This is a genomic window from Microbacterium sp. DMC48 (genome assembly GCF_056313825.1).
Genome location: NZ_JBQUZN010000008.1, coordinates 1 through 42,632, shown reverse-complemented (window position 1 = coordinate 42,632; position 42,632 = coordinate 1). Strand labels below are relative to the sequence as shown.

Sequence of the window (42,632 nt, the reverse complement as noted above, 5' to 3'; positions counted from 1 at the left end):
GACGTCGTCGTTCGTCGTGAGGAGCCGGCAGAACGAAGCGACTATCGAGCAGATCGCGACCGACCTCGGAGTTCACCGTTGGTCTGGCGGAAGCCCCGTCGTTTAGGGCGGGGTAAGCCAGACTCAGTTTTCAGATACTGGGCCTGTCTTGGTTTTCGATGTATTGCTTGATGGTCGCGAGGGGTGCTCCTCCAGCTGAGACGGCGAAGTAGGACGGGGACCAGAGGTGCCCGTTCATGCGTTGCTTGTTCATGTGGAGCCGGTGTTCCCGCCTGAGGAGGTATGCCGTTCTTCCTTTCAAGCGCATCGCGAGGGTCGCGACTGGGAGTGTGGGCGGGTAGGCGATGAGAAGGTGGACGTGGTCGGTCTCGCCGTTGAACTCGGAGAGTGTTGCGTCCAGTTCGGTGCAGGTTTCCCGCATGATGTCCTCGCAGCGGGTGAGGATCCGGTCGGTGAACGCTTTCCGGCGGTATTTCGTAACGAACACCATGTGGACGTGGAGCGCGTTTACTGAATGGCGGGATCTGCGGTAGTCCGTCATTGTCGGTGGTCTCCTTTAGGGTCTGAGCATGCAGTTGAGGTATCGGTTCCGCATCGAGCCTTCGCCTGCTCAGAAGCAGCAGTTGGAACGAACGTTCGGGTGCTGTCGGGTCGTGTTCAATGATGCGCTTGCCCGGAAGAAAGCCGACTACGAGGCGGGCCTTCCCGCGCTTTCAAGGTCTGCGCTGCAAAAAGCAGTGATCACGGATGCGAAACGCTCTCCCGAGCGAGCCTGGCTCGCAGAGGTTTCGGCGGACTCCCTCGTGCAGGCGCATAATGATCTGCTGGTCTCGTTTTCGAACTTCTTCCAGTCCGTCAAGAAGCAGCGTGCTGGCCGAAGAGTGGGGTACCCACGGTTCCGTTCTCGCCGAGATCATCGACAGTCGGCCCGGTTCTCGAAAAACGGGTTCAGCGTGCGGGGCAATGGCCGCTTGTACCTCGCAAAGATCGGTGAGGTTCGAGTGCGCTGGTCCAGGGCACTACCTTCGGAACCGTCATCAGTCACGGTCGTGAAAGACGCTGCTGGCCGCTACTTCGCATCGTTCGTGGTCGACACCGACCCGATCGTCGATGCGGCCCAGTTCCCCGACATCGACGGTGAGGTTGGTGTCGATGTCGGGTTGAAAGCGTTCGCTGTCCTCTCCGACGGGACGGTCATCGACGCACCGAAGTTCCTGCGTCGTGCTGAGCGGAAGCTCCGCAAAGCCCAGCAGTGCCTCGCCCGGAAGAAGAAAGGCTCGAACAACCGCAAGAAGCAAGTCGCCCGTGTCGCTCGGGTGCACGCTCGTGTCGCTGATGCGCGCCGTGATTTCCACCACCAGGTATCGACCCGGCTGATTCGTGAGAACCAAATGATCGCCGTTGAAGACCTGAACGTGGCTGGGATGCTCCGCAACCATCGCGTCGCGAAAGGCGTGGCCGACGCGGGCTGGTCCGCGTTCGCGTCCATGCTGAAATACAAGGCTGCACGCTACGGCCGCACCCTCATCAAGATCGACCGGTTCACCCCAACCACGCAACTGTGCTCGTCCTGCGGAACACAGACCGGACCATCAGGCCAAAGCGGCCTTTCAGTACGGTCGTGGATATGTCCCGCGTGCGGGAGCCGGCACGACCGGGACCACAACGCAGCAATCAACATCCTCGCCGCCGGACGGGCGGAGAGGCTAAACGCCTCCGGAGAGCATGTCAGACCCCCAAGCCTTGGTTTGGGAGCAATGCTCGGTGAACGAGGAACCCACCGAAGCGATCTATCTAGCGCGGAGCCCGCGCCGGTAGGCGTGGTAGGAATCCCCGCCCTTTAGGGCGAGGAGGACGTCAACCGGCACGGCAAGCTGACCGCGGTGATGATCAGCGTCGCCGATCTCGAGCTGCTTGAAGAGCTGGAGGCTGCCCGAGATGCCGCAGAGTTTGCCGCGTCCAAGGCCAACGATGACGGTGGACGGGTGAGTCTGGACGAACTGCGCGCCGACGTCGTTGCGTCCTGACGGGCTGGACTCGCGAGGCGGAAGGCCGAACATGATCAAAATCAGACATAAATATGTACATATTTACGAACATGTTCGATAGAGTGTAGGCATGTCGTCTCCCACGTTGCCGATCATGCCGGTGCTTCCCACATCCGAGGTGCGAAGTGTGCTTCCTGACGCGCTGCGCCGATTCCGTGCGGAGGGTGCTCTGGCTCAGCCCGTGGTGTTCGGAGTGCACCGTCGCCCGGAGGGCGTGGTGATCCCCTTCGATCTGTACGCGGAACTGCTGCCGGTCATCGAGGATGTCGAGATCGCCCACCTGGTGCGTGAGCGTGCCGCTGCAGGGGCGGCAACGCCCCTCGCTGACGTCGCCGCGACCCTCGGTCTCGACCCTGACAGCTACCGGTAGTGGCGGCGCCGTTGAAGCTGACAGCCCTCCCGGGTTTTCAGCAAGACATCGACGCGCTGCCCGACCTCGCCACGAAGAAGATGGCGCTGGACATGCTGGTTCTCGTGCGCGCCGGGAAGATCTCGGGTGTGAAGCTCGACTCCCGGGTGGGCACCGGAGATCTTGGCGACTGCTACAAGCTGTACTTCGACCCCGACGGTTCAGGGAAACCGCGCTACCGGCTCGTGTACCGCTACACACCTGACGAGATCAGCGCCGTTGCCATTGAAGCGGTCGCCGTCGGACGCCGGGAGAACCTGGACGCCTATCTTCGCGCGCCGCCGGGCACGTTCACGGTCCTGGTCGTACTCCAGCCGTGCCTTGTCGCGTTCGGCTGCGTGTAGCTCTTGTCTGTGGCGGGACAGGCTCAGCCCGACGCCGATGACGGCGATGATCCCACCCAGGCCGAAGAGCACGATGTTCGCCGCCGGCGCCAGGTACGCCGCTTGCCTCGCTGCAGGGAGTGTGGGGAACCAGTTCTCCAGCAGAAGGCGTGGGACTATCAGAAGAGCCGTCGCGCCCAACACGATGTAAGCCGCGACGCCGATGGCAATGTGCCAGCCGAAGCGCTTGCGCCACGGGATCGTGTTCTGGCTCTTGGCGCCGCCTTCATCGGCAGCAGACGGATTCTTCATCACAGCCTGATTGTGGAGCACGGGCTGCGCCTACGGGGCGAGGCGAGCCGATTGCGGGTTGCGGGGCGCCGTGGCTTGGCGGCTGATTGTTGCACCGTAGGCGCGGGCGGTCTTGTCTGATCGCATCGCGATGCCGCGCCATTGCTTGAGCTTGTTGAAGCACCGCTCGACGACATTGCGGTCCTTGTATCGCTCCTGCTGGGCTTCCCCGGAGTAGATCGGCCGGCCGGGCTTCCTGCGGCGGTGCGCGATCTGGTCGTCGCGCTCGGGGATCGACTACGAGCCAGGTGAGGTCTGTTCTGGCTAACGAGCGGAGCGCCCACCGCGTCGGATGCACGGACTCCGGCACTATCGCAGCATGACTCGATCAGAGGATGATCCGCTGGCCTGGCCCGAGGCCGAGGGAGGAGTTCCAGCGCACGCGAGAGTGTTCATACGAACCGTCCGACTGAGGTCTCAGGAGGCGATCGTGCTACCCGCCCCTGGCACCACCGTTATGGTCGGTGCCAACAACGCTGGTAAATCAACATTCCTCCGACAGGTGAACGCATCTTTACAGAGCGGGCCCGGCGGCCTCGAAAACGCATCGCCTCGCCTCGTGGACCACGTTGAGCTTGATCGCCAACTCAACGTGAACGACCTGATCCACTGGCTGAACGAGAACGCCACATTGATCGAAGGCCCCGCGGTCGGCGGCGACTACTTTTCCGTCGCTGGCGCGAACTTGCCTGCGAGTTCAGTCCGACAGGGTTACATCAGTGGAGTGACTGGCTGGTTAGCGGATCTCTATGCCCCATTGGTCTACTTCGCCGACGCATCATCCCGCCTAAGTTTCGGATTCTCCTCGCACGCACGCAGCGAAGTTGACGAACCGGCCAGCACACCTCTTCAGCGGTTCCAAGATCGCCGAGATCTGTTTGAGTTGCTCAGCGGGCTCAGTGAGCGCGTCTTCGGCGTTCCACTTATTCTGGATGACTTTGCAGGAGCAACCATCCGAATCCGGGTTGGATCTGTCGATTCCGCACCGCCAGCACGCAACGAACCACTCGGGGATTTCGGTCGGGCAGTAGCCCGATTGCCGTTGCTCGAGACGCAGGGCGACGGAATGCGAAGCTTCTTCGGCGTCATGATTCCCGTTCTGGCCGGAGCTCAGCAGATAATCGTCGTCGATGAACCGGAGGCGTTTCTGCATCCTCCCCAGGCTCGCGCACTCGGCCGCGAGCTCGCGTTGGCTGCGACGGCGCGAGGAGCACAGGTTCTAGTCGCAACACACGACAAGGACTTCATCTCGGGTGTACTCGATGCTCAGAGCGACCTGTCAATTGTTCGCTTATCTCGGGATGGCTCAACAACCAAGCGAACCCAGCCATCTGCGGACAGGCTTCGTCAGCTCCGCGATGACCGTCTTCTTCGCCACTCGAACGTGTTGAACGGGCTCTTCGCTCGCCTTGTCGTGCTGTGCGAGAGCGACCAGGACTGCCGGTTCTACGAAGCTGCACTCGACCATTACGTGAACCTCCACGCCGCCGACCCCGACGTGCACTCTGTCCCGGCAAGCGATGTTCTCTTCATCCCAGTCAACGGGAAGGGGGGCTTTGGGAACTTCATCTCATCGCTGAAGGAGTTGTCAGTACCAACCGTTGTAGTGCCAGACATCGATCTGCTGAGATCGAAAGACCAGACGCGAACCCTTTACCAGCTGCTCGGAGGGAACTGGGATGAAGTTGCGCGCGACTACGATGTGGCGACCGCTTCTCGGCGACGCGTGGCAACGCCCCGCAAGCCACAGGCTGTCCTGGACGCTGTGACCGGTGTGCTGCGGCCTCTAATCGAATCAGATCCCGACAAGGCGATCCCCGCCGACGTCCGCGATCTCGTCGATTCCATGCTCATAACATCTGAAGATCCTTGGGCCGACGCTAAGAAGAGTGGGGTCCAAGCGTTCGCCGGTGACGAATATTCGAGCCTCACATCGTTGATGAGAAAGCTCGACGCGCGGGGAATTGTCCTCGTTCAAGTGGGTGAGCTTGAGCGTTTTGCACCTCATTTGGCCAAGAACAAAGCATGGCTGCCGAGCGCGATCCAGGCAGGCGCCCACGCCGATTCCGGCGCCCAGGACCTTATAGCGCGCCTCATGCGGTTCCACTCAGGGGCGTTAGCAGCCGAGGCGGGCTAGTCGGCAACCTGTCGACGTGACTCAGGCGGGTCGCGAAGGGCTCTAGCGTCCAGATGAACAGCCGCGACCGGGCGCAAGGATCTCTCGTTCGCAGCTCAACGCGCGAAGCTCACTGTCCGGAGGACCTGCGATGTTCGCAAGAGGATCGCTAAACGAACACCCGCCGGTGGGGCCGGGGCGACCCGCCTCTTGTGGTGTCAGCCGTTCCGTATAAGGTGGCCGCAGAGGAGTCCCGTTAGGGGTACTCCATACGCAACACTTCGAAGGGGTGAACCGTGGCGAGGTGGTCGGCTTTCGAGCCGGTTCTTCTGAACCTCGCTGATAGTGAGGACTATGCGTTGCTGACGGCCGCGTTGTACGACTATGCGAGCAGGCTCGAGCACGAGGCCGCCGACGAGGACGAGCGGGTCGCGGACAACGGTCCGGGTGTTGCCTCGAGTGACGGGCCGCGTCTGCGGGAGGCGGCGTCGCGGGTTCGGGCGATGATCGACGACATCGAACGGCAGCTCGACGCGAACAGTGCCGCGCGTCGCGAAGCGGGGGAGGGCTAGTGAAGGTCGGGTATTCGCGGGTGTCGACGAACGAGCAGGACGTGTCGTCGCAGCGAGCGTTCCTGATCGCTGCTGGCGTCGACGAGGAGCGCATTTACACCGACGTCGGTTTCACCGGGAAGAACCTGCAGCGTGCCGGCTTGCACCAGGCCCTCGCCGCCGTCCGCGACGGTGACACGCTCGTGGCGCCGAAGATGGACCGTCTGGCCCGCAACGTCGAAGACACCCTGCACATCGTCCGTGATCTCACCGAGCGGGGCGTCATCTTCCAGATGGGACACACGGTCTACGACCCGCGTGACCCGTGGTCGAAGCTGTTCCTGACCTTCCTCGCTGCGATCGCGGAAGCCGAGGGTGGGTGGATCAGCCTGCGCACCCAGGAAGCGATGGCCCGCCCCAGCGTGCGGAAGAAGCTGAAGGGGCGGCAGCCAGCGATCCCGCCCGAAACGGACGCGGCGATCGCCAGAGCGCTCGAGGAGGGGGGCCGGTCCGCGGCCGACGTCGCGCGCATCTTCCGAATCTCCCGCAGCGGCGTCTACCGCGCCGCTGCCAGGCACCGAGCACGGATGGAGAGCGGGCGATGAAGCTGATACCGATCCCCGACACGGACGGAACCCGCAGCTTTGGGTCAACGTCGACCACCTGGTAAGCGTGATGCCCATCTACCGGGGTGGCGCGACGGAGATCGTCGTCGACGCGGAGTTGAAGATCGACGGGATGCAGCTGTACCGCGTGAAGCTCGGAGAGCACACCGACCGCGCGGCCGCCGAACATGCGTTCGCCCGCTGGCTCGACCAGCTGCAGGGAGGACAGACCGAGGCGAAAGGGGGAGCGATGAAGAGGTTGCCGGCGAAAGTTGAGGGATTGCACGTGGAGGCGACGGCGCCGGTCATCGTCCAGGATCACGTGCTCGAGGTGACATGGCAGGTGCCGATCATCGTGTCCAACGCATCGAAGCGCCCACTGGAAGTGCCAGTGCTCAAGGGCGTGGCTCACGTGCGGACTGCACGGGCGGAGTATGTAGCGACTGTCACCACAGTTGAGACGTGGGAATTGCGCGACGGGCGCCGCCTCGTCCTTAACCCGGCGTCGAGCTTGATCGCGGCCGCGACGTTGACGCTGCCTGCCGGCGAAGTGCCGACCCAGCTCGTGCTGCGCCAGCTTCGCCCCCGAGAACGGGCATTTCGCGCACGCCTCGCTGCCCCTGTCGCACTCGAACAACGCCCGGCACGGTGATCGCGTGTGGTCCCGGAGTTGGTACCGTGCGTGACCTGGAGCGATTTTGGAGGCACGTCGTCAAAGGTCCGGACCTCGGTGACTGTTGGCTCTGGTCTGGTGCCGTGGCTGACGATGGCTACGGCAGGTTCTGGACGAAGCAAGACGCCGGCAGCCAGCGCACGATGCGCCCACAACGATTCCTCTACCGCGAGCTCACCGGGATCGACCTCCCGCCCGATGTGATGTTGCTGCACCGCTGCGATATCCCGATCTGCGTACACGTCGACCTCGACCCGAATCTGACGCACGTGCGCCTCGGCAACGCGCGACTGAACCAGCAAGACGCCTCCCGCGCCGGCCGCCACCGCAACCGTTTCACCGTGGAGCCTTTCGCCTCAGCGGGGCGTGCGGAGCGTGTTGCGCGCTCGCGCCGATTGCGGGATGCCGTCCGTGCGCATGGCTGGAACCCGGAGGAGTTCTCTCTGGCGCTCAGCGCCGCCGGCGCCGACCAGCCGACGCTCTGGTAGCCACGCGACGCCTCCAGCTCCTGTGCATCCGCAATACCGTCTATAGACAGATTCGAAAGGAGGCCGCCATGACGACCACACGAGCCTGGCCGTACGAGCTCTGCGAGCGGTACGCCGCCGGTGTGCTCACCCGTAGCCAGCTCATCGACGAGTTGTCGAGCTACAAGTACACGCCACGCCAGTTGCCGGCGAACGCGCTCGACGACCTGGTGGTGAACGATCCGGGTTCGACTGCTGATCTTGAGAGAGCGTCACGACGGGGACTGATCGACAACGACCTGTTTGACGACGTTGCCGATCGGCTCGCTCACTCTCGCTCTGGTGACACTGAACCTACGCAGCTATAGAATGTTCTATAGGAGGTGGTTGTAATGACGATTCTTGCTGACGCACCGCGCGAGGCTCAGGAGGCCGTCCGCGCTCGGAGGCGAATGCTGATAGACGAGCTCGACTACCGTCGCTCCGTTCTCACGCTCACCGAGCGTGGCTACAACCAGAACCAAATCGCCGGCTGGCTGGGGATCACTCAGCCATCTGTCGCGAGCGTTCTCAAGACGGCGCGCAAGATGCCGCGGCCTGTGGAGGGGTTCTCGGGTGCGACGCCGATGGAGATCTGCGAGCGTTACGCTGCCGGGTTGATCGATCGTGCGCAGCTCGTCGACGAGCTCGCACGCTTCCCGTATGTGCCGCGTCCTGAGACGAATGGGTTCGACTGGCTCGTCGACACGCCCGCGGGAACGTGGCAGGAAGTGTTCCAGGCCAGCTACATGGGTCTGATCGATGACGAGATCTACGAAGAGGTCTTCCAGCGCCGGCACCCGGACGCGTGAACCCGGACGATATCGCGCGGCACCTCGACACGGTTCGCGCGCTCTCCTCTCGCGGGCAGGCCCTGGCAGTGGGAGCTCCGAACGCTTCGATCCGTAACCCGGAATGGTGGCGCGACGGGGAGCCCACCGTCTCGCGTCGCCGTACTCTTCTTCGCCTGCTCGATGAGGTCCGTGATCGTTTCCCTGACGCGCAGAGCGAACGTCGCGCGCTCGTTCTTGCAGGGCCCCCAGGCGCCGGCAAGAGCACCGCGCGCGATGCCGTGCTCGGCGCCCAGAAGCCGACATACGTTCTCGCCGATGCGGACGAGTTCAAACGGTTGTTGCTGCGCGAAGCGATTGCCGACGGCAGTTACGAGCGTTGGTTGATGCCCGATGCGCTGCGGGAGCTGGAGCGAACAGCGGGAGAGAAGTTCTTCCCACTCGAGCTGGCATCGCTGGTGCACGAAGAGTCATCGTTTCTCGCGACAACGTTCCGCAACACGGCGATCGCAGTCGGGGAGAACATCGTCATCGACTCTGTTCTGAGCGATGAGCGGTCCGCCCTCGCGCTGGGACGGCAGCTTGACTCCGCCGGCTACACGGTGTCGGTGGTCGATGTCGAGGTGTCGTACGCGCTCTCGGAGCAGCGTATCCGCTCTCGATGGGCGCAGGATTATCAGGCGGCCCTCACAGGTGCCGACCCTCTCGGTGGGCGGTGGGTGCCGAGCGAGTATGCGCGGGACGTGTTCGATGGTCCGCGCGGATTGAGTAAACCCGAGGTTGTCGCCGCGCAGCTGGCACAATCGTGCCCCGCGGTGATGCAGTATCGCGTGTTCCGGACCACGGACGAGCAGGTCGCGGCCGGTGAGCATCGCCCCACCCTGGAGGTGCACCGTGAGCGTGCTCGTCACGCTGGTGCGCTGGTCAGCCCGGCCGAGGCGGGGGTGCTTGGTGCGGCCGCCGCGCAGCGTCACCCGGCTGCGCCTGAGACAAGCATTGCGGCGCGGATCTCGGGGCCGGAGATTGGCGATTAAGGCGTGATGAGGTTGCCGGTCGCGTAGAGGAAGTCGATGTGTTGGTGGTCGCAGCTGTCGTACAGGCCGGTGAGGTTCGGCCAGCTCGAGGACGACGGCCGGCAGTTGATCTGCCCGATGCGTGTTCCTTGCGGGGCGACGGAGGCGAGCAGGTTCAGTAGCTCCGTGGTTGCCGGCGATGAGCCGTTGACGGGGCGCCCGTTGAGGCTCGTGAAGTCGACGGCGTTGCCGCCGCCCTTGTCCCAGTGCGCGTGGGTGCCGAGGTTGCTCCCGACACAGAGACGGTTGAGGTCGGAGATCCCGACGTCACCGAACTTACGCAGCGCGAGTGTGACCAGCTGCAGCACCGGTACGTCGATGTGACAGTTCGGCCGGGGCGTGCCGGCAGCCATGTCGCGCAGCTGCTGCGCCATGCGCGTCTCCTGCACGTGGAGGGTCCCGTTGTCGATCGCGGCGACAAGCTGCTGGGACAGAGCGACCGCATCAGCGGAAACCCTGCAGGAGTCGCCGGCGGCCGCGGGGGAGAGGTCTGCGAGGTATGCGACGATCGCCACGGCAGGTTGGCGGTACTTCGCGTAGTGATACGGGTCGGAGCCTTGTTGCACCTTGTTGATCGCGACGCTCGTCTCCAGCGACTCCCAGCCGGGCGTCGCGGCGAGCCGTTCGAAGAAGAGGGTCGCCGCCGCGGTGGGGTCCATGCGCTGCGCGATGGTGCCCCACGAGCTCTGCTGCTGGAACAGGCCGATCGAGTCGGCTACGGAGCCGTCAGGGTTGATCGCACCGTCACCGTGGGCGATGTTCACGAGCGAGGATTCACCGATCGCTGCTTGCACGCCGAGGGTCTGCGCGGCGGTCGGCAGCTTCATCGCGACGGCCGCGTTCATGATCGCGGCGGCGTTGGTCAGCTGGTCGCGTGTGAAGCCGGACACGTTCGCGTCCGAGGGGATGCGTGCGGCGTCGATGGCGGAGCTCGCGCCGGTGATGCACGCGTTCGCGGACGCGGAGCTGGTGCTGGCGAGGACAAGCCCGAGGATCAGAGCGAAGATCGCGAGTACGCCGCCGCCGGCGGCTACGGCCCCGCCTTTCATGAGCGGGGGACCATCCGCTCGACCTTCCACGTCTGATCCGTCGACGGCCGTGTCAGGTACGTCTCGTACGTGCCTGCATCGGTCGGCACGGAGGCGATGACGGTGAAGAGATCGTCCGTGGAGATGATCGACGCGGGACCGGTCACGCTCGTGCACGGCACGGTGTGCGGATCGACCGTGCCGTATGCGACGGTGGCCGTGCGCGTGAGGTAGAGGGAGAGAGTGTCCAGCCATTGCGGGTTTGTGGTGCGCGGCTGACAGTACGCGGCGACTGCGGCTGCCGCGACAGTCACCGCCTCCTGCCCCGCGTTCTGATCGGGTGACTGCTGCGCATCGCCTCCGCCTTGCGGGACGCTTGCAGTCGACGCCGGAGAGACGGGGGAAGTCGCCGCGGGTGACGCTGTGGCGGCCGGGGTGCTCGCGCACCCGGCGCACGCCAGCGCCACCGCGGCGACGAGGGTGGTGAGACTAGCCCTGCGCATCGTCGTGCGTCTCGGTCACCGGCGCGGTCGACGAGCTCTGCCGACGAGCCGTGCGCGCCTTCGCCGCACGCGGACTGGGAACAAGGCCGAGCTTCTTCAGCTCCCCTTCCGTCCATCCAGAGGCGAGCGCCGCGCGCCGCGCCTGCGCGCTCGCGTCGACCGCATCGCTCAGCGCCGCGCGCGCTTCGTCTTCTCGTGCGATCGCATCGGAGAGCCGTTCACCGGCAGCGATCTTCTCTTCCATCTGAGCCAACACGGACTCACGAATGTTCGTAACCATGCCCCGAGGCTACGAAAACCGATCTCACCGAAACCTGCCGCAGCCAAGCGCGTTCAGGAATCTCCCAGGACCACCGAAACCTAACGCCCGCTACGCCGCGGTCGAGTTCGGTGGGTTGCACTGCACACAGTAGCCGGAACAAAGCAACGGCGCGCACGCCCACCGTTGCTTTCCAAATCTGACTCTCTCCGAGAGCAGCACATTGAAGTCACTTGCCACGTTGATTGCACCAAGACCCCGGCAGAGCAACAAGGACACATTCGATTCCCTCTGATCCTCTCTCTGAGAGGTCATCAGAATCGGATGCACGTATGCTACGGCGTTCGCCGTAGTAGGGTCGTGGCTGTGAGGGGTGGTCTGGTGTTCTTCCGAGGCGGTGGCGCTGAGGCGCGCGCCTACCTCGAATCGGACCACTCACACGCCGACGACTACTACCTGGAGGGCGGGGGAGCACTCGCGGAGTGGGCCGCGTTCGACGAGAACGGTCAGCTGATCGACTCTGACCGTCTCGACGGTGACGCGTATCAGGCATGGGTGAACTGGGAAGACCCCCGCACTGGTGAGGTTCGCGGCACGATCCGTGAGGAAGTGCGCGTGAGCGAGAACGGCGAGATCCGCGTCTCTCAGGCGTCCCCGCGGTTCGTGGAGATGACGGTCAACTGCGACAAGTCCCTGTCGGTCGCGGCCGCGCTCAGCCCCGAGGTTTCCGCCGCTCTCGACGCCGCGCAGGCTGCCGCCGTCGACGCAATGAACGGGTACATGAGCGCCAACAGCGTCACGCGTGTCGGGGCTCGCGGTGAGCAGCGTTTCGTGCGCGCGGAACGTTTGGAGTCGGTGGCGGTCACGCACCGTACGTCTCGTGCGGGCGACCCTCACCGGCACGTTCACGTGCAGTGGTCTACGCGCGTGTTCGCGGAAGGCAAGTGGCGATCGCTGCACACTGGCGCGACCCTCAAGCAGCAAGGAGCGCTGCGGGGCGTGGGGGAGGCGGCGATCAACTCGCACACGGGTTTGCAATGGGCGCTCGCTCACGCGGGATTCGAGTTCGATGCGCACACCGGGCGTGTGACGAACCTCACGGAACAGTCCCGGGTCCTCTCGAAGCGCGCCTCTCAGGTGCAGACGAACGTCGCCCGGCTGGAGGCACAGTGGCGTCAGGAGAACCCGGGACGCGAGCCCGACCGGCGACTGCAGCTGCAATGGAATCAGCAGGCGTGGGCGCTGGACCGGCCACGTAAAGCGACAGCGAACCTCACCGGTGAGGCCGCGTGGATCGATGAGCTGCGCACCGCCGGCCTGCAGGTCGACAGGTTCGGATCGTCACTGCCGGCGGCACGCGTGCGGCTGGCTGATCTCGACACGGAAGTCCTGTTCGAGCACGCCGTGACGACCGCGGCCGCGCGCGGTTCCGCATGGTCGATCGCGGACCTCGAGGGACACCTCGGCGTCGCGGTCGGCGCCGCCGGCGTCGACGCCGCACCGGCCGAGATCACCGCGTTCGTTGCGGCCCACGCACGTGAGCTCGCGACACGGTTGCCGCACCTGGACGTCGATGTGAACGGGCAACTCCCGTCGTGGGTGCGTTACCTCACCAGCGAGCGTGTGCTCCAGGTCGAGGAAGAGTTGCGCGCGACGTTCACCACGCGCGGGCTGCAGTCGGGACTCGTCGTCGACGAGACTCCGATCGGTACCCTCAACGCCGAGCAGTCGGCCGCCGCGCGAGCGTTGGCGTCCTCGGCGCCGCTCGTCGTGATCGAAGGTGCCGCCGGCGCCGGCAAGACCACCATGCTCGCCGTGGGCCGGGAGCTCGCGGCCGCCGAGGGGCGTGAGCTCGTCGTTGTCGCCCCGACAAAGCGCGCTGCCTCAGAAGCAGCGACGGCCCTCGGCGCGCAGACCTCCAGCGCTCACCAGCTCGTCTACGAGCACGGGTACCGGTGGGACAAGGACGGTCGTTGGTGGCGTCTGCAGCCCGGGCAGGTCGACACCACGCGCGGCGTCGATGAGAGCGGCCGCCCGTTCCTCTACCAAGGCCCCAAGGAGCGTTACCAGCTGCACGCCGGCGTCAGGGTCGTCGTTGACGAAGCCGGCATGATCGACCAGGACCTCGCGCACGCGCTGATGACCGTGGCCAACGAATCCGCCTCGCCGGTCGCGTTGATCGGTGACCGGGCACAGCTGCCGGCAGTCGGCCGCGGGGGAGTGCTCGAGTTGGCCGTTGCCGCGTCGCCGCGACCGCTGGACCTGAGCGAGCTGCACCGGTTCGCGGACAAGGAGTACGCCCAGCTGACGATCACGATGCGCGATCGCGCCGAGCCCGGCGTCTTGTTCGACACGCTGCACGCACGCGGCAACATCACCATCCACGCATCCGAAGCGACCCTGAATGCGCACATTGCTGATGACGTCGTGAAGCGTGCTCTCGCCGGGGCGAGCGTGGCCGTCGCGGTCAGCAGCAACGAGGCCGCCGACGCACTCAACGCTCTCGTGCAGGACGCGCGCGCTCGCGCCGGTCACACCCGCACGCCGGCGACGTCGGTGGCCGGCGCCGATGGGCGAGTGCTGCGTATCGGGGATCGCATCATGACCCGACGCAACAACACCGACCTCGAGGTAGATAACCGCGACACATGGACGGTGACGAGGGTGCACCGGGACGGGGCGGTGACGGTCGTCAATGACGCGAGGACCCGAACGCTACCCCGTGCATATGTCGAAGAGCACACCCACCTCGCGTACGCGGCCACTACCTACGGCGTGCAGGGCGCAACGGTCGACGTCGGCCATGCGGTTCTCTCCGACGCCACCACCGCGCAGAGCCTCTACGTCGCCGCCACCCGTGGGCGCGTCGACAACTCGATTCACGTCGCCGCGGCCGACGTCGACGAGGCGCGCACACTGTTCGCGTCCGCGATCGAGCGCGACAGCGGCGACAGGGGAGTAGAGAACGCCAAGCGCGGCATCTACCACGACGTCGACGGCATCCACCTTCCCGGTCGCACCGCCGAGGTTGCCGAGGTCGCGGAGGCCGACGCGGCCCCCGTCGACGTCGCCGAGGCGGCCGTGGTCGACGCTGCTCCCGCCGTCGACCACCAGGTGCGCACACAACGCCTCGCCGCCCAGGAGCGCGTCTACAAGGCTCGCGTACGTGAGTACGAGCTGGCACGCGACAACTGGCAGAAACGGCACCCCGACGAGCTCGCCGACCGGTACGCCGACGCGCTCACCGGAGCCGCAGACGAACTCGCCACCGCGACACAGGCGCGCTCGGATGCCGAGGCCGTCCACGTCGCCGCGGTCGTCGACCGCCACCAGCACGCATGGTCCGAGGACTACGCCGCCGTCGACGCGGCGCGCGCCGCTGCAGCTGACGCCGGGCCCTTCCGACGTCGCCAGGCGGAAGAGGCTGCACGCGACGCCACGCGTTCGTTCGAACAGCGCCACGGCACCGCTCCCACGCGCGTCATCCCGCCCCACATCGAGAAGGATTGGCGTCGATCTGCGCTCGAGGCGGGATCAAGCCCGGACGTGGACCGCGCTCGCGCACGCGTAAAGGCCGCGCAGGATCGCCTCGCACGACTGCAGGCCGACCCTGCACCTACCCCGCCGGCTCAGGTTCGTCCCGGCAACGAGGCAGAGGAAGCCGCCAGAGATGCACGCTTCGCCCAGCGAGCTGCGCGACGGCAGGTCGAACGGCGCGGGCTGGAGCGTGAGCAGGCCGGACCGCAGCTGCGCCCTGGTGGCCCCCAAGGCCTCGAACGATGATGCCCGGGTTACAGCAGACGCGTGACAGTCGCACCCGCGACTCGTCCGCCGCTTAGGCGGCTGCCAGTAGCGTGGAGCCATGCCGGACCCCCTCGCGCGCCTTGCCTATGTCGACGACTCAGGGCATCAGCAGAGCGGCCTCGTGGTTTACGGGTGGGTCCACTTCGCTCCGAGCCATTGGCCCGTGGTGCTCCGCCGGTGGCTTGAACTGCGAAAGCGTCTGTACCGCGAGTTCCACATCCACGTCGAAACCGAGCTGCACTCCACCGACTACATCCACGGTCGCCGGCACGTCACCCAGCGGCCCCCGCAGCGACACGTTCATGACGGCATCACCTATTGGAAGGACCTCGGCCGCGAGGTCGCACTTCTCCTGCTTGAAGAGATCCGCTCCCTCGAAGGCGTCACGGCTGGCGCGGTCTATAGGTGGCACGACCCGAACCCGACCGCTGCGCAAAAGGCCGAGGTCTACCGCGAGCTCATCATGCGTTGGGAGCGTGAGCTGACTGCCGCGTCTGAGTACGCGATGGTGTTCGTCGATGGCAACGGAACCGACTCCACGTACCAGACAGCGCACCGAGGGCTGAAACTCGACCAGCGACGGATCATCGAAGACCCGATCATGGCGGAGTCGGCCATGTCCCAGCTCGTGCAGATCGCAGATCTCGTGGCCTGGAGCGCCTTCGCATCCATAGAACGGCACCCGTCACAGGAGTTCGCCTGGGACTGGTACGAGAACTACATCGCCGTCCGCGACCCTCAGAGAAGACCCCTTGAGGTTTAGCGGAAGAACTGGGAGGAAACGCCCGGAAAAACAGCTAGACCCCCTTATCCGCACTGCTGCGGGGGGGTCTGCGTCTCTGACTCTACTACATATTTGGTCCACCGGGCTGGTGAGCCCAGCTCTCGCACGCTGACAGTGGCTCAACGTGGCCTCTGCTCGCGTCGTGGCCAGAGGAAGAAGCTGGACCCGTAGACCGTCGTACGTCGGGCGGGTCCGCAATGCGAGCCTACTGCGCATCCCATCGTCAGGGTCGTAGATCTCGTCGGGCTACGTCGTCTGTGTCTCCCAGGCGAGCTTGGGTGCGGACTCTCCGTCGATCCGACGGTGTGCGAGGTGTCCCTCGTCGCATTCACGGAACACGCCGTACTCCTTATCTACAAGGCGCGGCAGGTGGTAGTCGATGACGTCCCGCATGAAGACGTGGAGGGAGGGTGCGCCCTTGTTACCGGCGATCATCAGCAGGTATTCGTCATAGATCGCGGCCAGGCGGTGCACCGCGTCAGGATGCTCCTCCCAGCGCGCGCACCACCGCTTCGTGCGGGCCTTTCCTGCGCCGCTGAGGTAGTCCTGCAGGGTGCCTTGGACGAACGCAACCAGCTCGGGTGGGGCGGATGCGAGAGGCACTTGTGTGACGAGCAGCCGGAAGCCGTCTTCGCCGTCGATGGCGGTGCCCCGGTCATCGAAGTCAAGCATCTGCATCTCCCCGCTGTGTCGACGTGTGGACCGAAGGGCGCTGCATTCCGACAAGAGCCTTAAGCCTCTTGTCATTGAACCAGGGCGTGGTTCGCGCGAGCGTGGGGCGGCATCCGGCGCCGGTGACGATCATTCGGCCAAGTGAGAGCGCACCGAGGTCGCGGACGTCCATGATTCGTTCCGTCCGTCTGTTGAGCTGCGATGATCCTCCGTTGCTCCCTGAGCTCGTCGACCGGTCGACGTACTCGTAGTCCCCGATCCGTTCGGACAAGTCGCGGCAGAAGGATACGGACGCGTTGCCGCCGGCGAAGACCTGAATCGTGCTCGCCGACCACATCTTCGCGAATCCGCCGTTCGGCCAGACGATTTCGCCTTGCTCCCAGTTCTGCAGCACGACCATGACGACGATGCCGCGCGAGCGGTAGTGCGTGAGACGGTCCGGCAGATCCGGGATGCGGCAGATGTTGCCCGCCTCATCCAGCAGCGCGGACAGTGGGGGGATCAAGCGGCCGGTCGGGCTTGTCTCGGAGTACCGTTCCGCTGCGTCCAGCACGGCCTTGGTGAGGGCGCTGACGAGGGGAGCGGCCGAGCCCGCACCTTCCTGTGAAATCAGATACAGCGTGTCTCTGGCTGAGCGCACGAAGTCCTCTGGCGAGAACTCACGCCGACCGCCGCCGGGCCGAACCCAGCTAGCGAGCTGGCGTGACGCGATGAACTCGACGGCTCCGCGCGCGTACATGAACACACCATCGCGGGCTCTGTCGTTCACGGCCTGAGCCACCTCGATTCGGGTGGCCAGTTCGGGGTATGCATCCTTGAGTGCGTCGACCGGTAATCGGCTGTCGTCGCGAGCGAGCCAGTGGAACACGGTAGGCAGGTACTCACCTGCGTGGGCAGTCGCGAACAGATAATCCGCCAGGAGACGCATTCCTCGCGTCTCCCAGATGCGGTTCCCGCCGGCAGCGTCGATCTGCGCCGCTGACAGCACAGCTGCAAGGTCGTCCGCGTCCTCGATCGTCCGGACGCCGGCGAGCGGATTCCACCACACCGCGTCTGAGGCGCCGGCGTGGTCTCTTCCCTGAGGATCGAACACGTGAATCGTCCCGACCGTCGATCGGTATGCGCTCGTCGCCTCGCGAACATCGGGCTTCAAGGAGGTGCTGAACACGGGCCCCGGGGCATCCAGCACGTTCGGGATCACCAGCGCGGTCGACTTCTGGCGACCGGGACCTGCGAGCACGACCATCGAAGACTCATATGACGCGCGCAGCGGCGCTCCGTCGACGACGCATGAGCCGAGAGACATGCCCCGATACACCTTCGGGTCCATCCCTAGGTCCTTGTGCAGCCTCGCGATCCGACGTGGCAGCAGCGGCGCAATTGACTCTCCGCGCCCCATGTGAACCGCTGCGCGATCCTCTTTCGCCTTCCCCCGACGCGCGACAACCGCTGCAGACACCGCCACGACCAGGATGACGGCCAGCGCGGCCCCCACAAGCACCGCCGCAGTCGTGTGCTGAGGCGTCCATGCAGCCTGTCCGTAGAGCAACGGCAGCGGGCTGGACGGCGAGAGCTCGCCTGTCGTCAACCACACCGCGACGCTAGGGGTCATTGCCGCTGCAGCGGCAATGACCAGGATGAGAAGGATGACGAAGGCCGTCGCCGTGTCATTGCTAGTGCGTCGTGTGACAGCAGACATGACTCCTCTTTTCCGATAATCGCGATTATGTCAGAAATAGCTTCTGATCAGGGTTTTACTGCCCGCTTCCCCGGCGGTGCTCATTGGGGGCTTTCAGGGTTGGTGGTGAAGGTTCCGTGCCGGTAGTCGATCGCCCACCCGTAGGCGGTGTTCGACACTTCGACGCGCTCGTCGACGGCGCCACCGTCGCACGAACGCAGGTCGACGAGGACGCTGCGAGGCAGCAGCTCGTCGCCCTGATAGACGGGGGTCGCGGCGTAGTAGAGCGGGCAGCTGTCGCCGGCGCCGGTGTCGAGGTATGCGCGGGCCACGGTTTCGGGGTACGCCATCCCTCCCGCGTACTGGCCTGCCCGTTTCGTTGAGCCGACATTCTGTGTCCGCGTGCCGGTGATGAGGTTCGCGGCGATCGCCGCCCCGCCAAGAGAGTCGGCCACCAGGTGCGACCGGTTGAACACCCAACCCTTGTACGCCTCCGAGCCGGCGACGCCCGGCACGGCGGGGATGATGACCGAGCCGTTGCGACCCCACCCGGCCGGGTCAACGGTGATCTCTTGGCGGCCGCGGATCTGCGCGTCGCGGCGGAGCGTGCTGGTGAGCTCCCCGTACGCGCACGTCGCCCGGCCGAGCACGTCGACGGGGCAGTACTCGACGACGCCGGCGGGCGCCGGCGCGTACGGTCGCTGCGCCGTACCGAGGACTGTGTAGTAGTCCCGCTCCCGCGTGCTCGATGCGCCAGTAGGTGTCGGTGCTGCGGGGCGAGCGCCCGTGAACGCCCACCCCGCAACGAGCACCGCGGCCGCGGCCGCGACAGCACCCAGAGGCCAGGTGCGTCGACGCCTCATGCCGTCAACGCCCGTTCGGCCTCTTCACGGCGCTTGGCGCGGAACCGCTCATCGGTGACGTGTAGCTGCTGCTGCGTCTGTGTGCGGACCATCTGCACCGGGATCCCCGGGCGCCCGTCGACCTTGAACAGCACCTTCCCCGCCCCGGGTGGCGGCGTGGTGGTCGTCTGCGCTGCGACGCTTGCTCCCCAGGACTGGGCGCCGTTGAACCCGGCCACCATCGAGATCTCCGGTTCAGTGAGCGGCTTGATCTGGGCAAGGTCGCGCAGGTCCTCCCCGGTCAGTGCCATCAGCCCCCACAGGCCCGTCTTCTCGATCAGCCCGCGCGCCACTTCCCGGTCCTTCGGGTCGGGAAGAGCGAGCATGTCTTTCGGGGAATGCGTGATCTTCATCTCCGCCACACCTGCGCTGCGGTTGGAGCGGGCGAGAGCGTCGACGCGATCGGCAATGCCCGCCGTCGACCGCATCGGATACCAGAACTCGTCCATCAGACTCGTGTACCCGTTCCAGGCGACCTGCGGCGTGTACCTCTCCCCTGCCTCGGCGGCCGCGGCCGCCTCCCGCTGATCGGCCTGGTACAGCTGCCAGTGCGCATCGATCGAGTCCATGCCGAGCGACCAGGACATGAGCATCGCGGTCGACAGGAGCTTGGTGGCGTTCTGGTCGATCTGCGACGTATCGAAGCAGAACCCGCCCCGGTTACCCGGATCGATTTCCACCGATTCGGTGCCGCCGAGAAGGCGCCCGAGATCTCCGGACAGCATCGCCCGGATCGACTGCCCCAGACGCCCGTGGGTGTGCTCGAGCTGCGCGGCGTCTGCCGCCTGCGCCAGCGCCAGCACGTCCGGCGACGGCGACTCGAACGCACGTAGAAGATCGCCGGTCACCGGCGCCTTCTCACGGGTCAGGATGCTGTGCACCAGGGCCTCGAGCATCGCGTCCTCGAAGTCCTCCAGTCGGGAGCCGCGGCTGACGCGAAGAGCAAGCTGCGTCTGTTGCACCACACGCCACTCCGCCTGCTGCGCGAGCTCCGCACCGACCGCCCCGCCGATGCGAGCGGCGGCGCGGCCCATCGGCCCGGGCGAGAGAAGGTTGAGGCGGTGAGTCGCGGTCGGACCGAACTCGAACACGTCGCCGCCGGCGGCGGAGACGAGGCCCGTGTGCTCACCCTTCTTGAGCGGGTTGAACACGGCCGGCACCATTCCCCGGCCCATCATCCCGAGCATCATCGTCTGCGCGGTGCTCGACTTTCCCACTCCATTCAGGCCGAGCAGGAACGCGGATGGGGAGCTGATCACGCCGGCGTCGAACAGGGAAGCGTGATCCATGCACACGGCCGTCCCGCTGATCAGATCCCGCCCCAACGGCGCACCGGAGGTGGGGCGGGCGGTGCCAACGCTGAACGGGTAGATCCCGCACGCCTGAACGGACGTCGCACCCCACATCGCCGGCTGCGGAACACGACTCCACTTCCCGCCGCCCGCGCCGAAGAAACCGCGCAGACCGCGGGTGCGCGGCGGCGACCAGCCACGACGGGGGCTCACGCGGCACCTCCCAGGTAGCGCTCCACGGCTGTCTCGTACTGCCACGGGAGCATCCCCAGCGGCAGCGTCGCGTGGAACGCGGGGCCGGCGTCTGCGTCGCAGAACCGGTACGCGACGCTGGAGCGTTCCAGCAACGTCTTCAGCTGCAGTTCCGCCTCCCGGTAGGAACGCCTGTCGACGTCGAAGGTCACCGTGACAGCCATCCCGAAGTGCATCATCGCAGCGCCCCGGTCACCGATCTCAGCTTCCGCCTTGCGGGCATGGTCGACTCGCCGCTTGTCATCGTGACGTGGCCGACGCTTCGCTGACTGCAGGAGCTCAGCCTGGTCGCTCATCGCCTCCACCACCCGTTGCGACTTCCCGAAGCTGAGCGGCCGATAGAAAACCGTCACCCGCTTACGCAGGAACCGGTCAGCGGGAGCCATCAACGCCTCGAAGCGCTGCTCCGTGATCCTCTGCCGCGGCGGCGCGAGCACGAGAGCGGTCATCGACGCGACCCCATCGTGCAAGCACACGCGCCCCACCGAATCATCGAAGTACTCCGGGCCCGCCTGCGTGACCTTCAACCCTTCACGGTGGCCACGCGTGAGGTTCGTGGCGTACTCGGCCGCGCGCGCCGGGTTGTACGCCGTGCGCACCGCCCGCGCCAACCCTTCGCTCGTCGCGACGGCCACCAGGCCGCCACCGGCGTGACGCAGCGCATCGATGTGGACGGGGAGGCGCGCGGCAACCTCCGTCACCGCGTCCTCGAGCGAGTCGGCCAACGCTGCCACCGACCACGACACCGTGACCCACACGGAGATCGCCGCATGACGGCCCGGCAACGCACGAGCACCCTCTCGCGTGGCCCGCTGGGCAACCTCCGGGGCGCCCGGGTCGATCTCCGCCTCCTTACGTGCGACCAGCGGCGCCGAAGAGGTCAGTGCCGAATCGTCGGTGGCCGTAGCGCCCACGATCGCCGGGTCCGCCGACAGCGAGCTCAACCACTCCGCGTACCAACCCACACCGCCGTCGACGCTCAGCTGGCTTTGCAGGGCGCGGCCGTCCGGGTTGCACTCGAACACCGCTGTCAACACCCGCGGCTCCGGGTGATACAGGAGCGTGAACGGGCGGCCGAGACCGTCCGTCCCGCTGAACTCCTGCAGCCGCGACAGCACCCCAGGGAGGGCGGTCTGCTGGTCCGCCGGCAGGTTCGAGAACAAGCCCGTGTTGAACCGGGCCTCGCCACGGTGCACACGTCCCGCGAACGACCAGGCCACCCCGAACCGTTCAGCGATCGTCTGACCGCTCGCCCGATCCCCGAACCGGACCACGAACAACAGCTCGAACAGCACCATCAGCAGCAGCACCAGCACCGCGACCTGCCACACGCCGAGCATGAACAAGAACATCGCCCCGAGGATCGCGCCGATGAACACAGCCCACCCCGGAAGCGTCAAACCGCCCAGGGTCGCACGACGCGTGGGCCACCAGTTGCCGTACTTCCGCCGCACCTCCCCCACCCGATCGCCTGTCGAGTTCATCACTGTGTCACTCATCCAACATCTCCTCTACCGACGCGATACGACCCCGCGGGATCATCGACACCACATCTCTCGCACCCGACCAGACCGACCCGCTCGACGGCCCGCCGCTACCGCTCGACGCATCGCTGGCGCCGCCGGCGGGCGTGACGGATTGCTCCGCCGACTGCTCGACCGCGCCGCTGCCGCCTGCACGCGAGGGCGACGTCCCGCCGTTCCCGCTCGCGGACGACCCTCCTTCGGGCCCGCCGGCACCCATCTCGCCGCCCGTTCCCGACACGCTTCCGCCACCGGCGCCACCCTCCACCGCACCAGCAGCACCGCCGGCGGTGCCTCCAGCGCTAGCGGCGCCTCCGGCCGCAGGAACGGAGCCTCCACCTGTGACAGCCATCGCTCCGACCGCGACGGCTGTCGTGGCGGCCGCTGCGGCGACGCCCATCATGGTCTGCCACGCCCCTGCGCGACCAAGTGCCGCCGTCGCCGACACCAACAGCCGCATCAGCGCTGGCAGCGCTATCACCGCGATGAACGACAGGCCCAGACCGATGAACGCGGCCTCTACCCCGTCACGCCCGATCCGCAGTTTGAACGCGAGGCCGTAGATGCCGGCAGCGACGGGCGGGTAGATCAGGAACGCGACCAGCCACGCTGTCACCTTCTCGAACCCCGACTCATACTTCTCGATCAGGCCCGCCGCTGCCGCGACCGGCCAGAACGGCAGCAGCGCCGTCAGGCCGATCGCCCGCGCGATCATGAACACCCATTGAACGCCCACGACGATTACGCCGAGAATGCCGAAGATCACAGCGAGGAGCCCGTTCTGGGAGAACATGGCCACCTCACCGATAAGCGAGTCCCCCGGCCGGATCATCGCGGAATCCAGAATCCACTTCGCCAGCGCCTTCATACCCGCGGCCATGATCGAGAAGCCGATCACGCTCGACGTCGTGATCAGCACGACACGGACGAGCTTGCCCATCGCGTCCTTCGCCGGCTCACCACGCACCGAAAACGCTGTCCGGGCACCCGCGGTCACCAGGCCGATCAGGACCAGCAGCGCCACGACCGGCGTGGACACGAAGCTGAACCACTCCCCCGTCTCGCCGCCGAACACCCCCTCGGGCGCGTTACCGATCCAGGACGTCATGAACCCGTTCCACAGGTCGTTGACGCCCTTCAACGCCGCCGCACCAATCCCGCCGAGGGTCCCGTCCACGGCCGCCTGAGCGCCACAACCGAAGATGTTCCCGAGGGCGGCACCGGGGGTGCTGCAGTCAGCCATTACGCCCCCAGGCGGTGAACTCGTCGGCGAACAGGTCGACAGGCAAGGCGCCACCGCCGAGGTCGTTGGCGCGATACCGCCAATCCCCTTCTGTCCACACCATCTGTGCCGCGATGCCCGTATAGCCCCGCTGGCTCCCGGGGACCTTGAACACGACGCGCACGAGAGCTGTATCACCGGTGTAGTCATCGATCCGGAACCCCGCGACGGTGCCACCTTGCGCCGCGAGGCCGTCGACGATGGGGTTCTTCCCCGTCGCGTCGAGCTCCCGCCCGGTCTCGACGTACTTCGCCTTCCCCGGGCTGTCCGTGGCCCAGAACGCGGAGGCGGACTCCGCGCTGTGGTCGACCATCGCGTAGAGCATCGACGTCGCCGCGAGGGCGGCGCCGATCGGTGAGTGCTCGAAGCAGACGGGGAACCCCTCAACCACTCTCGTGGGTCCTACGGTGTCGGACACCGGCCAGGTCACGCCCTTCGAGGCCGTCCACCGGAGATCTCCGGGAACCTCCCTCGAGGACGAGGTACGCTCGCACCCCGCGCCGTCCGCTGAATCGGTCCCGGGCGCGGCTGCAGCTGTGGGGGCGGGCTGCCCCTGCGGGGCATCAGCCCTCGGCAGGAGCAGCCCGACCGCGCCCGCGACCAGCGCGAGGACGACCACGACGACAGCACCCCAGAACAGGAGCCGGCTGCCTGCACCCTTCTTCGTCATCACGGAGCCGGGATGCAGTTCGTGGAGATCGAGTTCAGGAAGATCCCGGCGATGCCTGTCGCTGCGCCGATGAGGATTGCCCCGATGATGATCTTCGCCATCGTCCCGACCACTTGCTGGCCGCCGTCCCGGTGGGAGAACGCGATCGACACACCACCGGCGACCAGTGCGATCACGATCGCCGCTCCCGCGATGATGAACGCCCACAGCTTCGCCGTGTCGAGGGCGTTCGTGGCGTCGGTGGGCAGGCAGTACGGGGTGGCGGGCAGGATACGGCCCGCGACGTTCACGATCAGCTCATTCATTTGTGTTCCTCCAGTTATCACGGACCGTTGCGGCGACTTTCGCCACAACGCGCTTCACCGCAGCTGATTCAGCAGCCGCGGACATTTCTTTCACCCACGGCACCGGCACCACGGGGGCAACCCCCGACAGCACCCGTATTGCGCGGCGCACATCGGGCGACGGCTTGTCGGGCCCCGCCGGCACAGCCAGCACCGCACCGGCGACAGACGCGAATCTCTTCGCGCGCTCGATCCCGTCGACGCTCGCGTGGGTCACTACCAAAGCGGGGCCCGTGAGCCCGGTGCTCGCCTCGGTCCCGCCAAGCAGCTCTGCCCACGTCGACGTACCCGCGCCTTCGCCGGCCGCGACCACCCACAGAGGCCCTACCTCGATCGACCCCGCCGGCATCACCTCGACAGGCCCACGCCGTAGGAACGCCTTCACCATGCCCGTCGCGTCAACCTCGAACAGGAACCTGTCCAGCTGGGGGTGCGCGAGACGCACCTGCCACGGCGCCGGCCCTGGCGCCGTCCGCAGCCGTGCTTCGAGAATGTTCCGCACCGATCGCTCTGCCGCGACCGATGACCCGTCGAGCGCCCAGGACGGTGCGCGCATCAACCCGAGCACTGCTGTCCGCTCCGCCTCACGGGAGCTGCGCCCAGTCAGCTGACGCAGCTTCACGCCGCCGCCGTTACGGTCTGAGATAGCCGCACGGCACACTGCTTCGCCAGCTCAGCACCCCCGTGAATGTGGGGGCACACCACCGTGCCCCCATCGCCCACGAACACGCCTCTCCAGCCGAGCGAACCGCTGGGCTTGCGCACCTTGCGTACGCGAATCCGCTCCTCACCCTCAGGCTTCAACGGCACCTCGCACCGCAGTGCCAGCGCACGAAACGCGACCTCGTACGCTTCCCGCAGCGGGCCCGCGATCTCCGCACCAGAGAGCGGGCGATCCATCGCCGCATCATCGGCACGGATCATCGCCAGCGCGATCGTCGACTCCACGCACCGACGTGCGAGGTCCCCGCACTCCCGAACCGTGAACACGCGCGTCACCAGACCGGTGATCGCATCCAGCTCGGGGAGGAACACCGACCGGAAACGAGCCGAGCCCCCGAACGTTGCGATCGTGCTCACCCGGCCTCGCACCCACCGCCGCTCAACCAGCAGCTCGTCGACCAGCTCGACGTGAACCCGGCGCAGCGCAGACACCAGCCCAGCAACCTCGTACCGGTCCCCCGCCGACAGGACGGGCAGCCGATCCGCGAGCTCCGCCGCCTGGACCCGCAACGGGTTCTCGTCAGACGCGAACCGTCCCGCCGCGACGACCAGCAGACCCGGCAGCAGTGAACGCACCAGCCAATCCATCGCCACGGTCGGCGTGACACGCATCGTCGTCATTGGCTCATCGCCTCCAGCAGTACGCACGCGTGCTCGTACGCCTCTTCCAGGCGTTCCGGCACGAGCTTCCGGTCCATGCACAGCTGCGCCAGCATCAACGAGCGGCAGATCGCGGCGACCGAAGCGCGATACGCATCCGTCACAACCACGCCCGTGCCCGGCAGCTCACGCACCAGCGCGACCACATCTACGAGGGTCGCGAAACGCGCCTCCAGCATCCCCGATACCGACCCATGGAGGGCGAGAAATCGGATAGCGCTTCCCCTCGACTCCAGACGACCGGAAATCTCTTCCGCATCGCGGAGAAGACCGCCCCGAGCCTCACGAAGCCAACGGGTCACGGAGTCGACTTCACGCTTAGGGTGCGTCGTCGCGGTGATGCCCGGAGTATCCAGCAGTGCGTCCGCAGCGTGGCGAATCTCTAAGCCGTAAGCGCTGGATCCCGTGCTCACCCGCAGCACCGCCGGCGTCACACACCGCAGCACCCAATGGACCGCATCGTCGCGGTCGACGATCAACGCCCGATCCTGAAACCGCACCAACCTGGCCCCCGCCGGAGCGATGCGAACATCCCCCTCAACCAACACAGTTCTCTCCGTTCAGAAGTCGATCGCGTTGCACTGGTAGGAGATCCCCCACTCGTCACCGGCCTGGTTCTCCCACACATTGGTGATGGTCGAGTCCGCTGGTGCGACGAGCGCACTGCCCCAGTTGGCCGAAGCCGAGCCACCGGACCCCTGGCAGGCGCTACCGGTCATAAGGATCGGGCCTCGGGGAATCGCTGGGGTGCCGCCTCCAGAGCCCCCGTTCGATCCCCCGGAGCTACCACCGCCGCTCGAGCCGCTCGAGCCGCCCCAGCTGCCCCCTCCGCCACTCGACCCGCCGGAGCCGCCAGATCCGCCGGTGTTGCCAGAGTCGCCTCCGCCGGTGTTGTTCTGGTCGGCGGCGATCGCGGCATCGTGGGATGCCTTGGCCGCGTTGACCGCGGCAACGTACGCACCGACGAGGCCGGCGGTGTCCGCGGTGCTGGGACGGTCCGCGCCAGCCTTGCGCGCCTGCAGCGCGGCAACGGCGGCCGCGAGGGCCTGCTTCTCACCGTCACCAGCGCGGTCGTAGACGAGTGTTGCGCCCTTCGCCGCGGCCGAGGCCACGAGGTTGTCGATCGCGGTCTGCGCGGAGGTGAGATCGTCACTGATCGTCGCCTGTGCGGTGCCGGCCTGGCTGACCAGGCTCGCTGTCGTGGACGTGTAAGAGGCGGCGGTGGTCGCCGCGTTGTTGAGGTCATCGGTTGCCGCCGACTCCTGCAGAGCACCCCATTCAGCGATCGCGGGAACGTCGATCGCTGGCGTCGTCGCGGAGGTGCGCAGCTGTGCGATCGCCGCGGCCGCCGCGTCACGCGTCGCGGGGTCCGCGACCAGATCGGCGGGTGTCTGGTCGACGATCGCCTGCAGGGCGTCGGCCTCCGCCACGGCGGCTTTGCTCTTCGCCGCGAGCTCCGCAGCGGTCTTCGTCGCGGTGTCCGCCGCCTCGGCCGTGGTCGACGTCGACTGACGGTACGCGTCAAGAGCCGCGGTGTGCTCTGCGGCGGTGACGGACAACGGGATAGCGATCGCCGCTGCGATCGCCACGGCGGCGATGCCGGCCCACGCCCACCATGGCATCTGCCGGCGGCTCGTCGCCGGGGCGGACTGCTCAGCAGTCTCCGCCTCGGGGGCCTGCTCGGGAGAGTTGTTCTCTGTCATGATCCTCGTCCGTCTCGTTGTTTCTGTGGGTGCCCCGCGGGGGCTCTGGGGAAGCCCCCGCGGGGTCTTAGGGAACCGGCGACACCACCACCGCAAGGGGGTAGCAGAGCAGCGCCTACCGGGGGTTACTGCTGGGCCGTGGCCTCATGACGGCGGCGACGGACCGCTGCGGCCCCAAGGACCGCGATCGCTCCGAAGCCGAGCGCCCCGAGACCTCCGAAGAGGACCCACGACGACGCATCCGCGTCGCCACCGGTCACCGCAAGCTGCGCCGCGTCGACGGGGATCGTCTCGGACGGCTCCCCGCACTCGCCTTGCGCGACGATCCGGCCCGTGGCGTCACGGCTCGTCTCGACGAAGTAGACGGTGCTGGCCTTCGAGCTCAGCGCCGGGGTGAACTTCGCGGAGTCGATCTGCAGGTCCTTGACCAGACCGCCATCGAGGGTGATCGGGTCCGAGGTCCAGATGCGGGTCTGGTCGGTGCAGACCTTCGCGCCGTCGAACACGCGGTACGCCTCGAACGTCAGCGTGCCCTTCTCGGGCACCTGCCCGTTCAGCAGCGCGGTGTCGAAGATCGCCTCACCCGGCTTGGCCGAAGCGTTGCCGCTGTCGGTCTTGGCCTTGGTGGTCACGTCGACGACGAACGTGGTCTCGTTCGGCAGGCCGCACAGGCCACGGTGGATCTCGTTGCCCTTCGTGGAGCTCAGCACCTCGACCCAGTGGTACTGGCCTTCGACCTGGCTGGGAGCAGCCGGCGACACGTAGTCACCGGTCGTCTCGACATGCTGCGACTGTGACGTCCACAGGAGGTTGCCCGCCTCGCAGACCCACTCCCCCGCCTCGTTCTTCGTCGCCTTGTACAGCTCGAAGTGCAGGTCCGCACCGTCCGCCGGCAGCGTGCCGGTGACCGTTGCAGTGTCGGTGATGGTCTGACCAGGCTTCACGCCGGGCTGCGCCTTGGTCGCAACCTCGGGCAGGGCGATCTTCTGAATCTCCGAAGGGACGCCGTAGTCGTCGGTGAACGGGCGGACGTAGCCCGGACGTGGCTGATCCTGGTCGTCGATGCTCAGCACCCACACGATCCATCCGCCCTTGGCATCCGGGGCCTGAATGCCGCCGTCAGCGAGAGAGGCCGGCGTGGTGATGTTGCCGACGTTCGTCACCTGCGTCGAGTACGTGCCCAGCAGGGTCGCCGTCGACGGGATCGCCGTCGCCGGCACACGCGCCGGCTTCTCCTCGCTCGTGTCGTGATACGCCTTCCAGGTGATTTTCACCGGGACGTTCGCCCCGTTCTCCTGCAGCCAGTAGCCGCCCGAATTGATCGTGGCCGTATCCTGCGCGACACCACTGAGCGGCACCTCGTCCGACTTCACCTGGGTCACGCCCGTGATGTTCATCGGAACAATCGACGACTCCACACGCTGAGCGAACCGGTCCTGCCACGCCCAGCCGCTGACGATCACGCGCTGCGAACCCGCGGCCTGATAGGTCGCCTTGATGTTCCACACCCACGTGTAGAAGCCGCTCGTCGCCGCTGTCGTGTTCGTCGTTGCGCTGTACGGGACGGTGGGGCCGTCCGTCAGCGAGGTCGTGATCGTCGCCTCACCCGCAACCGGCGCACCAGCCGGAACCGTGTCCGACTCCTCTGGCAGCGACTGGAACGGCCCGTACACCACGCCCGTGGCCTTCACCGGCACGTAGTTGCCGGTCGTAGCCGAACGGAACCACGGGTTGTTGAGCCCGTCGACCGAGGCCGTGGAGAACACCAGCTGATCGGTGAACGGCTGACCCGCCTGAACGAACGTCGTCGCCGTCGTCGACAGCACCGGAGCGAACACCACCGAGCGGGTGTTCGGGTCCATGCCCGACACCTGGAAGTTGGACTGCACCTGCACCGGCCCGATCGGCCGCACCATGCGCTGCATCCCGCCACCGAACTCCAGAATGTCGACCTCAGCCGGCCACACCGTGCCGCCACCGGTCGACCAGTTGCCCGTGCCGGAGATCTTGTACGTCGTCGCACCCTCCGGCGGCAGCCCGTACACGCTGTAGTCGGTGTTCGCCTGCGCGTTCGACTTCACGTTCGACTCGCCAGCATCCTGAACGCCGTTGCCGTTGTCGTCGAAGAACCCGTTCGTCAGGGTGATGTCACCCGTCGACCCCGCGGTCCCCTGCATCCGAACAGTGCCCTTGAAGTTGTTGTTGTGATCCACGGCGAAGAAGAGGAAGCCGGAGCCGGGCGTCGTCGAGCCTCCGATCGTGATGCTGTTGGCCTGGTCGACCATGGAACGCGCCGCGGCAAGCACCGCGGGACCCTCACCGGACTGGGATACGTACTTGGCCATGCCGTCCACGCCGCCGTTCTGCAGGTACGACGCCACAGCGGTATCGACCGCAGCCGCGGTCACAACGTCGCCCGTGCCACCCCACGTGCTGGAGATGTAGTTCATGCGCCCCAGCTCAGTCCCACCAACGGCGTGCTGATTTCCCGAGCCGTTCGCGCCCAGGCTCATCGCCCGGTACACACTCGTCGGGCTCGACCCGATGGGAGCGTCGTACGTCCAATCGAGGCAGTAGACCGCGCTGCCGTCCTGAATCTGCGCGCCACGGAAGCCCCACGCGCCAAAGTCGCCATACAGCGTCAGGCCCGCACCCTCCGACGTCGCCATAGCCGGCGCCGCCACCGCGAAACCGGTGACCGCGACGCCCGCCACCGCAACCGCAGCGACGCTCCGCTTCACACGCCGCGACATGCGCCGCCACCTCTTGTGCAGCTCACCCCGCGTGACGGGGGGCCTCCCGCTCCCTACGCTGGTGTTGGTTCCAGATGAATGCATGAGTTCACTTCCTGTGTCTTTTTTCTGGGACAAGACGGGAGCTCGAGGTGCGAACTCGGGCTCCCGTCGCCATACCGCCCATGGGCGATACCGCCCATGGGCGCTACGGACGACCGGGGTTGCAACGCCAGAGGCGTAGGGGGGGCGTCAGGGGGCAGGACGCCACCGCCCGAGACAAAGGACGCGCGCGCGCCTAGAGCGCGATGTGCAGCGTCGTCTGAGACGAGCCTTGATTCACAGATGCTGTGATCCACGCGAATGCCCCCATTCACTCGATACGAGGGCAACACTACGTGTTAATTAGCCATGCGGCAAGTTCAACGAGGGTTAATTAACCATTCGTATACTTCTGACTGAGCCACAGTGTCGGGCACGGTCAGCTCGAAGCCGTGGGGAGACGCCGTTGTTTCCACCAGGGTTGTCGTCCAGGGGTTGGCGGCCGCAAGCTTCACTGAGCTGCTCCAGGGCGCCACCTCGTCACCCTGGGAGTGGATGATCAGCGTGGGTACGGGAATCGATGAGGGGCCGGTCCAGTCCAACGCGCGAACGTCAACCGGCGAAGGTAGGCCCAATAGTCTCGCGCCAGCGCGAGACCGCAGCGTGAGGCCGGCGAGGACGCCCGTCCACCGAGGAAGACGCGCTTGCTCGGCTCCATGCTGGATCGTGGCAGGCCAGCTGGACACAGGACAGATCAAGATCAAATCGTCGACCGCCTTAGGGCTGCGCCGCAGCAGCTCGAGTGCGAGCGCAGCGCCCATCGACCAGGCCGCCACAGTGATGCGCTTCGCGCCATGCTCTCGCGCGAAGAGGACGGCGTCGCGCAGCTCCCGCCACTCCTCTGCGCCGAGAGTCGCGGCTCTCGCTGGCGGCCCGTCTCCCGCGCCACGGTAGGTGATCGTGAGCGATGTGGCGCCGGTTTCCGAGGCGATCGCGACCGTGCGGAGAGTCACGTTTCGGGAGGTTCGGATGCCCTGCACATGTATGACCCACCGCGTTGGATCACCCTTGAACAGCCACGCTTCGCGTAGCTCACCGTCTGCGACAGGGAAGTGCACCACTTCGAAGGGCCCGATCTCATCCGGGCCTGCGTACTTATGAGCGATCCAGGAGCCTCTGCCGGTGCCTCGGCGCTCCGCTGCGGGCCCTTGCACGCGCCGAACCACCTGCCCATCGCGAACCTCTACAACATCGCCGACCCTCACGGGCGGCAGGGAGAAGTCGTCCTCCAGCCGAAGCAGGTATTCACCGCGAGCGACCGTCTTGTGGTCGGCCGGAAGGGTGACGAGGCCGCTACTGAACGTGACTGGCAGTGTCCGTCTACTGGGTGTGGCCTTGACCACCTTCTTGGCCAGGACGACGCCCACGGCTATAGCTACCGCCGCGCACCCCAACAGCACCGTGGCCGCCACAATCACCGCGATCATCCGGCAGCCCTGGGCGATGCCGACATCGTCATGATCCGAGGCGCAGGTACCTGCAAGTTCAGCAGGAAGGTTGCGAATCGCAGCACAAGCCGTTCCGAGCGCGTCAGTTCGACCGCGTTGCCGAGATCCGCAATCTGAACAGCCAGCCGATAGGTGTCATGAGCGGTAGCGCGCCATGCCGGGGTTGACTCACTCGCCGCACCCGGATGTGCTGCCGCCGCACGCCGCAGCAGAGCCGCCGCGATCCGCAGCGACAGCACACGTACCTGCCGTGCGGCGGGAAACCAGGCGAGACCGCCAGCGATCAGCAGAATGCCCCCGTAGAACAGCGGAACGAACAGGTCCCCTAACCACTCCGGCCGCGCGCCGAGGACGCGCGCTGTCAGGTACACAACTTCGACGACACTCGCTGTGCCCATGAGAAATGCACCCACACGGACCACCACGTACGGTCGGGCGCGACGCTTCCCCAGCGCCAGAATCATCCAACCCATCAAGTAGGCAACGTACGTCATGTAGATCGACGCATACAGCCACAACCATCCGTTCTGCGCCGTCGATCGGATGAAGGTCCCACTCGTCGGGCCACGGTCCATCAACGCGAAGGGGATGATGAAGGCGATCAGCACCAGGCCAAGCTCGTAGACGGCACGCCTGGAGGGCCACTCCCCCGTCGCCATGATGCGCGCCGTCACCGTCATAAACCAGATCGCCAGCGTGGCCAGCACGTTCTGGAGAAGGTTCACCACGTTCGTGCCCCCGAACCACGAGTCAACCGTCTCGAGAGGCACCGCCGACCCGCCCATGAAGAGCGCGCCCGCGCCCGCCAGCAACGCCAGCTCGCTCATCGTTCCCGCCCCGCCACGTCGAAGCGCGGGCAGACGGTAGATTCCGAGCGCCGCCAGCGCCAGGAACGCCGCCAACTTCATCAGCTCAGCACCGCTTCATCCTCGCGGTACTTAGGGCCTAGCATCAGCTCAGCGATCACTTGGGAGAGTTTCTCCGCTTCCGCTTCACGCACCGCCTCTTCGTCGAGGAAATCCACGTCCCGCTCGAACTCGTTCATCGCCACACTGCGAGCGAGCATCGTCTGACCCGCGCGCGGCGTAACCCCAGTCCGCCGACCGGAAGGAAGCGAAGAGCAGCCGGTGTGCTCGAGCACGAGGTGCGACAGTTCGTGAAGAACACTGTGGAACTGATACCAGCGCGGGTCGGACTTGCGAACCAGGACCTGTGCCTTTCCCTCCGACAGCAGGACTAGGCCTGTGACCGTCTCCCACTCCTTGGTACCCACAGGGCTGATCTCAATCGTTCGCCCACACGTGCTGGCCACGAGCTCAAGAAGTGTTGACAACGTCGCGCCCCGTGACAGACCAAGTCGGGAGACAGCTTCCGCCACCCGGCGCTGCAGGTCCGCGGGACTGACCGACAAAACGGACATCAGCCGACGTCCTTCCCATCGCTACCGGCGGCGCGAAGCGACGCGGCGATCGCCCGCAGACCCGCAGGGCTCACGTCTCCGACCGAGCGAGCGAGCACCCCGTCGCCGCCCACGGCGCGAATGGCATCACGCAGCTCAAGCTGCGCCTCAGCGGCATCTGCAACGTCGCTGTTGGAAAGATCCGCAAGGTACCCGAGGTCGACACCGCTGTACTCCGCTACGAGCTCAAGGACTCGGAGCGGAACCCTCCCATCCCCCGATCCATCTCGCAGTCGGATCCAGTCGTCCTCGGTGAAGGCGATTGCCCGTTCTGCCGCGAGGCTCGCGAGCACCGCGCCATAGAACGGCTCGCCTGTGGACCTCGGCGTCTTCTCAAGCAGCTTCAGACGGCGGGACAGCTCGGACCGATCCAGATCGGCCATCGGCTCGAAATCATCGCTGTGTGGCTGCATCTGGGCGGCTCGCCGGGCGAGCTCAAGCGGGTGCACCTCAAGCGCCGAAGCCAGCAACTCCCAGTCGTTCACGTTGAATGGCGCGTTGAAGTTGAGCCGCCCGGAGACGTAGCTCGGGTCTTTCCCGATCCGCGACGCAAGCTCCTGAATGGTCAGGCCCTTCTCTACCCGCAACGCTGCCGCAGCGCTCGCGAAGGCGCGGGCCCACTCCGATGCTTCACCCATGCCGCGAATGCCCATGCTTCCATCGTACGGAATGGCTAAATAGCCCGACACTTGTGAAAGCGTCGGCGTTCACGCGACTCTCTTCGGTCTCGCTCATCCTCGGGCCATCTCACATCTCGCGGTTGGGGCTTTCCTCCATTGAGAGATGCGACACGGGCCGATTTATTGCCCGAGATGCACCGGCCGGCCGACCTTTGTTCGAGTCGGGCCGGTCTCCGCAGCCTGCGTGCCCTCCATCGGCGGTGGTCGCATGTATTGAGTAGCACTACTTAGTGCGCTACGGGATGTCGAGAGAGAGGACCCCTGCGAGAATGACTAGCTATGCCCTGGTACGCAGAGCGGTTACTGCCGCCCGATGTGGAGCGCGCCATTAACGTTCTCGGAGCGAACGCTGCTCGCGTCGCCGTACTGGGGTACATCGTGGAGCATCCCCACTCCACCGTTCGAGAGATCGCCGACGGGACTGAGCTGGCACTTGGGACTGTGAAGAACCATGTGGCAGCCCTCGTCGCTCTGGGGGCACTGGAGGCCGACCCCGCTCCGTCGGTGCCATACGCACTTCGGCGCGGGATGCGCACGCGGTACCTCGCACAGAGGCAACAGCTCGCCGAGCAGTACCAGAGGCTGGGGCGCCTCCTCAAGCTCGACGACGAAGGTGAAGAGCCTTCCGTCTGATGGGGTCCCCCCTTCGCTCAACCCTCCACCTTCTCTTGAATCTTGGTGTGTCGCGTCGTGAGTTAACCCCAAGCTCAGGGTTAAATGACCCCATGACCGAGACCACCAGACGCGTATTCCGGCGTCCCCGAGGGACGCTCAACGACCCCGTAATGCTCGGATACGAAGCAGAGCGGGTCAACAAAGAGCGATGGGACGCTCTTGCAGCCTCACTGGAGATGTCCCCGTCGGAGCTATTCGACGTCATGGTGGTCAACCTGCAGCTCGACGCCTACGGGCGACCGGTCTGGCTGCCGGCCCGCCCCCTCAAGGATGGAGTGCTGGATATCGGCAAGGTGGCATAAACGACTTCACCCCCCGCCTGACGGCGAGGGGTGAAAAGTGTCAAGTCTGATCCGCTGAAAGTTTGGCGACAGAAGCGGATCTGTTCAGAAGAACCGGGAAAGACCCGGACCTTCGTTGTACCTAAAAAGTTCCACTGGAGGGTGGTGACTCGATCGTACCCGAAAACACGGCTGTAGGCCATAGCACAGACGCGCGTTTCGTGCGCGATTTGCCCCTATATTTGCCACGGGACCCGGTGTCGGGCTCTGTGGGGACGGTCGCGGACGTCTCGGAGGCGTGGGCGTTGACGCGCGCGCTGGTCCGTCGGCGTTACGTGAATGTGATGATCGCGGAGGCGGACGGTGTTGTCCGCTCGAACTCGTACCCGCGGAAGTACCCCTCCTCGAGCCCGTTCTTCCCGTCGACGCCATGGACGATCGATCTCACCGACGAGCACGGCCGGTTCTGGATGGCCGTTTTCGACCTGGACGCCAAGCGCACCGAAGACTTCGAGCAGGCCGCGGAAGATCTCGGCGTGCTCATCCGCACCCTCCGCGCGCAGAACCTCCCCCACGTCGTGTGCCGCTCATCCCCCACGGGCGGATTCCATGTCTTCCTCGCCGTTGATGGTGTCGACAAGACCGTCATGGTCCGCCTCGCCGCCGCCGCTAGAGCGGTGCTGCCTTCGCTGGACCATGGTCTGCTTTGCAATGACCGCACTGGCGCGGTGCGGCCCCCCGGCGCGCCCCACGCGAAGGGTGGCGCTTCAGCGGTTATGGAGGGCGACGCAGCCTCTCTGGCTACGCCCACCATCAGCACCGCCGACCTCGACCGGCTCATTGCAGCGTTGCAGCAGCTGCGTCCCGCCGTCGACGCGACCACCCAGGCTGTGACGGGCCCCGTCTCCCCCACGCATCAGGTGCACCGTGACTTGCCGTCCTGGGGTGCTGCGCATATGGCCACCATCGGCGGCGGAGCCGACCCGTCACGCACCGGATACCTGTGCCTCCTCGCCGCGGCCGTCGCCGGCTGGACCCGTCAGGATGTCGAGCACGCCGCCCGCACCGCGCCGGGGATGGAGCATTACCGCACCCGCCGCAACCCCTCCACCGGCCGTCGTGAGCCCCGCAAGCCGCAAGAAGCCGCCGCACGCCTTGACCGGCAGTGGGAGAAGGCACTGAGCCGCGCCAGCCTCTACCGCTACGCCCCACAGGACCGCACAGACAAAGACCTCACCGAGCTCGCCGGCATCGTCGACATGGCCGAAGGCCTCCTCCGCGCATTCCGCGTCTCCCCCGGCCGCTGGGGCACCACCGAACCCGCCCTCCACGACGCCCGCGTCCTCACCGCCCTCGCCTGGCTCGCGCTGCGCTCCGGTGCCCGCGACACCGCCGCCTCCCTCCGCACGATCGCGGACACCACCGGCATGGCATCCACCACCGTCGACCGCTCCCTGCGCCGCCTCCAAGACGCCGGCCTCATCCTCCGCACTCGCGAGTCGCAGGGACTCGACGCCGCGCTTTGGAGGGTCACAGACCGGTTTTCCACACTCACCGGACAAGACGGGCCACTTCACGACGTGACCGCCCGCCCCCCCGGTCACCTCTTCGACGTCAGATCCGCTCTCCTCGCGGAGCTCGAAAGACGGCTCGACGCCGGAAGACACGACGTGTTTACCCGCACAGCCCTCGGACCAACAGCACGCCGCGTGTACGAAGCCCTCTCCCCCACCCCGAGGGAGACAGCCGAGCTGGCATGGACAGCCGGCGTTCCGCAACACAGGGTCAGTCGTGCCATTCAACGGCTGCGCGAGGTTCGTCTCGCTGTCGCATCCGGCCGTTCATGGCGGCGCACCGCCCACGACCTCCGAGACTGGGCAGCACGCAAGCTCGGCGTCGAGGGGATTCTGAGGCGACGACGGGTCCGCCACGCCAACGAACGGGAGCAATGGGCCTGGTGGCAAAACCACCTCACACGCAAAGCCGGCCGACGCGGACGCGAACGAACCGGCCCCGCCCAAACCCTCATCTTCCAACTCACCGACACCCACGGAGGACCAGAAGCCTGGCCCACCTACCCCACCCACCCCGACGGAACCGCAGACCACCCCACCGCCTGGACATACATCACCCAAGGACTCCTCCAACACCTCCGCAACACCGAACTCGCCGCATAACCCCGAAGGCAACCGCAGCGCGGAGGGCGGCAGCCCCGTCGCCGCCTCAATATCTGTTTCGTGTTACGATACTGGTATGGGTAGGACGATGCGGGGCAAGGAGATCTCCGAAGCTCAGGTCAATGAGTGGGTTGCGGAAGCTGAAGCCGGTTACGACGTCGAGGAACTGCGCCGTCGCGCCGGCGGTCGACCCGCCCGCAACGACGTCGCCGCACCGACCGTCTCGGTACGGCTGACCGAAGCTGAGCTTGCTGCCCTGATGGAACGTGCCGAGCGTGAGCATATGGACCGGTCGACCGCGATCCGGGCTGCACTCGCGGCCTGGTCTCACGCGGCATGAAGGTCCGTAGCGGAGCGCTCAAACACGGAAGCCTCGAGGCAGACGTGATCTACGCCGCGACGTATCCTCTGTTCACTGCGACGCTCGATGATGAGAACCCCGCCAGCCAGCTGCGCATCGGGTTCGACCCACATGGCAGGCTGCTCGAGGGCGGGAAGGACTTGAACCTGCGCCCTACGGATTATGGTCCGCTGCTTTAACCAGAATCTCCAGAGACCCGGCAGCGCGGACACAGCCATCCGGCGGTTTAGGCCATTGATCACGCGGACATTGGCCGAACGACGCCGCGATGGTTGCACCGATCGGGTCGTCGAGCTCGGCGCTGGCCCCGCGATGAGGTGACAGGGTCACAACCTCTGCAAGCCGGGCTCATCCGCCAGGTCCCCTGGGGCTTTGCTCACCAGCCGCCGGTGGTCAAGGCGATTAGGGCGGCCCGCCCGGGTGGAGCATGGCGGAATGGAGCGGGGCTCTTGGACGCTGAGATCATCACGAGCGCGTCCAAGAGCCCCGCTCCGGTTTTCCGGCCTATCTCGCGCGCATCAAGGCTGGCGCGGCAGGCAGGCGATGGTCAGCGGAATGCTGCGACTTTTGGGGCGTAGGCGTTCATGGCTTTGACGCCGTCGATGCGGTCGGGGATTCCCATGGGGAGGCCGGTGTCGGACATGTAGCGGTGCGGGGTGGAGTAGTAAGGGATGTCGTTGCCGCCCATGACAGTCTTTATCAGCCCGTAGCCGCGGTTGATGTTCGCTGTCTCGTTCGCGTGAAGTAGATCCAGCAGGTGGCCGAGTTCGTGGCGCATCACATTGTTGCCGCAGTTCGTGGAGCCGGTAGCGACTGAGTTGAAGTCGCTGGCGCCCAGCCAGGCAACTCCGCATCCGGATTCGGTTCCGATGTAATAGATGAGGTCTGCTGAGAGCTTGTTACGTCGCTCCTGCGCGGGAGCATAGGAGCGCAGCCCCGAGAGCGCTTCGCCGATGGTGGTCCAATTCTTGTTGGGCTGGAGTGGTTCGATGCCGACTGAGCGGTAGCGGAAGGTGGCTCCTGAGTTTTCGAGGGCTTGGTTGGTGCGGGCGAAGCTTTCGGTGAGTCGGTCGCGCATTGCTTGTTCGCCGAACTTTCCCGCAGCTGTGGTGCTGTAGAACATGAGCAGGTCGATGGTGATGGTCTCCCGTTCCCATCGCCCCTTCTCGTCGGTAAGGAAGGTCACGTCCTCACCCGGTTCAACGAGAACGACGAGCTCACCGGTGTTGACGTAAAGGGGTGACGTGGCCGTGGACTTAATCACGACACGGCTGCCGCTGGGCTGACCCGCGGGCAAGAACAACGGATGCTTCAGATCCCTATCCTCCACGGCGATCACGGTTCGCGGGACGGTGAGATTTGGCATCACGCCCGCATCGAAGTCACTCGGGCGGTAGTGACGCTCCGGCGCGGAGATCACAACCCACTTTTCCTTCTCCCGCACATACATGAACTCATACTTACCGCCGGGGCTGACCACGAGGGGTCCTGAGCTTTCCACGTTCACGGGATCGATTCGTGTCTCGCCGAGGAAAACGGACTGAACCGTCATGCGGTCTCGGTCGCCGGGCTGTGCGGGAAGCCTGAGAACGGGAAGGTTCTCAGGGACAACGACAACTTGCGTTCGAGGTGAAGTGGGCTTCGGAAGCTCCGCCGCCGACGCGGCAACAACACGCAAAGGCGCCCCCGCGACGGCCCACGCATGAATATCCGCTTCCTCGCTGGAAATATAGCGCAGGGTGTATTCATCACCGGCTTTGATCGTCGCAGTCGAAGCGTAAAGAAGATCCTCAGCGCGAATCGACGCGTCCCACGTGGCCTTCGAGCGAATGACGATGACATCGTTGTGATTCGCCTTGGCGGGCAACGCAATCTCCCCCACCCAATCCCCATCGGCCAACGAGAAAGTGATCTTCGAGTACCCCGTCGGCAACTGACCAGAACCCCCAAGACCATTCGGAGTCAACGAAATCTCACTCGAAGGCGCGGCAGCCAGCCCCTCGCCCGCATCACCGTCCGCATCCCCTTCCTGATCGTGGGAGACCTGATGATCTCCTTTCAAAGCCTCGAACAGGCTGGATGAGACATTGATATCGCTGTCGACACCGATGCTCAATCCTGTTGCGTACGCGGACGTCGGCAATCCGCACACAACGACAGTCGCCACCACGGCGGACGCCCACTGACCAGTCTTCCTCCGAAACAAAATAAGCACTCCTTCAATCAGGCATCACTAACAGGGCCAGCCAATCCGCGTCTCCCGTCCTGCCGTATGCTCCACCGCCGCATTAGGTACCCGTCCTGAGTGAACCGAGGTAGAAGCAAGAGACAGCGACCACTTAGGTGAACTCCGCGTGCTTGCGGGATACCTACTGCAGGGTGAAGGCCGTATAGTCGTCGGGTTCGGGCCGCGGTGCGGAGTGAAGGCTTCCGCTCCGCACAAGCCTGCTGCTGTTGTCACACGTCTAGTGGCTAGTCAGGGCGCACTGATCGGCGCTCTGCGGCCCGAACACCTGCTGCAAATACGGAAAGAGTCAGCGACGCGCCCACAAGGCTTTCCGTCGATAGGCCCACAAGGCTGTCCATCTTCGGGATCCGGGCCCTGCATGTCGGGCACCTGCACGTCGCGGGGCCCGGATCCCGTGCCTAGGCATGGGATGACCGGAAGCGGTTAGCGTCACAATATCGTCTCAAAGCTAAGAACCACGGGATCGAGCTCTGCAGACGGACAACTATCTACATCGAAAAAGCGCGCCCGGATCGCCCTCCTCATTCTCAGAAGAGAACGGCGCCCGGCCCGCCACGGAGCCCAGGTTTCTCCTACGAAACATGCGCGGACACGACGATGCAGAAAGCCGTTCACGCCGCTGTTCGACAAACGGGCACCGAAGCGCTGTCGACGCTCATAACGGCGTGACAAATCTGATCTGCGCTCCACGGAGCCAGGTCACCTAACGAGCCGAAGAGTTCTGCTGCGCAGCGAACTACCCGACGAGGCTGGTCTCACTCCACCTTTACTCTGCCAGCGCGAACCTCACCAGCGTGTTCCCGCTCACGGGCGACCGCAGCCTCATGCGCAGCCCTCGCCGCATAGACCGCAGCCACATAGTTGATGAGCAACGCGGCCGTGCCTGCCGTAGTAGGTCGGTCTGCACCCTTCGGGAGCTCCTCCAACGCGACCACAACTGCCGTCAACGCCTGCTGCTCCCCCTCACCAGCATGCTCGAACAACAGCGCTGCCCCTTTTTCGGCAGCGGAGGAAGCCAGCGCATCAACGGTGGCCCGGACGGCTTCAAGGCTCGCATCAAGCATCGCCCGAACCTCCACACCCTCGTCAAAAATCGCCGCAACCCTGGCCGCATAAGAAGAAGCGGACATAGCCGCCGCGTTCAGCTCACTCGTCGACGCCCAACCCTCCAACGAAGCCCACTCCCCAACTCCTGCAACCACAGGCATCGCGAACGTCGTCGCTACACGCAACTGTGTAACGGCCGAAGCTGCCGAATCTCGCACCGCCGGGTCAGCAACCAAATCAGCATCCAGCTGATCAAGGATCGCCTGCACCGCATCGGCCTCATCCGCACCATCCTGCTGCGCCTCCGCCAAACCCGCCACCACCCGCATCATCCGATCACTACCAGCCGACGCGTCCGCAACCGCAACCTGATACGCCGAAACCGCGGAAGCATGCGCCACCACCGCCACGCCAACAGGAACAGCAACGCCAGCCACTACAGCCAGCGAAGCGGCCACGCCACTCACCCGCCACACCAGTCCAGACCGGCCCGAAAAACGTGCGACGACGGCGCTCTTCCCACTCTTAACTGAAGACACAAAGACTCCTAGGAACGGATCTCACACAATGCGACACGCGCGTCCGCGCCACACGTACTCGGCAGGCCCACTAATAGGTGGCAGTTGGCTCACCGGTGTCGAAAAGTAGGTGTTGCAAGACGCGGCTGTGGGCAAGCTCTCGCGGAGGGAACTCCGCAACGACGTTGTCCGAGCAGCGAGTTCATGAGCTAAGCCTGTCGAACCTCCACATACCCATAACCCCACCGGACAAGCACAGCTCGGGCTGAGAGCCTGGACGTGCACCACCTGCGGCGCCCGACACGACCGGGACTGTAACGCCGCAAAAAGTATCCTCGCGGCTGGACGGGTGGAGAGACCAAACGCCTCCGGAGAGCAAGCAGTGTCCCAAGCCTCGGTTTCGGAAGAGTGCTCGGTGAACGAGGAACCCTCAACGCCCGAGAGCATCAGCAACGACGAGCAGAGATTCGACTGTCGCGCCGACGTTGACCGCGTGTGTAACCAGAGTTCCTCACCGGAACCTTCGTTCGGAATAGCGGCACCCAACGACGACGTCGTCGCCGTTAGGAGCTCAACCGAGCAAAGCCCGCGTAGCGCCAGCCCATCGTGGCTAAGCCCCGGGAGAGCTTTACCCACGCCAGCTGGCGATTTCATCGCCGACTGAGCTGTCATACGGAACCGCCCGGGCGAGAAACCGGCAGTCTCCACTACAAGAACGACTGCCGGGACTTAGGGCCCGAGAGCTGAATTTCTCATTCAGCGCAGGTGTGGGCAGGACTTGAACCCGCGACCGACGGATTATGAGTTCGCTGCTCTAGCCAGCTGAGCTACCAACCCAAAAATGTACCTGGCGGGCGAGTTTGGCATTCGACCAAAAGCCTCGCTGCGCACCCCCTCTCGCGACCAGATCTATGAGTCACCCATAGACAGACCACCCATCTTCCAGTACGCCTTACCAAATCCCCTTCCCAAACTGAAAGCACGTCAAGTGATTTGGTGTGCCGATGTCTGCACACACGGGGAGAGGGGCTCATTGAAGACTTAACCCGGTCACGGACCCTCAGGCACCCACTTCCGTGACAAGCGATTCGTCGGCGCCTGACCTTCCAAACGGGCGTCGCTCCGCAATCGATGTCCCATCTGTCACCGCACCCACATTTAGGGGGATGCGCCGCTGGACATCACGCCTAGGTGACGATACGCGGGTCTATGGTGCGCGTGTTCGTGCGCGTGTTCGTGTTCGTGCGCGTGTTCGTGTTCGTGCGCGTGTTCGTGTTCGTGCGCGTGTTCGTGTTCGTGTTCGTGTTCGTTGTGTGTGGAGGGTTGTTTGTGAGGTTTCGGTTTGGGGTCGCGGTTGCGGCTGTTTTGGGTGTTACAGG

42 protein-coding genes and 1 tRNA gene are annotated in these 42,632 nt (G+C 65.7%); 19 read left to right on the top strand and 24 right to left on the bottom strand.

From position 1 onward, the window contains the following. Positions 1-130 precede the first annotated feature (130 nt). Complete coding sequence (gene tnpA / locus ACT53O_RS15120) at positions 131-541, bottom strand: IS200/IS605 family transposase (protein WP_476153368.1); 411 nt, start codon at positions 539-541, stop codon at positions 131-133. A gap of 28 nt (positions 542-569) precedes the next feature. Here tnpA and ACT53O_RS15115 point away from each other — a divergent pair, with 28 nt between their 5' ends. From ACT53O_RS15115 to ACT53O_RS15060, 12 genes are all read left to right on the top strand, one after another. Continuing rightward, positions 570-1,844, top strand: a complete 1,275-nt coding sequence (locus tag ACT53O_RS15115) for an RNA-guided endonuclease InsQ/TnpB family protein (protein ID WP_476153366.1) — start codon at positions 570-572, stop codon at positions 1,842-1,844. A 39-nt stretch (positions 1,845-1,883) separates the two neighbouring features. Then, complete coding sequence (locus tag ACT53O_RS15110; RefSeq protein WP_476153364.1) at positions 1,884-2,027, top strand: hypothetical protein; 144 nt, start codon at positions 1,884-1,886, stop codon at positions 2,025-2,027. A gap of 91 nt (positions 2,028-2,118) precedes the next feature. Next, positions 2,119-2,418, top strand: a complete 300-nt coding sequence (locus tag ACT53O_RS15105) for a hypothetical protein (protein ID WP_476153362.1) — start codon at positions 2,119-2,121, stop codon at positions 2,416-2,418. Next, on the top strand, positions 2,418-2,801 hold the full coding sequence (locus ACT53O_RS15100) for a hypothetical protein (RefSeq protein WP_476153360.1): 384 nt from the start codon (positions 2,418-2,420) through the stop codon (positions 2,799-2,801). The genes ACT53O_RS15105 and ACT53O_RS15100 overlap by 1 nt, the downstream gene beginning before the upstream one ends. Before the next feature lie 889 nt (positions 2,802-3,690). Next, positions 3,691-5,268 carry an ATP-dependent nuclease gene (locus tag ACT53O_RS15095; RefSeq protein WP_476153358.1) on the top strand — a complete coding sequence of 526 codons (1,578 nt, stop codon included), beginning with the start codon at positions 3,691-3,693 and terminating at the stop codon, positions 5,266-5,268. A 275-nt stretch (positions 5,269-5,543) separates the two neighbouring features. After that, the gene (locus tag ACT53O_RS15090; protein WP_476153356.1) at positions 5,544-5,819 is read left to right on the top strand and encodes a hypothetical protein; all 276 of its coding nucleotides are present in this window, start codon (positions 5,544-5,546) and stop codon (positions 5,817-5,819) included. After that, positions 5,819-6,403 carry a recombinase family protein gene (locus ACT53O_RS15085; protein WP_476153354.1) on the top strand — a complete coding sequence of 195 codons (585 nt, stop codon included), beginning with the start codon at positions 5,819-5,821 and terminating at the stop codon, positions 6,401-6,403. Before ACT53O_RS15090 ends, ACT53O_RS15085 begins: the two co-directional genes overlap by 1 nt. 67 nt (positions 6,404-6,470) lie before the next feature. Then, positions 6,471-7,055 (top strand): hypothetical protein, encoded by a 585-nt coding sequence (locus ACT53O_RS15080; protein ID WP_476153352.1) that lies wholly within the window; start codon positions 6,471-6,473, stop codon positions 7,053-7,055. 104 nt (positions 7,056-7,159) lie between these two features. Next, positions 7,160-7,564 carry a hypothetical protein gene (locus tag ACT53O_RS15075; protein WP_476153350.1) on the top strand — a complete coding sequence of 135 codons (405 nt, stop codon included), beginning with the start codon at positions 7,160-7,162 and terminating at the stop codon, positions 7,562-7,564. A gap of 68 nt (positions 7,565-7,632) precedes the next feature. Then, a complete protein-coding gene (locus ACT53O_RS15070) occupies positions 7,633-7,911 on the top strand; it encodes a hypothetical protein (RefSeq protein ID WP_476153348.1) in 279 nt (92 codons plus the stop codon). A gap of 24 nt (positions 7,912-7,935) precedes the next feature. Further along, positions 7,936-8,394 carry a hypothetical protein gene (locus tag ACT53O_RS15065; RefSeq protein WP_476153346.1) on the top strand — a complete coding sequence of 153 codons (459 nt, stop codon included), beginning with the start codon at positions 7,936-7,938 and terminating at the stop codon, positions 8,392-8,394. Continuing rightward, positions 8,391-9,407 (top strand): zeta toxin family protein, encoded by a 1,017-nt coding sequence (locus tag ACT53O_RS15060; protein ID WP_476153344.1) that lies wholly within the window; start codon positions 8,391-8,393, stop codon positions 9,405-9,407. Before ACT53O_RS15065 ends, ACT53O_RS15060 begins: the two co-directional genes overlap by 4 nt. Here ACT53O_RS15060 and ACT53O_RS15055 read toward each other — a convergent pair. From ACT53O_RS15055 to ACT53O_RS15045, 3 genes are all read right to left on the bottom strand, one after another. After that, on the bottom strand, positions 9,404-10,495 hold the full coding sequence (locus ACT53O_RS15055) for a hypothetical protein (RefSeq protein WP_476153342.1): 1,092 nt from the start codon (positions 10,493-10,495) through the stop codon (positions 9,404-9,406). The two genes, ACT53O_RS15060 and ACT53O_RS15055, sit on opposite strands and share 4 nt — an antisense overlap. After that, a complete protein-coding gene (locus ACT53O_RS15050) occupies positions 10,492-10,788 on the bottom strand; it encodes a hypothetical protein (RefSeq protein ID WP_476153340.1) in 297 nt (98 codons plus the stop codon). Before ACT53O_RS15050 ends, ACT53O_RS15055 begins: the two co-directional genes overlap by 4 nt. Before the next feature lie 175 nt (positions 10,789-10,963). Next, on the bottom strand, positions 10,964-11,257 hold the full coding sequence (locus tag ACT53O_RS15045; RefSeq protein ID WP_476153338.1) for a hypothetical protein: 294 nt from the start codon (positions 11,255-11,257) through the stop codon (positions 10,964-10,966). A gap of 345 nt (positions 11,258-11,602) precedes the next feature. Between ACT53O_RS15045 and mobF the strand changes: the two genes are divergently transcribed. Continuing rightward, a complete protein-coding gene (gene mobF / locus ACT53O_RS15040) occupies positions 11,603-15,019 on the top strand; it encodes a MobF family relaxase (protein ID WP_476153336.1) in 3,417 nt (1,138 codons plus the stop codon). Between the two features lie 79 nt (positions 15,020-15,098). Further along, positions 15,099-15,803 (top strand): DUF3800 domain-containing protein, encoded by a 705-nt coding sequence (locus tag ACT53O_RS15035; RefSeq protein ID WP_476153334.1) that lies wholly within the window; start codon positions 15,099-15,101, stop codon positions 15,801-15,803. Positions 15,804-16,070: 267 nt separating this feature from the next. Here the strand turns inward: ACT53O_RS15035 and ACT53O_RS15030 are convergent, their stop codons facing one another. From ACT53O_RS15030 to ACT53O_RS14950, 17 genes are all read right to left on the bottom strand, one after another. After that, a complete protein-coding gene (locus ACT53O_RS15030; RefSeq protein WP_476153332.1) occupies positions 16,071-16,496 on the bottom strand; it encodes a DUF4913 domain-containing protein in 426 nt (141 codons plus the stop codon). Beyond that, positions 16,489-18,195, bottom strand: a complete 1,707-nt coding sequence (locus ACT53O_RS15025) for a type IV secretory system conjugative DNA transfer family protein (protein WP_476153330.1) — start codon at positions 18,193-18,195, stop codon at positions 16,489-16,491. The genes ACT53O_RS15030 and ACT53O_RS15025 overlap by 8 nt, the downstream gene beginning before the upstream one ends. A gap of 80 nt (positions 18,196-18,275) precedes the next feature. Further along, positions 18,276-19,037, bottom strand: coding sequence for a DNA/RNA non-specific endonuclease (locus ACT53O_RS15020; RefSeq protein WP_476153328.1), 762 nt, complete (start codon positions 19,035-19,037; stop codon positions 18,276-18,278). Beyond that, positions 19,034-20,581 carry an ATP-binding protein gene (locus ACT53O_RS15015; protein ID WP_476153326.1) on the bottom strand — a complete coding sequence of 516 codons (1,548 nt, stop codon included), beginning with the start codon at positions 20,579-20,581 and terminating at the stop codon, positions 19,034-19,036. The genes ACT53O_RS15020 and ACT53O_RS15015 overlap by 4 nt, the downstream gene beginning before the upstream one ends. After that, positions 20,578-22,119: an SCO6880 family protein gene (locus ACT53O_RS15010; protein WP_476153324.1), complete on the bottom strand. Its 1,542-nt coding sequence runs from the start codon at positions 22,117-22,119 to the stop codon at positions 20,578-20,580. The genes ACT53O_RS15015 and ACT53O_RS15010 overlap by 4 nt, the downstream gene beginning before the upstream one ends. Continuing rightward, positions 22,112-23,320 (bottom strand): hypothetical protein, encoded by a 1,209-nt coding sequence (locus ACT53O_RS15005; protein ID WP_476153322.1) that lies wholly within the window; start codon positions 23,318-23,320, stop codon positions 22,112-22,114. The genes ACT53O_RS15010 and ACT53O_RS15005 overlap by 8 nt, the downstream gene beginning before the upstream one ends. Positions 23,321-23,378: 58 nt before the next feature. After that, the gene (locus ACT53O_RS15000; RefSeq protein ID WP_476153320.1) at positions 23,379-24,095 is read right to left on the bottom strand and encodes a DUF8175 domain-containg protein; all 717 of its coding nucleotides are present in this window, start codon (positions 24,093-24,095) and stop codon (positions 23,379-23,381) included. Continuing rightward, the gene (locus tag ACT53O_RS14995; RefSeq protein ID WP_476153318.1) at positions 24,095-24,400 is read right to left on the bottom strand and encodes a hypothetical protein; all 306 of its coding nucleotides are present in this window, start codon (positions 24,398-24,400) and stop codon (positions 24,095-24,097) included. Before ACT53O_RS14995 ends, ACT53O_RS15000 begins: the two co-directional genes overlap by 1 nt. Beyond that, on the bottom strand, positions 24,393-25,061 hold the full coding sequence (locus ACT53O_RS14990) for a hypothetical protein (protein ID WP_476153316.1): 669 nt from the start codon (positions 25,059-25,061) through the stop codon (positions 24,393-24,395). The genes ACT53O_RS14995 and ACT53O_RS14990 overlap by 8 nt, the downstream gene beginning before the upstream one ends. Then, entirely contained in the window at positions 25,058-25,783 is a 726-nt protein-coding gene (locus ACT53O_RS14985) for a hypothetical protein (protein ID WP_476153314.1), read from the bottom strand. Before ACT53O_RS14985 ends, ACT53O_RS14990 begins: the two co-directional genes overlap by 4 nt. Continuing rightward, the gene (locus ACT53O_RS14980) at positions 25,780-26,301 is read right to left on the bottom strand and encodes a hypothetical protein (RefSeq protein WP_476153312.1); all 522 of its coding nucleotides are present in this window, start codon (positions 26,299-26,301) and stop codon (positions 25,780-25,782) included. Before ACT53O_RS14980 ends, ACT53O_RS14985 begins: the two co-directional genes overlap by 4 nt. A gap of 81 nt (positions 26,302-26,382) precedes the next feature. After that, complete coding sequence (locus tag ACT53O_RS14975; protein ID WP_476153310.1) at positions 26,383-27,525, bottom strand: hypothetical protein; 1,143 nt, start codon at positions 27,523-27,525, stop codon at positions 26,383-26,385. Positions 27,526-27,650: 125 nt separating this feature from the next. Then, positions 27,651-30,278: a hypothetical protein gene (locus tag ACT53O_RS14970; protein WP_476153308.1), complete on the bottom strand. Its 2,628-nt coding sequence runs from the start codon at positions 30,276-30,278 to the stop codon at positions 27,651-27,653. Between the two features lie 401 nt (positions 30,279-30,679). After that, positions 30,680-31,786: an alpha/beta hydrolase family protein gene (locus ACT53O_RS14965; RefSeq protein ID WP_476153306.1), complete on the bottom strand. Its 1,107-nt coding sequence runs from the start codon at positions 31,784-31,786 to the stop codon at positions 30,680-30,682. After that, on the bottom strand, positions 31,783-32,715 hold the full coding sequence (locus ACT53O_RS14960; protein WP_476153304.1) for a hypothetical protein: 933 nt from the start codon (positions 32,713-32,715) through the stop codon (positions 31,783-31,785). The genes ACT53O_RS14965 and ACT53O_RS14960 overlap by 4 nt, the downstream gene beginning before the upstream one ends. Beyond that, entirely contained in the window at positions 32,715-33,080 is a 366-nt protein-coding gene (locus tag ACT53O_RS14955) for a hypothetical protein (protein ID WP_476153302.1), read from the bottom strand. Before ACT53O_RS14955 ends, ACT53O_RS14960 begins: the two co-directional genes overlap by 1 nt. A gap of 146 nt (positions 33,081-33,226) precedes the next feature. After that, positions 33,227-33,919, bottom strand: a complete 693-nt coding sequence (locus tag ACT53O_RS14950) for a helix-turn-helix domain-containing protein (RefSeq protein WP_476153300.1) — start codon at positions 33,917-33,919, stop codon at positions 33,227-33,229. Positions 33,920-34,225: 306 nt separating this feature from the next. On the opposite strand from ACT53O_RS14950, the gene ACT53O_RS14945 reads away from it, so the two are divergent. The 4 genes from ACT53O_RS14945 to ACT53O_RS14930 all read left to right on the top strand — a co-directional run bounded on the left by ACT53O_RS14945 (position 34,226) and on the right by ACT53O_RS14930 (position 37,419). Beyond that, positions 34,226-34,579: a helix-turn-helix domain-containing protein gene (locus tag ACT53O_RS14945; protein WP_476153298.1), complete on the top strand. Its 354-nt coding sequence runs from the start codon at positions 34,226-34,228 to the stop codon at positions 34,577-34,579. Positions 34,580-34,671: 92 nt separating this feature from the next. Then, positions 34,672-34,923 carry a hypothetical protein gene (locus tag ACT53O_RS14940; protein ID WP_476153296.1) on the top strand — a complete coding sequence of 84 codons (252 nt, stop codon included), beginning with the start codon at positions 34,672-34,674 and terminating at the stop codon, positions 34,921-34,923. Between the two features lie 236 nt (positions 34,924-35,159). Further along, positions 35,160-37,079: a helix-turn-helix domain-containing protein gene (locus ACT53O_RS14935; protein WP_476153294.1), complete on the top strand. Its 1,920-nt coding sequence runs from the start codon at positions 35,160-35,162 to the stop codon at positions 37,077-37,079. Positions 37,080-37,155: 76 nt separating this feature from the next. Next, positions 37,156-37,419, top strand: coding sequence for a ribbon-helix-helix protein, CopG family (locus tag ACT53O_RS14930; RefSeq protein WP_476153292.1), 264 nt, complete (start codon positions 37,156-37,158; stop codon positions 37,417-37,419). Between the two features lie 568 nt (positions 37,420-37,987). On the opposite strand, the gene ACT53O_RS14925 is transcribed toward ACT53O_RS14930, so the two are convergent. Together ACT53O_RS14925 and ACT53O_RS14920 are read right to left on the bottom strand one after the other, a co-directional pair. Beyond that, on the bottom strand, positions 37,988-39,556 hold the full coding sequence (locus ACT53O_RS14925) for a M12 family metallo-peptidase (protein ID WP_476153290.1): 1,569 nt from the start codon (positions 39,554-39,556) through the stop codon (positions 37,988-37,990). An 887-nt stretch (positions 39,557-40,443) separates the two neighbouring features. Next, the gene (locus tag ACT53O_RS14920; protein ID WP_476153288.1) at positions 40,444-41,193 is read right to left on the bottom strand and encodes a hypothetical protein; all 750 of its coding nucleotides are present in this window, start codon (positions 41,191-41,193) and stop codon (positions 40,444-40,446) included. A gap of 325 nt (positions 41,194-41,518) precedes the next feature. On the opposite strand from ACT53O_RS14920, the gene ACT53O_RS14915 reads away from it, so the two are divergent. Then, complete coding sequence (locus tag ACT53O_RS14915; RefSeq protein ID WP_476153370.1) at positions 41,519-41,917, top strand: hypothetical protein; 399 nt, start codon at positions 41,519-41,521, stop codon at positions 41,915-41,917. 98 nt (positions 41,918-42,015) lie between these two features. Here ACT53O_RS14915 and ACT53O_RS14910 read toward each other — a convergent pair. Next, positions 42,016-42,090, bottom strand: a tRNA-Ile gene (locus tag ACT53O_RS14910). Positions 42,091-42,632 lie beyond the last annotated feature (542 nt).

What these genes read in the sequence shown, in the direction of transcription:
- tnpA (WP_476153368.1), bottom strand. Translation starts at nt 541, where the DNA reads ATGACGGACTACCGCAGATCCCGCCATTCAGTAAACGCGCTCCACGTC.
- ACT53O_RS15115 (WP_476153366.1), top strand. Translation starts at nt 570, where the DNA reads ATGCAGTTGAGGTATCGGTTCCGCATCGAGCCTTCGCCTGCTCAGAAG.
- ACT53O_RS15105 (WP_476153362.1), top strand. Translation starts at nt 2,119, where the DNA reads ATGTCGTCTCCCACGTTGCCGATCATGCCGGTGCTTCCCACATCCGAG.
- ACT53O_RS15070 (WP_476153348.1), top strand. Translation starts at nt 7,633, where the DNA reads ATGACGACCACACGAGCCTGGCCGTACGAGCTCTGCGAGCGGTACGCC.
- ACT53O_RS15065 (WP_476153346.1), top strand. Translation starts at nt 7,936, where the DNA reads ATGACGATTCTTGCTGACGCACCGCGCGAGGCTCAGGAGGCCGTCCGC.
- ACT53O_RS15055 (WP_476153342.1), bottom strand. Translation starts at nt 10,495, where the DNA reads ATGAAAGGCGGGGCCGTAGCCGCCGGCGGCGGCGTACTCGCGATCTTC.
- ACT53O_RS15045 (WP_476153338.1), bottom strand. Translation starts at nt 11,257, where the DNA reads ATGGTTACGAACATTCGTGAGTCCGTGTTGGCTCAGATGGAAGAGAAG.
- ACT53O_RS15035 (WP_476153334.1), top strand. Translation starts at nt 15,099, where the DNA reads ATGCCGGACCCCCTCGCGCGCCTTGCCTATGTCGACGACTCAGGGCAT.
- ACT53O_RS15030 (WP_476153332.1), bottom strand. Translation starts at nt 16,496, where the DNA reads ATGCTTGACTTCGATGACCGGGGCACCGCCATCGACGGCGAAGACGGC.
- ACT53O_RS15025 (WP_476153330.1), bottom strand. Translation starts at nt 18,195, where the DNA reads ATGTCTGCTGTCACACGACGCACTAGCAATGACACGGCGACGGCCTTC.
- ACT53O_RS15020 (WP_476153328.1), bottom strand. Translation starts at nt 19,037, where the DNA reads ATGAGGCGTCGACGCACCTGGCCTCTGGGTGCTGTCGCGGCCGCGGCC.
- ACT53O_RS15010 (WP_476153324.1), bottom strand. Translation starts at nt 22,119, where the DNA reads ATGAGTGACACAGTGATGAACTCGACAGGCGATCGGGTGGGGGAGGTG.
- ACT53O_RS15000 (WP_476153320.1), bottom strand. Translation starts at nt 24,095, where the DNA reads ATGACGAAGAAGGGTGCAGGCAGCCGGCTCCTGTTCTGGGGTGCTGTC.
- ACT53O_RS14995 (WP_476153318.1), bottom strand. Translation starts at nt 24,400, where the DNA reads ATGAATGAGCTGATCGTGAACGTCGCGGGCCGTATCCTGCCCGCCACC.
- ACT53O_RS14985 (WP_476153314.1), bottom strand. Translation starts at nt 25,783, where the DNA reads ATGACGACGATGCGTGTCACGCCGACCGTGGCGATGGATTGGCTGGTG.
- ACT53O_RS14975 (WP_476153310.1), bottom strand. Translation starts at nt 27,525, where the DNA reads ATGACAGAGAACAACTCTCCCGAGCAGGCCCCCGAGGCGGAGACTGCT.
- ACT53O_RS14970 (WP_476153308.1), bottom strand. Translation starts at nt 30,278, where the DNA reads ATGTCGCGGCGTGTGAAGCGGAGCGTCGCTGCGGTTGCGGTGGCGGGC.
- ACT53O_RS14965 (WP_476153306.1), bottom strand. Translation starts at nt 31,786, where the DNA reads ATGATCGCGGTGATTGTGGCGGCCACGGTGCTGTTGGGGTGCGCGGCG.
- ACT53O_RS14960 (WP_476153304.1), bottom strand. Translation starts at nt 32,715, where the DNA reads ATGAAGTTGGCGGCGTTCCTGGCGCTGGCGGCGCTCGGAATCTACCGT.
- ACT53O_RS14950 (WP_476153300.1), bottom strand. Translation starts at nt 33,919, where the DNA reads ATGGGCATTCGCGGCATGGGTGAAGCATCGGAGTGGGCCCGCGCCTTC.
- ACT53O_RS14945 (WP_476153298.1), top strand. Translation starts at nt 34,226, where the DNA reads ATGCCCTGGTACGCAGAGCGGTTACTGCCGCCCGATGTGGAGCGCGCC.
- ACT53O_RS14940 (WP_476153296.1), top strand. Translation starts at nt 34,672, where the DNA reads ATGACCGAGACCACCAGACGCGTATTCCGGCGTCCCCGAGGGACGCTC.
- ACT53O_RS14930 (WP_476153292.1), top strand. Translation starts at nt 37,156, where the DNA reads ATGGGTAGGACGATGCGGGGCAAGGAGATCTCCGAAGCTCAGGTCAAT.